The 56,304-nt window shown below is 62.2% G+C and carries 54 protein-coding genes (2 of these 54 only partly in view); 21 read left to right on the forward strand and 33 right to left on the reverse strand.

Annotated elements, in window-relative coordinates; genetic code table 11:
• From VKR55_RS12060 to VKR55_RS12080, 5 genes are all read right to left on the reverse strand, one after another.
• On the reverse strand, nucleotides 1–1,266 hold the 5' portion of the coding sequence (locus VKR55_RS12060; RefSeq protein WP_324403198.1) for a hypothetical protein. 453 nt of this gene lie to the left of the window's left edge; only the first 1,266 of its 1,719 coding nucleotides appear in the window; it begins with the start codon at nucleotides 1,264–1,266; its stop codon lies off the left edge, out of view.
• A gap of 15 nt (nucleotides 1,267–1,281) precedes the next feature.
• Nucleotides 1,282–1,680, reverse strand: coding sequence for a DUF2059 domain-containing protein (locus tag VKR55_RS12065; RefSeq protein WP_324403200.1), 399 nt, complete (start codon nucleotides 1,678–1,680; stop codon nucleotides 1,282–1,284).
• A gap of 154 nt (nucleotides 1,681–1,834) precedes the next feature.
• A complete protein-coding gene (locus tag VKR55_RS12070) occupies nucleotides 1,835–3,022 on the reverse strand; it encodes an OpgC domain-containing protein (RefSeq protein WP_324403202.1) in 1,188 nt (395 codons plus the stop codon).
• 220 nt (nucleotides 3,023–3,242) lie between these two features.
• The gene (locus VKR55_RS12075; RefSeq protein WP_324403204.1) at nucleotides 3,243–3,755 is read right to left on the reverse strand and encodes a copper chaperone PCu(A)C; all 513 of its coding nucleotides are present in this window, start codon (nucleotides 3,753–3,755) and stop codon (nucleotides 3,243–3,245) included.
• 14 nt (nucleotides 3,756–3,769) lie between these two features.
• Nucleotides 3,770–5,014: an OpgC domain-containing protein gene (locus VKR55_RS12080; protein WP_324403599.1), complete on the reverse strand. Its 1,245-nt coding sequence runs from the start codon at nucleotides 5,012–5,014 to the stop codon at nucleotides 3,770–3,772.
• A gap of 196 nt (nucleotides 5,015–5,210) precedes the next feature.
• Between VKR55_RS12080 and VKR55_RS12085 the strand changes: the two genes are divergently transcribed.
• Together VKR55_RS12085 and VKR55_RS12090 are read left to right on the forward strand one after the other, a co-directional pair.
• Complete coding sequence (locus VKR55_RS12085; RefSeq protein WP_324403206.1) at nucleotides 5,211–5,546, forward strand: hypothetical protein; 336 nt, start codon at nucleotides 5,211–5,213, stop codon at nucleotides 5,544–5,546.
• A 215-nt stretch (nucleotides 5,547–5,761) separates the two neighbouring features.
• Nucleotides 5,762–6,559: an HAD family hydrolase gene (locus VKR55_RS12090; RefSeq protein WP_324403208.1), complete on the forward strand. Its 798-nt coding sequence runs from the start codon at nucleotides 5,762–5,764 to the stop codon at nucleotides 6,557–6,559.
• A gap of 30 nt (nucleotides 6,560–6,589) precedes the next feature.
• Here VKR55_RS12090 and VKR55_RS12095 read toward each other — a convergent pair whose 3' ends face one another.
• On the reverse strand, nucleotides 6,590–7,102 hold the full coding sequence (locus tag VKR55_RS12095) for an Lrp/AsnC family transcriptional regulator (RefSeq protein ID WP_324403210.1): 513 nt from the start codon (nucleotides 7,100–7,102) through the stop codon (nucleotides 6,590–6,592).
• Nucleotides 7,035–7,502 carry a hypothetical protein gene (locus VKR55_RS12100; RefSeq protein WP_324403211.1) on the reverse strand — a complete coding sequence of 156 codons (468 nt, stop codon included), beginning with the start codon at nucleotides 7,500–7,502 and terminating at the stop codon, nucleotides 7,035–7,037. Before VKR55_RS12100 ends, VKR55_RS12095 begins: the two co-directional genes overlap by 68 nt.
• Before the next feature lie 46 nt (nucleotides 7,503–7,548).
• On the opposite strand from VKR55_RS12100, the gene VKR55_RS12105 reads away from it, so the two are divergent.
• The 4 genes from VKR55_RS12105 to lpdA are packed head-to-tail and all read left to right on the forward strand — an operon-like array spanning nucleotide 7,549 to nucleotide 12,467.
• Complete coding sequence (locus VKR55_RS12105; RefSeq protein WP_324403213.1) at nucleotides 7,549–8,781, forward strand: 3-methyl-2-oxobutanoate dehydrogenase (2-methylpropanoyl-transferring) subunit alpha; 1,233 nt, start codon at nucleotides 7,549–7,551, stop codon at nucleotides 8,779–8,781.
• 2 nt (nucleotides 8,782–8,783) lie between these two features.
• Complete coding sequence (locus tag VKR55_RS12110) at nucleotides 8,784–9,797, forward strand: alpha-ketoacid dehydrogenase subunit beta (RefSeq protein WP_324403215.1); 1,014 nt, start codon at nucleotides 8,784–8,786, stop codon at nucleotides 9,795–9,797.
• A 1-nt stretch (nucleotide 9,798) separates the two neighbouring features.
• The gene (locus tag VKR55_RS12115; protein ID WP_324403218.1) at nucleotides 9,799–11,061 is read left to right on the forward strand and encodes a dihydrolipoamide acetyltransferase family protein; all 1,263 of its coding nucleotides are present in this window, start codon (nucleotides 9,799–9,801) and stop codon (nucleotides 11,059–11,061) included.
• Nucleotides 11,062–11,069: 8 nt separating this feature from the next.
• Nucleotides 11,070–12,467, forward strand: coding sequence for a dihydrolipoyl dehydrogenase (gene lpdA / locus VKR55_RS12120; RefSeq protein WP_324403220.1), 1,398 nt, complete (start codon nucleotides 11,070–11,072; stop codon nucleotides 12,465–12,467).
• Between the two features lie 68 nt (nucleotides 12,468–12,535).
• Here lpdA and VKR55_RS12125 read toward each other — a convergent pair whose 3' ends face one another.
• From VKR55_RS12125 to VKR55_RS12135, 3 genes are read right to left on the reverse strand one after another with little or no spacing between them, the layout of a single operon-like run.
• Nucleotides 12,536–13,261 carry an MIP/aquaporin family protein gene (locus tag VKR55_RS12125; RefSeq protein WP_324403222.1) on the reverse strand — a complete coding sequence of 242 codons (726 nt, stop codon included), beginning with the start codon at nucleotides 13,259–13,261 and terminating at the stop codon, nucleotides 12,536–12,538.
• A gap of 12 nt (nucleotides 13,262–13,273) precedes the next feature.
• Entirely contained in the window at nucleotides 13,274–13,768 is a 495-nt protein-coding gene (locus VKR55_RS12130; RefSeq protein ID WP_324403224.1) for a DUF3237 domain-containing protein, read from the reverse strand.
• 28 nt (nucleotides 13,769–13,796) lie between these two features.
• Nucleotides 13,797–14,267, reverse strand: coding sequence for an ester cyclase (locus VKR55_RS12135; RefSeq protein ID WP_324403226.1), 471 nt, complete (start codon nucleotides 14,265–14,267; stop codon nucleotides 13,797–13,799).
• Between the two features lie 112 nt (nucleotides 14,268–14,379).
• Here VKR55_RS12135 and VKR55_RS12140 point away from each other — a divergent pair, with 112 nt between their 5' ends.
• The gene (locus tag VKR55_RS12140) at nucleotides 14,380–15,036 is read left to right on the forward strand and encodes a TetR/AcrR family transcriptional regulator (protein ID WP_324403229.1); all 657 of its coding nucleotides are present in this window, start codon (nucleotides 14,380–14,382) and stop codon (nucleotides 15,034–15,036) included.
• Between the two features lie 44 nt (nucleotides 15,037–15,080).
• Here the strand turns inward: VKR55_RS12140 and VKR55_RS12145 are convergent, their stop codons facing one another.
• Entirely contained in the window at nucleotides 15,081–16,526 is a 1,446-nt protein-coding gene (locus VKR55_RS12145) for an MmgE/PrpD family protein (RefSeq protein WP_324403231.1), read from the reverse strand.
• A gap of 175 nt (nucleotides 16,527–16,701) precedes the next feature.
• On the opposite strand from VKR55_RS12145, the gene prpB reads away from it, so the two are divergent.
• Nucleotides 16,702–17,628: a methylisocitrate lyase gene (gene prpB, locus VKR55_RS12150; protein WP_324403233.1), complete on the forward strand. Its 927-nt coding sequence runs from the start codon at nucleotides 16,702–16,704 to the stop codon at nucleotides 17,626–17,628.
• 11 nt (nucleotides 17,629–17,639) lie between these two features.
• On the opposite strand, the gene VKR55_RS12155 is transcribed toward prpB, so the two are convergent.
• The 3 genes from VKR55_RS12155 to VKR55_RS12165 all read right to left on the reverse strand — a co-directional run bounded on the left by VKR55_RS12155 (nucleotide 17,640) and on the right by VKR55_RS12165 (nucleotide 20,671).
• Nucleotides 17,640–18,416 (reverse strand): GntR family transcriptional regulator, encoded by a 777-nt coding sequence (locus VKR55_RS12155; protein WP_324403235.1) that lies wholly within the window; start codon nucleotides 18,414–18,416, stop codon nucleotides 17,640–17,642.
• An 85-nt stretch (nucleotides 18,417–18,501) separates the two neighbouring features.
• Nucleotides 18,502–19,647 (reverse strand): 2-methylaconitate cis-trans isomerase PrpF family protein, encoded by a 1,146-nt coding sequence (locus tag VKR55_RS12160; RefSeq protein WP_324403237.1) that lies wholly within the window; start codon nucleotides 19,645–19,647, stop codon nucleotides 18,502–18,504.
• Nucleotides 19,648–19,663: 16 nt separating this feature from the next.
• Complete coding sequence (locus VKR55_RS12165; RefSeq protein ID WP_324403239.1) at nucleotides 19,664–20,671, reverse strand: NAD-dependent epimerase/dehydratase family protein; 1,008 nt, start codon at nucleotides 20,669–20,671, stop codon at nucleotides 19,664–19,666.
• A gap of 220 nt (nucleotides 20,672–20,891) precedes the next feature.
• Between VKR55_RS12165 and tcuA the strand changes: the two genes are divergently transcribed.
• The 3 genes from tcuA (at nucleotide 20,892) to VKR55_RS12180 (ending at nucleotide 25,773) form a co-directional block, all read left to right on the forward strand.
• Nucleotides 20,892–22,394 carry an FAD-dependent tricarballylate dehydrogenase TcuA gene (gene tcuA, locus VKR55_RS12170; protein ID WP_324403241.1) on the forward strand — a complete coding sequence of 501 codons (1,503 nt, stop codon included), beginning with the start codon at nucleotides 20,892–20,894 and terminating at the stop codon, nucleotides 22,392–22,394.
• Between the two features lie 740 nt (nucleotides 22,395–23,134).
• Nucleotides 23,135–24,163: a GTPase gene (locus tag VKR55_RS12175; RefSeq protein ID WP_324403243.1), complete on the forward strand. Its 1,029-nt coding sequence runs from the start codon at nucleotides 23,135–23,137 to the stop codon at nucleotides 24,161–24,163.
• A 134-nt stretch (nucleotides 24,164–24,297) separates the two neighbouring features.
• Complete coding sequence (locus tag VKR55_RS12180) at nucleotides 24,298–25,773, forward strand: hypothetical protein (protein WP_324403245.1); 1,476 nt, start codon at nucleotides 24,298–24,300, stop codon at nucleotides 25,771–25,773.
• Nucleotides 25,774–25,974: 201 nt separating this feature from the next.
• Here the strand turns inward: VKR55_RS12180 and VKR55_RS12185 are convergent, their stop codons facing one another.
• From VKR55_RS12185 to VKR55_RS12220, 8 genes are all read right to left on the reverse strand, one after another.
• Nucleotides 25,975–26,949 carry an ABC transporter ATP-binding protein gene (locus tag VKR55_RS12185; protein ID WP_324403247.1) on the reverse strand — a complete coding sequence of 325 codons (975 nt, stop codon included), beginning with the start codon at nucleotides 26,947–26,949 and terminating at the stop codon, nucleotides 25,975–25,977.
• Nucleotides 26,942–27,940 carry an ABC transporter ATP-binding protein gene (locus VKR55_RS12190; protein ID WP_324403249.1) on the reverse strand — a complete coding sequence of 333 codons (999 nt, stop codon included), beginning with the start codon at nucleotides 27,938–27,940 and terminating at the stop codon, nucleotides 26,942–26,944. The genes VKR55_RS12185 and VKR55_RS12190 overlap by 8 nt, the downstream gene beginning before the upstream one ends.
• A gap of 11 nt (nucleotides 27,941–27,951) precedes the next feature.
• Nucleotides 27,952–28,761: an SDR family NAD(P)-dependent oxidoreductase gene (locus VKR55_RS12195; protein ID WP_324403251.1), complete on the reverse strand. Its 810-nt coding sequence runs from the start codon at nucleotides 28,759–28,761 to the stop codon at nucleotides 27,952–27,954.
• Nucleotides 28,762–28,785: 24 nt separating this feature from the next.
• Nucleotides 28,786–30,219: an amidase gene (locus VKR55_RS12200; RefSeq protein WP_324403253.1), complete on the reverse strand. Its 1,434-nt coding sequence runs from the start codon at nucleotides 30,217–30,219 to the stop codon at nucleotides 28,786–28,788.
• A gap of 2 nt (nucleotides 30,220–30,221) precedes the next feature.
• Entirely contained in the window at nucleotides 30,222–31,130 is a 909-nt protein-coding gene (locus VKR55_RS12205) for an ABC transporter permease (RefSeq protein ID WP_324403255.1), read from the reverse strand.
• A complete protein-coding gene (locus tag VKR55_RS12210) occupies nucleotides 31,123–32,076 on the reverse strand; it encodes an ABC transporter permease (protein WP_324403257.1) in 954 nt (317 codons plus the stop codon). Before VKR55_RS12210 ends, VKR55_RS12205 begins: the two co-directional genes overlap by 8 nt.
• A 35-nt stretch (nucleotides 32,077–32,111) precedes the next feature.
• On the reverse strand, nucleotides 32,112–33,689 hold the full coding sequence (locus VKR55_RS12215; protein WP_324403259.1) for an ABC transporter substrate-binding protein: 1,578 nt from the start codon (nucleotides 33,687–33,689) through the stop codon (nucleotides 32,112–32,114).
• Nucleotides 33,690–33,757: 68 nt separating this feature from the next.
• Nucleotides 33,758–35,176, reverse strand: coding sequence for a sulfatase family protein (locus VKR55_RS12220; protein WP_324403261.1), 1,419 nt, complete (start codon nucleotides 35,174–35,176; stop codon nucleotides 33,758–33,760).
• A 123-nt stretch (nucleotides 35,177–35,299) separates the two neighbouring features.
• On the opposite strand from VKR55_RS12220, the gene VKR55_RS12225 reads away from it, so the two are divergent.
• The gene (locus VKR55_RS12225; RefSeq protein ID WP_324403263.1) at nucleotides 35,300–35,986 is read left to right on the forward strand and encodes a GntR family transcriptional regulator; all 687 of its coding nucleotides are present in this window, start codon (nucleotides 35,300–35,302) and stop codon (nucleotides 35,984–35,986) included.
• Nucleotides 35,987–36,034: 48 nt separating this feature from the next.
• On the opposite strand, the gene VKR55_RS12230 is transcribed toward VKR55_RS12225, so the two are convergent.
• Nucleotides 36,035–36,355 (reverse strand): hypothetical protein, encoded by a 321-nt coding sequence (locus tag VKR55_RS12230; protein WP_324403265.1) that lies wholly within the window; start codon nucleotides 36,353–36,355, stop codon nucleotides 36,035–36,037.
• Between the two features lie 1,079 nt (nucleotides 36,356–37,434).
• Here VKR55_RS12230 and VKR55_RS12235 point away from each other — a divergent pair.
• From VKR55_RS12235 to VKR55_RS12245, 3 genes are all read left to right on the forward strand, one after another.
• A complete protein-coding gene (locus VKR55_RS12235; protein WP_324403268.1) occupies nucleotides 37,435–40,110 on the forward strand; it encodes a PAS domain S-box protein in 2,676 nt (891 codons plus the stop codon).
• On the forward strand, nucleotides 40,107–40,799 hold the full coding sequence (locus VKR55_RS12240; protein WP_324403269.1) for a response regulator transcription factor: 693 nt from the start codon (nucleotides 40,107–40,109) through the stop codon (nucleotides 40,797–40,799). Before VKR55_RS12235 ends, VKR55_RS12240 begins: the two co-directional genes overlap by 4 nt.
• Nucleotides 40,800–40,993: 194 nt before the next feature.
• The gene (locus VKR55_RS12245) at nucleotides 40,994–41,383 is read left to right on the forward strand and encodes a response regulator transcription factor (RefSeq protein WP_324403271.1); all 390 of its coding nucleotides are present in this window, start codon (nucleotides 40,994–40,996) and stop codon (nucleotides 41,381–41,383) included.
• Nucleotides 41,384–41,461: 78 nt separating this feature from the next.
• On the opposite strand, the gene VKR55_RS12250 is transcribed toward VKR55_RS12245, so the two are convergent.
• Nucleotides 41,462–42,067 (reverse strand): LabA-like NYN domain-containing protein, encoded by a 606-nt coding sequence (locus tag VKR55_RS12250; protein ID WP_324403274.1) that lies wholly within the window; start codon nucleotides 42,065–42,067, stop codon nucleotides 41,462–41,464.
• A gap of 453 nt (nucleotides 42,068–42,520) precedes the next feature.
• On the opposite strand from VKR55_RS12250, the gene VKR55_RS12255 reads away from it, so the two are divergent.
• Both VKR55_RS12255 and VKR55_RS12260 read left to right on the forward strand, forming a co-directional pair.
• A complete protein-coding gene (locus tag VKR55_RS12255) occupies nucleotides 42,521–43,693 on the forward strand; it encodes an acyl-CoA dehydrogenase family protein (protein WP_324403276.1) in 1,173 nt (390 codons plus the stop codon).
• Nucleotides 43,694–43,752: 59 nt separating this feature from the next.
• On the forward strand, nucleotides 43,753–44,367 hold the full coding sequence (locus VKR55_RS12260; RefSeq protein ID WP_324403279.1) for a TetR/AcrR family transcriptional regulator: 615 nt from the start codon (nucleotides 43,753–43,755) through the stop codon (nucleotides 44,365–44,367).
• 77 nt (nucleotides 44,368–44,444) lie between these two features.
• Here VKR55_RS12260 and VKR55_RS12265 read toward each other — a convergent pair whose 3' ends face one another.
• From VKR55_RS12265 to VKR55_RS12275, 3 genes are read right to left on the reverse strand one after another with little or no spacing between them, the layout of a single operon-like run.
• The gene (locus tag VKR55_RS12265) at nucleotides 44,445–44,750 is read right to left on the reverse strand and encodes a YciI family protein (protein WP_324403281.1); all 306 of its coding nucleotides are present in this window, start codon (nucleotides 44,748–44,750) and stop codon (nucleotides 44,445–44,447) included.
• A complete protein-coding gene (locus VKR55_RS12270; protein ID WP_324403283.1) occupies nucleotides 44,750–45,124 on the reverse strand; it encodes an antibiotic biosynthesis monooxygenase family protein in 375 nt (124 codons plus the stop codon). Before VKR55_RS12270 ends, VKR55_RS12265 begins: the two co-directional genes overlap by 1 nt.
• 2 nt (nucleotides 45,125–45,126) lie before the next feature.
• Complete coding sequence (locus VKR55_RS12275; RefSeq protein ID WP_324403285.1) at nucleotides 45,127–46,281, reverse strand: acyl-CoA dehydrogenase family protein; 1,155 nt, start codon at nucleotides 46,279–46,281, stop codon at nucleotides 45,127–45,129.
• 175 nt (nucleotides 46,282–46,456) lie between these two features.
• On the opposite strand from VKR55_RS12275, the gene VKR55_RS12280 reads away from it, so the two are divergent.
• Nucleotides 46,457–47,284: an AraC family transcriptional regulator gene (locus VKR55_RS12280; RefSeq protein WP_324403287.1), complete on the forward strand. Its 828-nt coding sequence runs from the start codon at nucleotides 46,457–46,459 to the stop codon at nucleotides 47,282–47,284.
• A 92-nt stretch (nucleotides 47,285–47,376) separates the two neighbouring features.
• Nucleotides 47,377–48,108 (forward strand): alanyl-tRNA editing protein, encoded by a 732-nt coding sequence (locus VKR55_RS12285; RefSeq protein WP_324403290.1) that lies wholly within the window; start codon nucleotides 47,377–47,379, stop codon nucleotides 48,106–48,108.
• A 131-nt stretch (nucleotides 48,109–48,239) separates the two neighbouring features.
• Here the strand turns inward: VKR55_RS12285 and argE are convergent, their stop codons facing one another.
• Both argE and VKR55_RS12295 read right to left on the reverse strand, forming a co-directional pair.
• Nucleotides 48,240–49,391: an acetylornithine deacetylase gene (argE, locus tag VKR55_RS12290; RefSeq protein ID WP_324403292.1), complete on the reverse strand. Its 1,152-nt coding sequence runs from the start codon at nucleotides 49,389–49,391 to the stop codon at nucleotides 48,240–48,242.
• Nucleotides 49,392–49,401: 10 nt separating this feature from the next.
• Nucleotides 49,402–50,457 (reverse strand): Glu/Leu/Phe/Val family dehydrogenase, encoded by a 1,056-nt coding sequence (locus tag VKR55_RS12295; protein WP_324403294.1) that lies wholly within the window; start codon nucleotides 50,455–50,457, stop codon nucleotides 49,402–49,404.
• A gap of 199 nt (nucleotides 50,458–50,656) precedes the next feature.
• Between VKR55_RS12295 and VKR55_RS12300 the strand changes: the two genes are divergently transcribed.
• The gene (locus VKR55_RS12300; RefSeq protein ID WP_324403296.1) at nucleotides 50,657–51,400 is read left to right on the forward strand and encodes an SDR family oxidoreductase; all 744 of its coding nucleotides are present in this window, start codon (nucleotides 50,657–50,659) and stop codon (nucleotides 51,398–51,400) included.
• Between the two features lie 22 nt (nucleotides 51,401–51,422).
• On the opposite strand, the gene VKR55_RS12305 is transcribed toward VKR55_RS12300, so the two are convergent.
• Together VKR55_RS12305 and VKR55_RS12310 are read right to left on the reverse strand one after the other, a co-directional pair.
• A complete protein-coding gene (locus VKR55_RS12305) occupies nucleotides 51,423–52,571 on the reverse strand; it encodes an MFS transporter (protein ID WP_324403298.1) in 1,149 nt (382 codons plus the stop codon).
• 316 nt (nucleotides 52,572–52,887) lie between these two features.
• Entirely contained in the window at nucleotides 52,888–53,937 is a 1,050-nt protein-coding gene (locus tag VKR55_RS12310; protein ID WP_324403300.1) for a uroporphyrinogen decarboxylase/cobalamine-independent methonine synthase family protein, read from the reverse strand.
• A gap of 119 nt (nucleotides 53,938–54,056) precedes the next feature.
• On the opposite strand from VKR55_RS12310, the gene VKR55_RS12315 reads away from it, so the two are divergent.
• A complete protein-coding gene (locus VKR55_RS12315) occupies nucleotides 54,057–54,956 on the forward strand; it encodes a LysR family transcriptional regulator (RefSeq protein ID WP_324403302.1) in 900 nt (299 codons plus the stop codon).
• A gap of 79 nt (nucleotides 54,957–55,035) precedes the next feature.
• Here the strand turns inward: VKR55_RS12315 and VKR55_RS12320 are convergent, their stop codons facing one another.
• A complete protein-coding gene (locus VKR55_RS12320) occupies nucleotides 55,036–55,761 on the reverse strand; it encodes a haloacid dehalogenase type II (protein WP_324403304.1) in 726 nt (241 codons plus the stop codon).
• Between the two features lie 311 nt (nucleotides 55,762–56,072).
• On the reverse strand, nucleotides 56,073–56,304 hold the end of the coding sequence (locus VKR55_RS12325) for an alpha/beta fold hydrolase (RefSeq protein ID WP_324403306.1). The gene runs 830 nt beyond the window's last position; the window shows 232 of its 1,062 coding nt (coding positions 831–1,062); its start codon lies off the right edge, out of view; the stop codon is at nucleotides 56,073–56,075.

Here is a 56,304-nt window from a genome sequence, read left to right on the forward strand (position 1 = left end):
GAGGGTCGCGCCGTCCCAGACAAAGCACGCGCACATGATGGCGACGGCGCCGGCAGCCAGGCGCCGGCCTTGCAGCTCGAGCGCATCAACCAAGGCGCTGAATCCGACACCCGCCAGCGTCGCGAGCGGCGGAAGCAGGAACAGAAAATGCCGCATGCCGGTAAAGCCGGGTCCGCGAAACAGCACCTGGCACGCCAACGGAAAAAAGATGGTCAGTGACACCAAGGCGAGATCGCGGTGCTGCGCCGCCCCGCCTTCGCGCCGTTGCCAAAACGGCGAGATCATCGCCAACGTCGCGCCGGCGAGTGTGACCAGCGGCACGCGGATCAGGAGATAGACCGGAATGTAGATTCGCGGCACGTCGGCCATCTTGTAGACGCGCCCGGCGAACAAGGTGCGAATCTCGTAGTGAAATTCCGAGAAGGCAAACAGACCGCGGATCGGATTGAGCGGCGACAGCGCGGCCCAGGGCCAGGCCAGGATCATGATGAGATAGGCCAACACCACGGCTGGAAACACTCGCCAAAGGGCGCTGGCCGCATAGCGCAGGCGCGCGCCGTGCTCGCGCCAGGGCAGATACAAAGCGATCGCGAGAGCCAGGTAGACAAGCAGCAGCAAACCAAGGCTTCGCACGCCGAGCGCGGCGCCGGCCAAAAGCCCGAACCCCGCGAGGTCGATGGCACGGGGTGCCGGCAATCGGCGGGCGAGGCGGACAAGAAACAGCGTCGCCCCCATCATCACCGCCGCAAACGAAATGTCCTTGGTGTGGTTGAACATGGCGCCGTACCAGGCTCCGCACAGCGCCAGCGCGACCGCCGCGATCAGGCCCGCGCGCGGTCCTGCCATCAACCGCGCCGTCGCAGCAGCCGCGCCGATCCCGCCGATTCCGATCATGGCGCAGAGGATGTGGCGTAGCTCATAAGCATCCATGGGAATGACATGGGCCAGCGCCACGGCAATGATGTCGAACAAACCGCCGTAGAGATAAAGGTTCTCGAAGCTGAAGAGATCGCGGACTTTGAATCCGCTGCGGTAATAGGCGATGATTAGTTCGCCATAGTGATGCTGCACGCCTTCATCGTTGGAGATGGCGTATTCCCTGAAGGTGAACCACGCCATGACGACGAGCGCAGCGATCAGTGCGACGGTGGCGATATCACGGATGTCGAAGCGCGCGACCGATTGTATCGCCCTGCTCCGGGGCAAGACTTCCTCCGCAACGCCGGAAGAGGGCTCTCCGGTCAGCCGTGCCTTGGTCTTGATCATTCCTCGCCATCACACCTAGTGCGCCGTCTGCCGCAGCAGCTCGGCCAAACGCGCGCGCAGAGCCTCGCTCGCCTTGTGCCCGGTTTCCTGGCCCACCTGCGCGTTTTGCTGTGCAATGGCTTGCGACTTTTCCAGAAGCTTTTTCCCGGCTGGCCGACTATAGAACGCCTCTATTTCGCGCAGTTCGTCCGCCGTAAAATTGTTGGCATAAACGGTGGCGGCGGCGTCGACCATCGCGTCGTAATAGGGAGCATAGGCTTCCGCCATCTTCGGCAGCGCCGCATCGAATGCGCGTTCCATCTCCGGTCTATCCTGCGTCAGCACGGGCTTGAGGCCCAGCAGAATGACCGGCAGGAGCGCCTTGTACTGATCGGACAGCCCTAGCGTAGCAACCAGGCTTCGCGCGGCGGTCATAGCCTCGGGGGACGGCGTTTGCGCCGGTGCCGCGCAAGTCGAAAACAGAAGTATGCTGCAGATGATCAATAGCCGTCTGGACATAGACCGACTCCTCCGACGAAGTCCGAATGGACAATGAAGCTCAAACTGAGTCTTGTTGGCGCCGGCGGTGTCACGCCGTGCCCGGCCCGGTCACCGCCTTGGGTGCTTCGAGATCGGTTACCTCGACGAACAAGTCGGGGACCTTCTCGCTCTGATCCAAAGCCCATCCGATCGCGATCATGATCAGGAAACCGGCGACGCTGACGCCGATCTGCGTCAAGACGCCCGAGTCATACTGCACCAGGATCCAATGCGCCCCAAAGGACAGGAAAACGCCAATGCAGAAAATCGGCAGGGAATGCCGGCCACACAGCCTGAACGGGGCAGTCCATTTGGCGGTGAGCTGCCCCCAGTTGTGCGGGACATATCGCGACACCACGACCGCCACGGCGAGGAAGTGCGTAAAACGCAGCATGTCGAGATCGGTCTTGTCGATCGGATAGATCGCCTTCATCATCCATTTCGGAATCAGCGATGCCAGGAAGTCGCTGTGCCACGTCATCACAATCATGAAGGAAAAGGCAATCCACGCAAGGCATATGGCAAACACGACGCGGGATTGAATCAGATGCCAGTATTTCGCCGCACGCCCGATACTGCACCATGCGGCTAGAAAGAACAGCAACTGCCAGGCAAACGGGTTGAAGTACCACGTTGTGCCCGGTGGATATGAAGGGAGATTCCAGTCGAACCAGCGTGCCAAAACGTACAGGACCACCGAGCCGAGCAAGGTCAGGTTCGGGCGGCGTACCATGCACCACAGGACCAGCGGCGAAGCGGCTATCAGCGAAATATAGAGCGGCAGCACGTCGAGATCGACCGGCTTGTACCGCAGCGTGAGCGCCTGCCCGATCAGGACGTCCGGATGCTGGAGAAAATTGAAGACGTTGAATTCATTCTCATACATCGGATTGTCAAATTTCCTGGCGGCGCGCGCGATTTGCGCCGTAAAGATCAGGAACAGCATGATGTGGGCAACGTACATTTGCATGGCCCGCTTCCATAGCCGCTTGGTGGCAGCGAGAAACTTGCCGCCGGCAACGAAAGGACCGTAGATGAAGCCGGCAAGGTAGCCGGAAATGAACACGAAGAACTCGGCAGCGTCGCTGAATCCGTAGTTGCGAAGCGTCAGCCAGGAGACGACGTCGTTCGGAATGTGATCGAGGAAGACCATCCACAGGCCCAAGCCGCGCAATAAATCGAGCCGGAGGTCGCGCTCGACGGGACGCATGAGAAATACGTCATCCTTGTGTGCCATCTGCTCCATCCATTTTGACTTGTAGTGCGTTGCAATGTGACACGGGTGAAAACCGAGGCTTAGCCACGATGTTTGACGACTGAAAGTTAGTCGAGAGAACGCCAGTCTGTGCGCGTTCGCTCGATTCCGCGGCAATCAACAACACGCCGCTGCTTGTCTTCCGACAGGGCACCGTTGTCGATGTCCAAGCGGATCGCTCGAAGCCCGACCTGCCGAATCCTCATTTCTTCATCCTGCCGTGATCTGGCGCCGAAGCTTTTGGCGCGACTGGTCCCGTTGAGGCGGCACTGAGCACGTCGAACGAGACAGTGACCTTGCCCGCTTTTTCAAACTCAAGCGTCATTGGCACTGTGGTTCCTTTCTTCATCCGGGTCTTGAGGTTCGACAGGGTGAGGTGAATACCGTGAGGCGCCAACACGACTTTGTCGCCGGGAGAGATCGTCAATCCTCCCTCGACGGGGTTCAAGCTCAGCCCGCCCCCGACCATGCTGCTTTGCTGGATTTGAAGCTTTTCGGCGATATCGGTCGATCCTCCGATCAAGCGGTCTGGCGTCGTTCCCTTGTTTTCGATCGTCAGATAACTGCTGGCCAATTCTGCACCGCGCGGCGCCGCGCGGCTCCAAGGTTGTGAAATAACGAGATCGCCCGCCTTCACCTCCTGTGCTTGCACAGGCAAGCTTTGGAGCGCACCGGCAAAAAGCAGAAAGGCGAAGAGATATCTGCTGACTTTCACTTCTCTCTCTCTCTCTACGGAGTTTGCGCCGTCAAGTCGGCCGGGACCGCCGCGGCGCGCTCGCGCCCCGACATGGCCCACTTGTACCAGGTGAACGTCCTTGCAACGCCGTACATGATCAGGAGGCCCGTGGCCCCCACAATGACATGCAGCGCGACGCCGGCATCAAGCTCCGTCAGAAGCGCGTAGCCTGCAAACGACAGCGCAACCCCGAGCGCAAAGATCTGAAGCGAATATTGCCCGCAAACGATAAGGGGCCGGGCCCATGGCGACCTCAACCCTCCCCAGTCGCCCGGCACGAACCGCAACACGACCACAGCCAGTGCCAGGAAATGCGCAAACCTCAAGACGTCGAAATCGGTCTTGTCGATCGGATAGATCAGCCGCGCCAGCCAGGCCGGGATGAAGACCTCCAGTTGCGGGAAATACCAGGTCAGGGTGACGAAGAACGCGGCACTGAGATAGGCGATGGCAAGGCAGAACACGATCGGGGAATCGATGATCGTTGACAACCGTCGTCCGCCTCCCAGTGCGCACCAGGCGCCGAACACGAACAGCAACTGCCACCCGTAGGGATTGAATGACCAGAAGCCGTCTCGATAGGTCGACAGGTGCAAATCGAACCGGATCGTGAGGACATAGAACACGATCGAAACGATGAGTGGAAGATCCCGGTGCAATCGCGTGAGCACGAAAACAAGCGGCAGGAAGGTCATCAGCACGATATAGAGCGGCAACACATCCATATTCAGCGGTCGGAATCGCAAGAGCAGCGCCTGGATCATCACGGGACCAGGCTCGCTGAAGAAGTCCGCGACCTCCATCTCGCGAATATAGAACGACGGCTTCTCTGAGACAGCTACGACGAAGGCAATCTCCGCCATTAACACCAGGAACAGCAAAATATGCGCCGAGTAGATCTGCCAGACCCGCCGCAGCAGACGTGCCGTGCCGATCACGAAGCCCGCCTCGAAGGTGGCCCTCCCGTAGACAAGCGCTGCCGTGAAGCCGGAAATGAAAATGAAGATTTCGGCCGCGTCGCTGAATCCGTAATTGCGGATTGTGAACCAGGTCAGCAGGTCGGGCGAAACGTGGTCTATGTAAATGAGCCACAGCGCGAGGCCCCGGAACAGGTCGAGCCGCAACTCCCGCTGACCACTCGCGACGGCAAAAGCCGGCTTGGAGACGGACGGCGACAACGAGGCGCGTTGCGCACCCGCGGCCGGCTTGCTCCCGTCAACCCGATCGGCGATCGACATCCAGCCGGATCGTTGAACACGCGCAATCATGCCGCCCTCACTTCGGCATAGAGTACAAACCTCCGTGATTCGAAAGCAAACGCGAGGGCGACCGCGCCCACCTCGCCGCTTAGGCAGGTGCCCGGCAAATGCAGTGCAAGCGACGCCGCCGACGGAGGCGCCCGAACCCTGAAATACGCCGTAGCCGGCCCGGCAAATGCCGGCATCTTCCTGCAATGACTGTCATCGGACATCGGCCAGATATCCCCAACAGCTAAAAACGACGCAACAGCGCGCAATCTATGACGGCAACAACGACGGCAAGTATGACGTGGACAACAAGGAGCACCATAACCGAGAATCCGTCCGGGCGGGAGGGATTGATGCTCAGTATGGCCAAATCAAATCCGCTCTTTTCGCCTGGCCAGCCGGTCAACTTGGAAACGGCGAACCACCCGTTCGGACCGGCTTTCCCCGCCATGGTGGCCGCGTCGAGCTTGCCGTCACTGTCGAGAAAGGCATTCAGGCATCGCGCTGGACCGCTCCACAATGACTGCGCTGCGCTGATATGCCGTCATATCATCAAATCGCCGGGAGGCCGGCAGATGGCGGAACCCGCGCCCTAAAACCCTGAACCGAACTGAGCTTCCTCAGGCAGCGGAGCGTGAACGACGAGCTTCTCACGCAGGAAATGCTCGTAGCCCGCGGTGCCACTTGCGCTCGCCGCCGACGGGCCTACACCTGCACCAAACATCCGGGCCGGACCGAATGAGACATCTTGCAGAGGCGCCGCCGTCGACATTTGCGGGCATTCGTTTCGTGCTGACCGACATGGACGAAACGCTGACCTACAAGGGACGGCTTTCGGGGCGCACCTATGACGCTCTCGAACGGCTGCAGGCTGCAGGGATCAGGGTCATTCCAGTGACCGCTGCACCGGCAGGATGGTGCGATCAGATGGCGCGGATGTGGCCCATCGACGGTGTGATCGGCGAAAATGGCGGGCTGTTCTTCCGGCGCGACGGCGAACACGGCGTGATGCGGCGATACTGGCACGGCGAAGCCGATGGTCCAGATATCCGCGATCGGCTCGACGAGATCGGCCGCCAGATTCGGGCGCGCGTGCCGTCGGCGCGGTTGGCGGACGATCAGCTCTTCCGTCTCACGAGTATTGCTTTCGCCCGAACCGCTGACGCGGACGCAGTCGAGGCAATCGTCGCTGCGCTTCGTGCGGCCGGCGCCAGAGTCGCGATCAACAATCTCTGGATCCTCGGCTGGCTTGGCAACTACGACAAGCTTGCCATGACCCGCCGCGTGATGGCCGAAAATTATGGCATCGATATCGATGCCGACCGCGACGCCATCCTGTACTGCGGCGACTCGACCAACGATGCACCGATGTTCGCGTTTTTCCACCACAGCATCGGCATGAGCACGGTCCGAAACTGCCTCGCCGAAATTCCAACGTCACCCGCCTGGATCACCGAGGGCCCAGGCGGGGACGGCTTTGTCGAGGCCGCAAATGCGGTCCTGGCGGTCAGAGGGTTCGAGCGACGATCAAGCTGATGGCTTCGCGAAAGGAAGCTCGCGCTCTCCTTAAACCTGAACCGAGCTGAGCTTCTTCAGGCAGCGCAGCGTGAACGACGATCGGCTGTGGCGGATGCCGGGAATGCGGTAGAGCTTCTCGCGCAGGAAGTGCTCATAGCCCGCGGTGCTCGCGACCGCGACCTTCACCAGATAGTCGTAGTCGCCGGTGGTGAGATAGGCTTCGATCACCTCGGGCAGATCCGCAAGCAATTGCCCGAAGCGCCCGAGTGTCTCCTCGTCGTGGTGATCGAGCGTCACCTCGATGATGACCGTCTCCGGCAGACCGAGCTTTTCCTGGTTGATCAGCGCAATGTAGCCGTCGATGTAGCCTTGCGTCTCAAGCCGTTTCAGCCTGTTCCAGCATGGCGTGGTGGAGAGCCCGATCTTCTCGGCAAGCTGGACGGTGGTCAGGCGCGCATCCTGCTGCAGCGCGCGCAGCAAGCGGCGATCGATCTCATCCAGCCGCTGCGCGTCCTTTCGGCGAGTCGGTCGAGGCGGGGCGGCGCGCCGGGCAGCTTTCATAGTGAGAATTCCATTCCCGAAATGGGCGACATTCCGAGAATAAACCTACTACAATATGACGATACATCCAGACAAAAAGAACAACGTACCGGGAAAATCGCAGTAAAAATCCCTGTGAAAGAGGAAAGGCTGGGCTGTGTTTCATCTGGAGCTTCTCGCCAGCGACGTCCATGCGGCGCTCGGCCGTCTGCTCGATCAGACGCGCGTTGCCGGGCTCCAGTTGGCAGCCCTCCAAGCCAGTGCGGAAGCGGGCGAATACCGGATCCGGGCCTCGATCGATGTCTGTGACCGCGAGGTCGTCGAGAAGCTGGCACGCCGCATCGGCTCCATGGTCTGCATCGCCGCCATCGATGTCACCGGCGAAGTTTTCGCGCGACGCCCGTTCTCGCTGCCGCGCCATGACGCTCGCGCAAGGACATCCTCGGGACCGGCACGAGGAAAACGAAATGACCGAATACGCTCCGTTGAGTCTTCATGTGCCGGAGCCCGCCGTACGTCCTGGAGGCGTGCCGGATTTCTCGACCATAAAAATCCCGCAAGCAGGCTCGGTCGCGCGCCCGGAGGTCGACGCCGATCCTCAGTCGATCCGCGACCTCGCCTACTCTGTTATTCGTGTGCTCAACCGCAAAGGCGAAGCCGTCGGCCCATGGGCCGGCCTCCTCAGCGACACCGAACTACTCGAAGGCCTGCGGCACATGATGACGCTGCGCGCATTCGACGCCCGCATGCTGATGGCCCAGCGCCAGGGTAAAACGTCCTTCTATATGCAGCACATGGGCGAGGAGGCGGTGAGCTGCGCTTTTCGCATGGCGGTTAGGCCAGGCGACATGAATTTTCCGACCTACCGACAGGCGGGACTTCTCATCGCCGGCGGATATCCGCTTTTCGAGATGGCCTGCCAGATCTACTCCAACGAGCACGATCCGATGAAAGGCCGGCAGTTGCCGGTGATGTATTCCTCGAAGGAGCACGGCTTCTTTTCGATCTCCGGCAATCTCGCCACCCAGTATATCCAGGCCGTGGGCTGGGCGATGGCCTCCGCCATCAAGCACGACAACAAGATCGCGATTGCCTGGATCGGCGACGGGGCCACGGCGGAATCCGATTTCCACGCCGCACTCGTCTTCGCCTCGACCTATCACGCGCCGGTCGTGCTCAATATCGTCAACAATCAATGGGCCATTTCGACGTTCCAGGGCATTGCGCGCGGCGGCTCCGGCACCTTCGCGGCGCGCGGTCTCGGCTTTGGCATTCCGGCGCTGCGCGTCGACGGCAATGACTATCTCGCTGTTCACGCGGTGGCTGCCTGGGCGTGCGAACGGGCGCGGCGAAACCTCGGCCCGACCCTGATCGAACACGTGACCTATCGTGTCGGCGCGCACTCGACCTCCGACGATCCCTCCGGCTATCGGCCGAAGGAAGAGTCCGATGCCTGGCCGCTCGGCGATCCCGTGATCCGGCTGAAGAATCACCTGATCACGCGCGGCGCCTGGTCGGAGCAGCGTCACAAGCAGGCCGAAGCCGAAATCCTCGACACCGTGGTCGCCGCGCAGAAGCAGGCCGAAAGCTACGGCACGCTCAGCTCCGGGCCGAAACCTTCGGCGCGCGACATGTTCGAGGACGTGTTCGCCGAGATGCCCGAGCACCTGCGCCGCCAGCGCCAGCAGGCAGGAGTCTGACCGTGCCGCGCCGGACCATGATCGAAGCGATCCGCGACGCCATGGACGTGATGATGGCGCGCGACGACAACGTGGTCGTATTCGGCGAGGACGTCGGCTATTTCGGCGGCGTGTTTCGCGCAAGCCAGGGGCTGCAGGCCAAATACGGCACAAACCGCTGCTTCGACACGCCGATCAGCGAGCTCGGCATCGTCGGTGTCGCGATCGGAATGGCCGCGTATGGGCTAAAACCTTGCGTCGAGATCCAGTTCGCCGACTACATGTACCCGGCCTATGACCAGATCGTGTCCGAAGCCGCGCGGCTGCGCTATCGCTCCGGCGGCCAGTTCACCTGCCCGCTGGTGGTGCGGATGCCGACCGGCGGTGGAATCTTTGGCGGGCAGACCCATAGCCAGAGCCCGGAGGCGCTGTTCACCCATGTCTGCGGGCTGAAGACGGTGGTGCCGTCGAACCCGAGCGACGCGAAGGGTCTTCTGATCGCGGCGATCGAGGATCCCGATCCCGTGATCTTCCTCGAGCCGAAGCGGCTCTACAACGGCCCGTTCGACGGGCATCACGATCGGCCGGTCACGCCCTGGTCGAAGCATGAGCTCGGCGAAGTGGCGGACGGACACTATCGCGTGCCGCTCGGCCGCGCCGCGGTTCGCCGGCAAGGCTCCGCCGTAACGGTTCTTGCTTATGGCACCATGGTCCACGTCGCTGAACGTGCTGCGATCGAGGCGAGCGTCGATGCCGAGATCATCGATCTCAGAACACTGCTGCCGCTGGATCTCGAGACGATTGAAACCTCGGTCAGGAAAACCGGACGATGCGTCATCGTGCATGAGGCGACGCTGACGTCGGGCTTCGGCGCCGAGCTTTGCGCGCTGGTGCAGGCGGCGTGCTTCTATCATCTGGAAGCGCCAATCGTGCGCGTGACAGGCTGGGATACGCCCTACCCGCACGCGCAGGAATGGGACTACTTCCCGGGACCCGACCGGATCGGCCGCGCGCTCGTCGAGACGATGGAGCAGTGACATGGCCGAACGCATCATCAAGCTGCCCGATGTCGGCGAAGGCATTGCCGAGGCCGAGCTGGTCGAATGGCACGTGAAGGTCGGCGACATCGTGCGCGAGGATGCGCCGCTCGGCGCCGTCATGACCGACAAGGCGACGGTCGAAATTCCCTCGCCGGTCGACGGCGAGGTGCTTTGGCTCGCCGGCGAAATCGGCGAGGTGCTCGCGATCGGCTCCGATTTTGTCCGTCTGAAGGTGGATGAAAAGGCCAGGCCGTCCGACGAAACGAAGCCGGAAGGTTCGCGACCGGCGAAAACACTGCCCGACCATGATGCAAGCTCGGCCACGCTCTCTCCCGCGGACGAGCCAGCGGACGTCGCGCCGCACCGGCCGCATGAGGCCGCCGTGGAAGGAGAGCGACCACTGGCTGCGCCTGCGGTGCGGCTCCGCGCGCGCGAAGCCGGTATCGATCTGCGCCAGCTCCGCGGCTCGGGGCCGGCAGGACGGATCACCCACGCCGATCTCGATGCCTATCTTGCCCGCGGCCCGTCCGCAGCGCCCACGAGCCAACGCGAGAGGAAAACCGCGGTCGAGGACGTCAAGATCGTCGGCCTGCGCCGCCGTATAGCGGAGAAAATGTCGCTTGCGAACGCGCGCATTCCGCACATTACCTATGTCGAAGAGGTCGACGTCACTGCGCTCGAAGAGTTGCGCAAGAAACTCAACGACGAGCGCAAGGCCGAGCGGCCCCGGCTCACGCTGTTGCCCTTCCTGATGCGTGCCATGGTGCGCGCCGTGGCGAAGCAGCCGCATCTGAATGCCCATTTTGACGATGAGGCCGGCATCCTGCACCAGCATGCCGGCGTCCATATCGGCGTCGCAACGCAGACTCCGGCCGGCCTGATGGTACCGGTCGTGCGGCACGCGGAGGAGCGCGATCTCTGGAATTGCGCGGCGGAGATGGCGAGGCTTGCGGACGCGGCGCGAACCGCTGCGGCGAGCCGCGACGAGCTTTCCGGCTCGACCATCACCATCACCTCGCTCGGCGCCATGGGCGGCCTTGCCACCACCCCGATCATCAACCATCCGGAGGTCGCCATCGTCGGCGTCAACCGGATCGCCATTCGTCCGCACTGGGATGGAACGGCCTTCGTGCCGCGCAAGATGATGAACCTGTCATCGAGCTTCGATCACCGCGTGGTCGACGGCTGGGATGCAGCGCTTTTCGTGCAACGAATCAAAGCGCTGCTCGAAACGCCGGCGCTGATCTTCATCGACGATTAGCCGTGCTCATGGACGACATCTCCTGCAAGCTTCTCGTCATCGGCGCGGGCCCCGGCGGCTACACCTGCGCGATCAGGGCCGGCCAGCTCGGCATCGACACCATCATCGTTGAAGCCGAGAAGCCCGGCGGCACCTGTCTCAATGTCGGCTGCATTCCGTCAAAGGCCCTGATCCATGCGGCAGACGAATACGAAACGGTGGTCCAGGCCGCGGCGGGCTGGAACCTGCTCGGGATCTCGGCGAGCAAGCCCGCGCTCGACTTTGCCAGGACCATCGCGTGGAAGGACGGGATCGTCGCGCGTCTGAACGGCGGCGTCACCGGTCTCTTGAAGAAGGCCCGTGTCAGGCTCGTCGGCGGCCGGGCGCAGTTTCGCGACGGCAAGACGATCGCGGTGGAAACTCGAGCAGGATCGCAAGTGATCCATGCCGAGGCGGTCGTGATAGCAACCGGCTCCGAAGCGATCGCGCTGTCGTCACTGCCCTTCAAAGGCCACGTGATCTCGTCGACGGAAGCGCTTGCGCTGACAAGTGTTCCCCGAAAGCTTGTGGTTGTCGGCGGCGGCTATATCGGCCTCGAGCTCGGTACGGCCTTTGCCAAGATGGGCGCAGCCGTCAGCGTCGTCGAGGCCGAGGCGCGGCTGCTTCCGCACTATGACGCGGAGCTGAGCGAGCCCGTCACGCGGCGCCTCGCCGAGCTCGGCGTCACCATCCTGACCGGCGCCAAGGCGAAAGGGCTCGCCTCCGATGGAACCTCACTCATGGTCGAGACCGCGGATGCACAATCGGCGACACTGGCTGCCGACAGCATCCTTGTGACGGTCGGGCGAAAGCCTGCAACTTCCGGCTTCGGGCTCGAACTCCTCGACCTCGACATGAATGGCCGCTCGATCGCGATCGACGATCGCTGCCGCACCTCGATGCACGGCGTCTACGCCATCGGCGACGTTACCGGCGAGCCGATGCTCGCGCATCGCGCGATGGCGCAGGGCGAGATGGTGGCCGAGATCGTCGCGGGCCAAAAGCGGGCCTGGGACAAGGTCTGCATTTCCGCGATCTGCTTTACCGACCCCGAGATCGTCACCGCCGGGTTGTCGCCGGAGGAAGCAAGGAAGAAGGGTTTTGCGATCAAGACGGACACCTTTCCGTTCCGCGCCAACGGCCGCGCGCTGGCGCTCGGCCGTGAGGACGGCTTCGTGCGCGTCGTCGCCCGCACCGACAATCATGCGCTGCTCGGCATTCAGGCGGTCGGCGCCGGGATCGCCGAGCTGTCGGCCGCATTCAGCCTCGCCATCGAGATGGGCGCACGGCTTGAGGACATCGCCGCCACCATTCACGCGCATCCGACCCAGAGCGAAGGTTTTCACGAGGCCGCGCTGAAAGTGCTTGGCCACGCGATTCACATTTAGCGTCTGAGGCTTATCGACATCGGCGCGTTCTCATGCTGAACGTGAGCAGCCTTCCCTCATGTGAGGGATCAGGCCGGCGCAAGCCGACGGAACACAAAGACAGCCGCGACCGCGCCGACGATCTCGGAGATGATGAAGCCGGGGACATCGAGGGGACGGATGCCCGAGAACGTATCCGTCAACGCGCGCGCGATCGTAACCGCGGGATTGGCGAAGTCTGTCGCCGTGAACCAGAACGCGCCCCCGATATAGGCCGCCACCACGCCGGCCATCGCGGACGGACGGAGGCGCGAGCACACCCAGACCGCCCCGATCAATCCAAAGGTGGAGACGGCCTCGCTAAGCCATTGTGACGGACCGCTTCTAACATGGGCAGACAATGCGTAGATGCGCTCATCGAACATGGCTTCCGCAATTCCGACGCCGATGATGGCGCCCAGGATTTGCGCCGGCACATAGGCAGCCGCAATGGCCGGCTTCACATCACCGCGAAAAGCAAGCACCAGTGTCACAAGCGGGTTGAAGTGGGCGCCCGACAATGGCGCAAACCACTCGATCAGCGCGAACAGAGCAGCGCCCGTCGCCAGGGCGTTGACCAGAAGCGCGATGGCGATGTTTCCGCCGCACAGCCGCTCTCCCAGGATTCCCGAACCGACGATGGCGATCAGCAGGAAGCCGATTCCGAGCGCTTCGGCCGCCATGCGGGCTCCGATCAGCGGACCCGATCCCTCGCTCCCCGCATCGCAATGCAGGTCGAGGCGCCGCGGAAGCGGTTGCGGGGTTTTCGCTTCCACGAAAGCTTCCCCTCAGATCACTTGGCAGACTTTGTAGGCGACCGCGCCTTCGACCAGATAGCCGGTTCCGACAGAGACGACGTCGTTCAGCCAGGCGTATTGCGGCGAACCGGTCTCGAACAACGGATTGGTCCGGAAATAGTAGCGCGCGGGATCGACCTGATAGCGCTTGATCGGGTCGCTCATATCGGCCCGCAGCTCGGCCGGCACGATCCAGCGGCCGCCATAGGTCATGTGAATCAAAGCGCCGTCGTGCGTCTGCAGGGTCAACCGCACGTCCAGCGTCATGGCGCCGTCCGGGCGAAACAACGCCCAATCGCCGCCGCCCGGCAGCACCTCGCCGCGCAATCTCGGCCCTGCAAAGGATCCACCGGCCGCGCCGAAGAAAATCCGGCGGCCGAACGGACCATCGCCAATCCCAAGGCGCGGGTTTAGGTCGACGACGACGTCGAACAGAAGCTCGGTCTTGATATCGGCAACGGCTTTGACGCGCGAGTCCAATGTCATCTGCAGTTCCTCGTCCTGATGGGTGGATCTAACCGGCAGCGGCTCCGGAGGGCGTTGTCTCGCCGAAAAGCTTCCGGCGGACTGCATCGGTTGAGACTCCGGATTGCGCGCACAACGCCGACAAATCGAACATGAAGCGCTCGTGGGCGATCCGGTCATTCCTGAATGCGAATTGAATGAAGACCGGCAGCTCCGCGCGCCGTCCGTTGGGAACGACGCCGAAACGATCGCCCGTCATCGTCATCCGCGCAGTGCCCCAGCAAACCAGCGATTCGCCGTTGCTCGCATGCCCCTCCAGGACAACGTGATAGTCGGGAAAGCTCCTGAAGAACCTGGCTAGCACCGCTTCGTTCTCGGCCAGTCCTCGCGCTTTGGTCCCGAAGGCCGGCGTTTCCAGCAGCATGTCCTTGTCGAAAAGATTCATCGCCGCCGGCAGGTCCTGCCGGCTCTTGGCGACCGCCAACTGCTGCGCGAGCTCGAACATCCGATCGCTGTCCATGAGAGCCACCTGACGCGGGTCGAGGACCCATTTTCATGCACTATGTCTTTCACATACTAACGGTATGTTATAAACATAATGGTATTATCTCGTCAAGCGGTATGTTGCGGATATGAACGAGGCCGTTCCCGAAAAAACGAGGCGCGAGGAGTATACGGAGGCCACCCGGCAAGGGCTGCTTGCCGCGGGGCGCGACATTTTCGCGCGCGAAGGCTATCAGGCCGCCGGAATAGAGGCGATTTCGCGCGCCGCGCGAGTGACGCGCGGCGCCTTCTATCACCACTTCGATGACAAGAAGGCGCTGTTCGACGCGGTCGTGGTGGCGATGCAGGCCGAGGCGGTGACCAGGGTCAACGAAAAGTCGCGCGGCCAACGCAAGGTATGGGACCGCCTGTTCATCGGCATCGACGCGTATCTCGACGTGTGCTTCGAGCCCGCCTATCGGCGCATCGTCATTCAGGAGGCGCCCGCGGTGCTCGGCAGCAAGCGCTTTGACGAGATTGAAGAGGCGTATCCGATGGCGCTGCTGATGGCGAGCATGAAGGCGCTGCAGCGGGACGGCGAACTCGTCTTCGAGGATATCAATCTTCTCGGGCGCATGGTCGATGCGATGATCTGCAAGGTCGCATTGATGCTGCCGCAAGCGAAGGAGCCGCAAGCCATGAAGGCGCGCGGCCGGGAGATCATCGCGGCGCTGCTAGCGGGTTTCCGCCCTGGCGCCAGAGCCAAGCGTGGCGCGGACAAATCCGGCCACGCTTCCGGTCGATAGCTGCGTCCGGCCGTTGTTATCGTTCCGGCTATTCGCACCCCTCGCTAGCGGACGGCCTGGGCTCTAATCGAGCGCTCCGATGCAACGGAGCGCAGAGCTTCGGCGACCGCTCTCGCCGAAGACTCTTCGATCGCGAGGATAATGCCGCAAGCGCGCTTTGCCGCGGCTTCCGGGATCGTCATGGTCGCGTTCGCCACGAACTTCCGGATCACGGTCTCGCGCGACAGCGCACGGTGCCCGCTGCCTTCGTTGACCGCGATGTGCTTACGAAACTCGCGGCCATCCGCGAGCCTGACACGAACGCCGCCGGAGAAGGCTTCCGGGAATTTTGTCTCGGGATCGGCATGGCACGCGACCTTGCCGGCGAGCGCGAGCACGTCTTGCGCGGCCAGCGCGCCGGCTTCCAGTTCGCTCAGACCAAAACGTCCCTTCAAGAGTCCGGTCGCGACGCAATAATGCGTGCTGAACTTCGCTTCGTAATCGGTGGTCGGCCGCTTCTTCGAGGCGGCAGGCTCCGCAATGATCGGCAACGTCTTCTCCGGCACGTAAGCGTCGACCGAGGCGATGCGGGCATTGCCGATCTCATCCCGCAAGAGAATGGCGGCCTCGAGCGCGCCGTGGATGAAATGGCAGACCGGATAGGGTTTTACTGCGGTGTCGGCGAAGTGCCAGCGCTGCCCGAGCTCGATGCCGATGGAATCGAGCGCAGTGTCGCTTGCGTGTTGCTGCAGGTAGGCATGCAGCAGGCCGAAGCGGCCTTCATAGGGTCGGCTCGGACCGTGGAAACCCGACGACGCAAGCTGTGCGGCGGTGATCCCGGCGACCGCGCCCCAGCCGGGATGAAAGCGCTTGGTCCAGGCGCCTTCCTCCAGGAAGACCTGGACGCCGGAGGCGGTGGAGGCGGCAATGCCCTGGGCCGCGACCGTTTGCGACTCGGTGAGACCCAAAAGCTTCGCGGCCACAATCGCGGAACTGAAATGCGAGATCACACCGGTGGCGTGAAAGCCGACGTGATGAAATCCACCCTTGATCGCCATCCCGAGCCGAACCGCCGTCTCCATGCCGGCGATATAGGCCGTCAGCAAATCGCTCCCCGAGAGATCGCGTTGCTCGGACAGCGCCAACGCACATGGCAATGTGGCAGCGGTCGGGTGAACGATCGCTTCGATATGCGTGTCATCGAAATCGAGGCCGTGAATGAGAATACCGTTGGCGAGCGCGCTGTCGCGGACCGGCAGCTTCAGCGAGCTTCCGATCACCGAGCCATCGCCGCTACCAGCAAGCTTGGCAACGCCGCCGAGCGCGACCGGAGCAAAGTCATAGGCGTGCGCCGCGAATGCCAGGCCAATGCCGTCGAGAATGAGCAGCCTGGCGCGCTCGCGGACCGCAGCGGGAACATCGGCCAGCCGCAGCTCCGTTGCAAAGCCGGCAAGCACCTCGGCCGGCCTTGTCGTGCAGGGCGGAAGGGGAATCGCAGGCGTGCTTGTCATGTCGGCTCTCGCAGGGCGCTTCGGCCATGGGCGAGCGCAAGCTAACCAACCGCGGCGCCAAGCGTCAACTGTTGACAGTTTTTGCCGCGCGACGGTATCACACGTCGAAACGCGGGACCCCGCGGCCGGGCCACGAGGCTTATTGGCACGCGCCCGCAAGCAAGGTGACAGCCGCATGACCTATCTGGTCGCCGCCGATCTGCCGAGCATTCCCGCCGGCACGCGTTTTCGCGATCTCCTGAAGCGTCCGGGCATTCTTCCGATTCCCGGCGCCTATTGCGGGCTCGCCGCGATCCAGGCCAGGCGCGCGAAATTCGAGGCGATCTATCTCTCGGGCGCCGCGATGTCGGCGTCGATGGGGCTGCCCGATCTCGGCATCCTCACCATCGACGACGTCTGCTTCTTCATCCGGCAGGTGGTGCGCGCCGCACAACTCCCGGTGCTGGTCGATGGCGATACCGGATTTGGCGAAGCGCTGAATGTCATGAACATGGTACGCGCGTTCGAGGACGCCGGCGCCGCCGCGGTGCAGATCGAGGACCAGGTTCTGCCGAAGAAATGCGGGCATCTGAACGACAAGAAGCTGATCGCGCCAAAGGACATGGCCGCGAAGATCGCGGCCGCGGCGAAGGCGCGCCGGCACCTTTATATCGTCGCGCGGACGGACGCCGCCGCGGATGAGGGCATCGATGCCGCCATACACCGCGCCCGGCTCTATATCGAGGCCGGCGCGGATGCGATCTTTCCGGAGGCGTTGACCGATCGCGATGCGTTCGAGCAATTTGCGAAGGCCATTCCCGTGCCGCTGCTTGCCAACATGACCGAGTTCGGGCGAACACCGTTCATGACGGCGCAGGATTTCGAGACGTTCGGCTACAAGATGGTGATCTGGCCCGTGAGCGCGCTGCGCATGGCCGCCAAGGCCCATGCCGATCTTTACGAGAGCATCCGCAACGACGGTGGCACCCATCGGCTGGTGGAGCGCATGCAGACGCGGGCCGAGCTCTACGCCACCATCGGTTATCACGACTACGAAGCGCTGGATTCCTCGATCATCACCTCGGTCACGCCCGAGGGAATGCCGCAAGGGAAGACGCGATAGTCGGCGCATCGCTATTTTCTCGCCAGCGCTGTCGCTCTTTCGGTACGCCCCTGACGGCTCACAGCGAGCTTCGGCTTCAGGATAGCGGCAGGTTCGGCCTGCTCGCGTGCGGCACCTTCCCTGATCTGCTCCTCCACATAGCGACGCGCGTTGGCGATGTGCAGCCGCATCCTCCGCTCGGCCTCCTGCGGATCGCGGCGCATCAGGGCCGCAACCACGTCCCTGTGCTCCTTCAACGCCTGCTTGGCCCGCCCGGGCTTGGTCGAGGATTTGTAGCGATAGACCCTGAGCAGATAATAGAGGTCTTCGCAAAGGAACTGGATCAGCCGCTTGTTGCGGCTTCCCTTCACAATGCGAAAATGGAAGTCGAAATCCTTGGACTCCTGGTAGTAGCCGATGCCTTCCTGGACGCTTCTTTGCTGTTGATGCTGGTCGAGCAACTCGGCGAGCGCCTTCAGCTCCTGATCGGTCATGTTCTTTGCGGCGAGCGCGCAGGCGAGCCCTTCCAACACCTCGCGCAACTGCAGCACCTCGTAAAGATCGGTCGGCGAAAGTGCGGCGACGCTGACGCCGATGTTCGGCGTCCGCTGCAGCAATTTGCGTCCCTCGAGCCTGCGGATGGCCTCGCGCAGCGGACCGCGGCTGACGCCAAGCGAAGCCGCCAGCGTCTGCTCCCTGATCTTGCTGCCCGGCTGAAGATCGCCTGAGATAATCGCGGCCTCGATGCGCTCGGCGAGCACATCGACCAGCGAGCGCGCGGAAACCTTGTGGCTCAGAATGTCGCTCATGACCGGCTCAAATCAGCTCCTGCAGCCGCCTCACCGGGGAAAATCGATCGAGGCGCTGCTGAGCTTACCTGATTCCTCGCGCTGATCATGCCAACGCCCGATAGATGACGTTGCCCTCGAACAGGCGGCGCGCGGTACGGTAGACCGCGCCGAACTCGGCCTTGGCCGCACCGCCCTCGCCTGCGACGACGCGTGCATCAACCAGCGTGACACCGGATGGATGCGCGATCCGGATCGGACCTGTCGCATCGCAGAGACCAGCCGGCAGGCTGCCTGGCACACGCGCGGCGACCGCAAGACAGATTGCGCCGGTGATCGGCACGGCCCGATGCGGCTGGCCGACCGAGATCATGCGGACCCAGATGTCGGCGTCCGCGGCCTTGAGCTCGCGTCCCGAAAGCGCGCGCCCGGCGCGGGGGCCCGACACCATCGCTATCTTGGGAATGCCGGTCATACGCCGCGCCTCTCCGATATCGGCGGCAATTCCCATCGCGACCGACGCCGCGCAACGGATGTCTTCCATCCGCTTGAGAAACGCGGCATCGCTCTCCAGGGCCTCCGGCAGCTCGTCGCCCGCTTTGCCGACCGCGCGCACGTCGAGGAAAACGCAGGGATTGGCGGCATCGATGCAGGATGCTTTCACGGAGCCGAGGCCATCGATCTGGAAGACGTCGAAAGCCCTGCCGGTCGGCAGCAGCTTTCCGGTGCGCGCACCGCCCGGCTCGAGAAACTCGAGCCGGATCGGCGCAGCCTTGCCCGCCACACCGTCGATCTCGATGTCGCCTTGAGCGGCGAGCTTGCCGTCTTCGACGGGAAAGCGGGCGACGATGATCTTCGACGTATTGGTGTTGTGGATGCGCACGATGGCCTCGCCGCCAGCCGGGGCCGTCACCAGGCCCTCCTCCAGCGCGAACGGCCCGACCGCCGACGACATGTTGCCGCAGTTCGCGCCGTAGTCGACGAAGGTGTCGCGCACACCGATCTGCGCGAATGTGTAGTCGACATCGGCGTCCGGCCGGCTCGGTTTGCCGATCACGCATATCTTCGACAGCGACGAAATCCCCCCGCCCATGCCGTCGAGCTGCCGGCCGTTGGGGTCGGGCGAGCCCATCACCTCGAGGAAGATCGGATCCCATGCCTTCTCATCCCGGGGCAAGTCGTCGCGCCGAAACATGACGGCCTTCGACGTGCCACCCCGCATGAAAACCGCACGCAGCCGGTTGGTCTCCATAAGCTCCTCTTCTCCTTCAGGCGGCTGGCTTGCGGCCGATAGCGGCATCTTCGCGCTGGCGCCAGGCGATCAACCGGCGGATACCTTCCTCGATGGAAACCTCCGGCTTCCAGCCCAGCATTGTCTCGATCTTGGCGCGGCTGAAATCAAGCTGCGCCGTGGCGCTGGCCCGCACCGCCGCAGTATTGGCCTTGTGAACCGGCTTCAGCCTGGTGCCGGTGATCTGCACCAGAAGCTCCACGATCCGGTTGAGCGAAGTGGCGACGCCGGTGGCGACATTGAAGCTTTCGCCGGTGACGTCGGAAGCCATCGCCATGACATTGGCGCGGGCGACATCGGCGACGTGGATGTAATCGTGCACCTCGCTGCCGTCATCGGGGATGACCGGCGGCTCGCCGCGCAGGATGCGGTCATAATTCTCCATGATGTAGAGTGCGTTGACGCCGCGGTAATGCTGCCGTTCGCCATAGACGGTGGCATAGCGGAGCGCGATCGCGCCGATGCCGTAGCGGGCGCTGTAAAGCTTGCACAGGTTCTCGCCGATGATTTTCGTGCAGGCATAGAGCGCTGCCGCGGGCTGGAAGGTCGCAAGGTTAGTCGGCCGCGTCTCGTCGATCAGGCCGGGCGCCGGATCGCCATAGGTCGCAACCGACGAGGAGAACACCACCCGCTTCACGCCGCGATAGCGGCAGGCCTCGAAAATGTTGACCTGCCCCTCGACGTTGACGGCAAGACCCAGACTAGGATTCTGGCTGAGCGGCAAGGTGAGAAAGCCGGCGATCGCGAACACACCGTCGGTGCCTTCGAACGCGTCGTACAGTTCGTTGATGCACAGGATATCGCCGCGCACGAGCTTGATGCGCGGATTGCCGATCAGGTCCTTGACGACATCCGGACTGCCGAGCGCGTAATTGTCGAGCAGGACCACTTCGCGCGCGCCGCGCGCCAGGAGCTCCTCCGCCACGTGGGAGCCGATCAGGCTGGCCCCGCCGGTGACGACGAATTTTCCATCAGCGATTGTCATGGAGACCCTTGCAATGACGTGTCGCGGCGCGCGACAGCGCGTGCCAGCGCAGGCGAATGAGGACAGCGGACTGAAGGCCGCGGCCGCCCGCGCCCTCGTCAGCGCCAGGCATCATAGGAGGCATGCTCAAACTGTCAACAGTTGTCACTTTGGCCTCAAGGCGCTAAGAACGCGCGGGACCGCCCGAACAAGCCAAGCAAAACAAAGGGAGGATTTCGCCGTGGAAGAGTATGACGTCATTGTAGCAGGCTGCGGCAATGCCGCGTTGTGTGCCGCGATATCGGCGCATGAGAACGGCGCGCGCGTCCTGGTGCTGGAACGGGCCCCCGAGCACGAAAAGGGCGGCAACTCCTATTTCACGGCGGGCGGCTTCCGCTTCGTCCACGAAGGCGCCGGCGATATCGCGCGCGACATCATCCCGGACATGACGGCAGAGGAGCGGGCGAAGATCGTCATCCCGCCGCATACGCGCGAGTTCTATTTCGATCAGTTGATGGAGGTGACCCATCATCAGGCCGACGAGGAGCTGGCACGCGTCCTGATCGACCGCTCGCGCATGACCATGGGATGGCTGCGCAGCCACGGCATCCGCTTCGTGCCGATGTACGGCCGCCAATCCTTCCTGGTCGACGGCAAGCATCACTTCTATGGCGGCGTGAACATCGAAGCGGTCGGCGGCGGCGTCGGCCTCGTCGAAGCCGAGCTTGCGCGCGCGCAAAAGCTCGGGATCGAGATCCGCTACGGCACCGCGCTGATCGGGCTCGTGCAGCGCAACGACCGCGTCGTCACCGGCGTCAAGGTACGCACCCGGGAGGGCTATGCCGAGATCGCGACCAGGTCGGTGATCCTCGCGTGCGGCGGCTTTGAGTCCAATCCGGAGATGCGCGTGCGCTATCTCGGTCCGGGCTGGGATCTCTGCCGGGTGCGAGGCACCCGCCACAACATGGGCGAAGGCATCTTTGCCGCGCTCGCGATCGGCGCCCGCCCCTACGGCAACTGGTCGAGCTGCCATGCCTGCGAATGGGACATCTCGGCGCCGCCCTACGGCGATCGCTGGGTCTTGGACAACTTCCAGAAGCACTCCTACCCGCTCGGCATCATGGTCAACATCAATGGCAAACGGTTTGTCGACGAAGGCGAGGACTACCGCAACCTGACCTACGCCAGGTTCGGCCGCGAGATCATGAACCAGCCGCGACGCACCGCAATCCAGATCTTCGACCAGCAGACGGTGGCGATGCTGCGCGACGAATATCGCATCAAGCAGGTCACCAAGGCCGAGTCGGATACGATTGCCGGGCTCGCGAAAGAGCTCGATCTCGATCCGGTCGAGCTCGAAAAGACCGTCAATGAATACAATGCGGCCTGCGGCCCCGAGCCGTACAATCCCGCCGTGCTCGACGGCAAGGCGGCGCGCGGCATCACGCCGCCGAAATCGAACTGGGCGCTGCCGATCAACAAGCCGCCTTACGTCGCCTATGTCACCACGACCGGTATCACCTTCACCTTCGGCGGCTTGCAGATCAACGACCGCGGCGAGGTGCAGGACATGACTGACCAGTCGATTCCCGGCCTCTACGCCGCAGGCGAACTGGTCGGCGGCCTGTTCTTCGAGAATTATCCCGGCGGCACCGGGCTGATGTCGGGCTCGGTGTTCGGCAAGCTTGCCGGCGAGAGTGCGGCGGCTTACGTCGGGGCAGAGCCGCGGAAGTCCGCGGCGTGAGCGGGAATGGCGTTTTCGCAACGCGGCGACTTTCCTATTCGAATGTCAAACAGCGGAAGGACACACGTCCGCATTCTCGCGGCATGAAATCGCCCGAGTGATGCATCAATCGTGGCCCTCGAAATCAGGAGGGCGCAGGGAATGCCGGGTGCCGTTGCACCCGCGAGCCTCGCGTGCAGCAAATGCGCAAAGAACGCACACGAGTCATCAACAGGTACAACCGAACACACTCCGGCATTCCCTGCGCGATGGTTTTCGGCTTATACGTGCTCTCCTTGGTGTGCCGGGCTTTTTAGCCACCATCGCCTGAAGATCATCAGCTTCAAGCTTGATCCCAGCGTCGGGGGATCAGGACCACACGATTTCGCCGCCCGTGAGCGATGTTTTCGTCGGCGCACCAAGCGCGCTGAACACCCTCACGTCCACCGCATCCTGTCTCCTACGTCCGTGACGATCGCGAGCCGCCCCTCCTGTGGAATCAGGATGGGTGGGAGTGAAACATGATTTTCTGGAAAACGGAAGATAAATATTTTTGCGCGGAGGGCTGGACAAGGCAAATCAGATTGACATTGCTCAAGAAAATTGTGGTTTTGGCGCGGCCTTCTTCATTCGGGGTTTGGCTCGTGCTTCCGCCTCCGCTCTTTCCAAGACGCATTTCCTTTGCACTGCTACTTTTACGCGATGACCATGTTTGATAAAAGGTTCTCTTGACCCGAACACGAAGGCCGAGGGGCAAGCAAGTGGAACAGAAAAGGGACGAACGCGGCGTAGACATACAAGCAACCAAAATACTCGCGGGGCTTAGAGAGTTGGAAGATTTACTCGAAGAGCCCGAGACTGGCGAGGCGCTGGACCTAGCGAAGAATGCGCGAACGACCGAGCAGTACAACATATTGAGACGTCTCAAGCGAAGCTTGACCCAATATTTGGAACGCGACGGCGACCTTTTCTACGTTGGCTTGGTTGGGCATTTCTCTTCTGGCAAGTCTAGCACAATAAATTCAATTCTCGACATTTGGCGTACTGATCAAGCGAGACAAACCGACCTTAACCCCACGGATACAACGATCACACTAATCACGAGCGAAGGGAACTCAAAATCCCTTTTGGGGGTCATACGGGAGGGACACGTTACCATTCGCCATGAGTCAGTCGAAAACGAATTGCTTCAGAAGGTAGTCATAGCCGACACGCCAGGCAGTGGAGATACACAGTTTGTGGAAGAGGTGGCACGAGATTTTCTGCCGATTTGCGACGTAATCCTGTTCTTCTTTGCCGCCACAAGCCCGTTGGACAAAACGGATTTGCCGCTCCTGACCGAAATCCACAAACGACTGCGCTTTATTCCTTTACGATTTATCATAACAAGAGCGGATGAGTTCCGAGTTGACCTATCAAAGCGTGTGTCGGAGACAAACATAGATGCGGCCAAGCGCGACCGATTTTTGGGAGATGTCCTCACAAGGCTAAATAAGGTATTGCATCCGACCGTTTGCACGGAGGAGAGCTTTATTCTGATCGACAATAAGGCCGCATACAATATTGATAGGCTCGTAGAACTGATCCAGACAAAGTGCGATCCAGACAATCCGAGCGCAAGGATTGTAATGCATGGGCACAAGCTGCATTACTTTCAATCGACCGCAAGGGAACTGAAGACTTTCTTCGGAAATTTTATCGACGATAAGCTGCGTGAGCTGAACACGATTGTAAGCACAGCGGAACAAAACATCCAGCTTTACGACAAGAACGTGCTGATATCAGCCTGACCAAGAACTGGTTAGATCAACTGACATCAATTCGTGCAAGTCGCGAACGCACCCAAAAAAGCCTACGTGGTCTCGACGCGATACCAGCAACCATCAATAGTTTTGACTCGGTGCTGAAGCGACGTGCGGAAATCATGAAATCGATTTCTGATCATGCGCAATTCACCTCGCGCCAAGTTCGGCTCAAAGTTAAGCTAGAAGTATCGAAGAATTTGCGAACCCGAATAGAGCAACTCGAACTCTGGCGACAGGATTCGATCACGGTCCACGCGGAAAAGATGGCAGCCAACTTAGTCGGGGTAGATCCTGATACAATTCTCCCTTTGATACCGACAAGCTTAACCGTGGATTGGAGTAATTTGCGGGACGCCAAGGCTGCCACACTACGAGAAGCGGCGGCCGGTCTCCGAAGAGCTTCCGAAGAGTTGGCGACCTTGATAGGCGAGCGTGTTCCAGTGCGGGAATGCGAGACTGAGGTGAACGATGCCAAAACCTCTTTAACTCTCGATTTAGATAAGTTCTTTAGAAACGCTGAATTGTATCGAGATGGTGTTTTTTCGCATACGACGAAAGAGTCTATTGCCACGCTTGGTATAGGCGCTCGACTTGATGCGCTCGAGTCTGAGTTCACCGAAAGCGATAGAACAGCCTACATCCGCGACACCATGCAATCCCTCTTCCCGGATTTCACTGAAATTTCCGCGAAGGCACTTACGAACTTTGCTGCGATTGAAAAGGATCTTCGCCCGCTTGTCAGCAACCTAGACGATCTGAAAATTCCATCGCCAACGACCGCGTCCCGCGACGTACGTCCTCTTATCGACCGTGAGGAATCTCAGCTCCAAGCTTCCATCACGAGTCAACTCGAAGAGGATGTTCAGCACCTAGGCAGACGGCTAGACATTCAGTTATCGAGTGCTATTGCGGAAGCAAGTCGCCAGCTTGACGCCGATCTTCGCAGCGCTCGGCGAAGGCGTAGATGGAAGTACGCCTTGGCGGTAGCTGGACCAGCAGCCCTTGTCTTTGTCGGCTATCTTTTTTATGCATACCTGAATCGCGATGTGCCGCAGGATTCGTTCAACGCGGTCCTGTGGAACTTGGTGGCAGGCGTGATTTTTTCGGGGATAGCAACCGGCGTTGCAGGTTGGCGCGATGAGTTTCCCAAAAATCGCAAGCGCCTTTTGGATGACGCGCGATCAATGCTAAAAGGTAAGATTTTGGCTATCGTTGACGATGCATTGAAGTCCCATGAGTTTTCAGTGCTGGACGACACGAAACTTCCTCAAAGGCTATCAGAGGCGTGTGCAAATATAGTAAGTGTCGATCCAGACGGTTGGGACCAAATAGCCGCCGAGCGGCTTGACGCGCTTAGACGCCACGAAACGGAGTATCGTCGCCTTCGTAACGAATACGAACAAATGATGGAGGTGGTGTTTGAGCGCACATCATCCTATTTCAGTGATGCGAGTAAGAACCTTGAACGATTGAATGAAGTCGCTGCGCGCGTGAAGAAAGCGGCAATAGAGCCATCCTTTGAATTGCTTGCTCAAACGAAGGCTTCTCTTGAGGATGTGAAACATCAAATTCATTCCGTTGAATTCAATGCATGAAATGCCATTATGTATTTTTCAATCCGTGCGTCGCTTCCGCAATGCTCGCAACGGAGTGGGTCAACGTGAGGACTGTCGCTCGGAATTGCACAGTCGGCGCCGAGATAAGCCGCGGTTGCCGCGTCGACCTCGCGCGGATAGGGCGGATCGAGTTCGCCGGTCATGATCAGGATGCGATGGCCGGTGGGAGCAGAACGGCACTCACGCAAAATGACAGGCGACCCGATGCTGCTGCGGCTTGCCGGGCTTGGCCTCGAGCCCAGGCTCGCGCTCGGCGCAGATGTCCCTGGCGATCGGGCAGCGGGTTCGGAAGCGGCAGCCCGACGGCGGATTGATCGGTGACGGCACGTCGCCGCGCAGCACGATCCGCTCCCGCTTCTTGCCGGGGACCGGCTCCGGCATCGCCGACAGCAGCGCCTTGGTATAGGGATGCAGCGGAGTGCGATAGAGCTGCTCGGTCAGGCCAAGCTCGACGATCTTGCCGAGGTACATCACCGCAATGCGGTCGCTGATGTAGCTGACCACCGCAAGGTTGTGCGCCACGAACACGTAAGTGAGCTGCAATTCGCGCTTGAGTGCGACCAGCAGATTGAGGACCTGCGACTGGATCGACACGTCGAGCGCGGAGACCGGCTCGTCGGCGACGACCAGCTTCGGCCGCAGCACCAGCGCCCGCGCAATGCCGATGCGCTGGCGCTGCCCGCCCGAGAATTCGTGCGGGTAACGTGGCGCCGCATCCTGCCGCAATCCCACCTTGTCGAGAATGTCGTGCACCAGTCTGTCCCTGGCGCGGCCGCTGGCGATGCCTTGCGCATCGAGTCCCTCGGCGATGATGTCGCCGACCGTCATGCGCGGATCGAGCGATCCGCTCGGATCCTGGAAGATGAACTGCATGTGGCGGCGTAGCGATTTCAGTTCGGAGGGACGCGACGACGCCGTGCTGCGTCCCTCGAAGGAGAGCTCGCCGGAGGTCGCTTCCAGGAGACGAACCAGAACGCGGCCGAGCGTCGACTTGCCGCAGCCGGATTCACCGACCACGCCCAGCGTTTCTCCCGGAAAGATCTCGAGATCGACCCCATCGACCGCGCGTACCTGTCCGGTGACACGCTGCAACAGGCCGCTGCGCACCGGAAAGTGCTTGACGACGCCGCGGGCGCTCAAGAGCGGCTCAGGCATGGAGCACCCCCTCACCGCATGATCGCAGTCGCGGCGTCCGCAGCCAGCAAGCCGCCCGCCCCTCTTTTCCTTCCACCAGCGGCGGCTCCTCGCGCCGGCAGCGCTCGGTGGCATGGTCGCAGCGCGCCGCGAAGCGACAACCTGGCGGCCAGTTGAGCGCGCTGGGCACCTTGCCGGGAATGACCTTGAGCGGCTCGGCCTGCGTCATCCCGAGCAGCGGAATCGAGCGCAAGAGCGCCTCAGTATACGGGTGTTGCGGATTGCGGAAGATCGCTTCGACCGCTCCCCGCTCCACCACGCGCCCGGCATACATCACGGCAACATCGTCGCACATCTCCGCCACGACGCCGAGGTCGTGGGTGATGAGGATGATCGACATGCCAAGCCGCGCCCGCAGCTCACGCAACGACTCCAGGATTTGCGCCTGGACGGTGACATCGAGCGCGGTCGTCGGCTCGTCGGCGATCAGGAGCCGCGGCTCGCAGGCGAGCGCCATCGCGATCATCACCCGCTGCCGCATGCCGCCGGAGAGCTGATGCGGATAGGCAAAGAAGCGCTGCTCGGGCGAAGGGATTCCGACCAGGCCCAAGAGTTCGACCGCACGATCGCGGGCCTGACGCGCGCTGATCTTCCTGTGCAGCCGGATCGCCTCGGTGATCTGGCTGCCCGCCGTATAGACGGGGTTGAGCGAGGTCATCGGCTCCTGGAAGATCATCGAGATGGCGTTGCCCCGCACCTCTTGCATCTCTGCTTCCGGAAGGGCGGCAAGGTCGCGTCCGTCGAACATGATGCGGCTATCGCCAAGCACGCGACCGGGCGCTTCGATCAGGCGCATGATCGAGAGCGCGGTCACGCTCTTGCCGCTGCCGGATTCACCGACGATTCCGAGCGTGCGTCCCTCCGCGATCTCCAGGTCGACTCCGTCGACCGCCCTGATCACGCCCGTTCGCGTGTGGAAGGTGGTCCGCAGGTTTTCGACCCGGAGCAGCATGGTGGCCGCCTTCAGCTCGCAGCGAGATCGGTGCTGGTCGGAAGCGGCGGCGAGAATCGGCCGTCGGCCGCGGTCCAGCCGCCATCGACCAGAAGATAGGAGCCGGTGACGTAGGAGCTCGCGTTGGAGGCAAGGAAGATGAGCGCGCCGGCGAGCTCCGACGGTTGCGCCCAGCGGCGCAGCATCGACTTGTCGGCATAGGCGCGATACCAGGCCTCGTTCTGCTTGATCTGGAGGGTCAATGGCGTCTCGACGACACCGGGCGCGATCACGTTGGCCCGAACGCCACGCTCGCCGAACTCCGCCGCCAGCGCCCGCACCATTTGCAGCGTTCCGGCCTTCGTCGCCGCATAGACGCCTTGCCCCGGCTCGACCACCATCGCGCGCACGCTGGAGAAGGCGATGATGCTGCCGCCGCCGCGGGCGGCCATCCGCGGCGCGAAAGCGCGGAAAGCCCTGAACGCGCCCTTGAGATTGAGGCCGATCACGCGATCGAATTCGTCATCGCTGATGTCGACCAGCCGCTTGCGCACATTGATCGCGGGCGTCACGACCAGCACGTCGGGCGCTCCGACCGCGGCGGCCGCGTCTGCAATGCTCTTCGCATCCGAGAGGTCGACATGAAGCGCTTCGGCGGAATGTCCGGCGGCCTTGATCGTCGCGGCCGTCTCGCGCGCATTCGCCATGTCGATGTCGCCGCACACGACATGCGCGCCGTGGCTTGCAAGACCGAAGCATCCGGCCTGACCGATGCCTTTTGCGGCACCGATGACAAGCGCGCGTTTGCCGGTCAGGTCGAAGAGTTTTGAATAGTTTTCCATGGGTCACGTCCTCCTGATAATGGTTCACATCACGGGTTTGCGCTCAGTCCACGGCCGGGCCTGCTCAAAGGCACGGGCGGCGCGGAGCACCAGCGCTTCCTGATTGGGTGGGGCGATCACCTGCAAGCCGACCGGCAGGCCATCGACGAAGCCGCATGGAATCGAAGCCGCGGTGAAGCCCGCGAGATTGACCGCGAGCGTATAGGCGACCAGCGCCGGAATGCGTTCGGCGGGCCCGACCGATTCGATCACCGGCGCGGTGAATCCGAGCGTCGGCGACAGCACGAGATCGCAGTTAACGAAGGCGGCTTCGAACGAACGAATGAATTCGGCGCGCCGGCGCACGGCCTGCGAATAGCGGGCGCCGCTCACGCGCTTGGCATCCGCGAATCTCTCCCGCGCATATTGCGTCAATTTGCGGCGGGAGACTGCATCCGAATAGAGCGCCTCGCCTAGCGCCGCATAGCGGTCGACGAAGTCGAGTATCTTCCAGGCTTCGTCGATGCCTTGCGTGTCGATGGTCACGGGATCATCGACAAACATCGCGCCGAGCTCACCGAGGCCGAGCGCGGTCTTCTTGACAGCGGCAATGACGGCAGCGTTGACGCGGCCAGTGAGGCTTCGATCCTCCCACCATCCGAGCCGCAATCCTTTGATGCCGTCATCGAGCCCCGCGAGATAGTCGGGCGGCTCATCCAGCCGGCAGAAGGGATCGGCGACGGACGGCTGCGCCAAAAGCTGCAGCATTGTCGCCGCATCGCGCACGTCGCGGCAGATCGGGCCTATGCAGGAAAGGAACAGCGTGGAGCCGAACGAGCCGTGGCGCGGTACCCGGCCGTTGCTCGGCAACACGCCGAGCACCCCGCACATCGCCGAGGGCAGCCGGATCGATCCACCGGAATCGCTGCCAAGCGCCAGCGGGCCGAAGCCGGCCGCGACGCTCGCCGCCGCCCCTCCGCTCGATCCCCCGGACGTGCATCTGATATCCCAGGGATTGACGCATTCGGGCGCGACGCGGCCGACGGTGCGCCAGAACGTCCCAAATTCAGGCGTAGCGGTCTTGCCGATGATCACGCCGTCGGCCGCCTTCAGACGCGCGACGTGCAGCGAATCCTGATCCGGCACGTGATCGGCATAGACCCGCGAGCCGCCGGTGGTGCGGATTTCCTTGGTCCAGAACTGATCCTTGATCGAGACCGGCACGCCTGCCAGCGGCCCGACGGGCTCGCCGCGATCGATCCGCCGATCGATCGCCCTGGCCTGGTCGAGCGCGACGTCCGCCGACAGCGTGAAGAACGTGTGGAGGCGCCGATCGAGCGCCTCGATCCTTTCGATGAAATGCGTCGCGACCTCGGTCGCCGACAAGCGCCGTGCCACGATGGCCTCGCGGATCTGCCAGGCGGACATCCAATGCAGATCGGATGGCAAATTGGTCATGGCGTCGGTCTTGTTCAGCATGATCAGCCTCGTGGATCCAGCGCGTCGCGAAGGCCGTCACCCATGAGGTTGAAGCCGACGACGACGAACACGATTGCAATTCCCGGACTGAGCGCAAGCCACGGCGCGAGCGCCATCACCGAGGTCGATTCCGCGATCATTCCGCCCCAGGTGGGATCGGGCGGCTGCACGCCGAGCCCGAGGAATGAGAGCGACGCTTCGGTCAAAATCGCAAGGGTGACGGTCAACGACGCCTCGACGATCAGGGGTGCCGCAATATTCGGCAGCACATGCCGGTACAACGTCCGCGCGCGCGACACGCCGAGCCCGATCGCTGCGGCGATGAAATCGCGCTCCCGAACCGACAGGGTCGAAGCCCGCGCCACGCGTGCGAAACGCGGCATGAACAATAATCCCATGGTGAGAACAAGATTCGGCAGGTTCGGCCCGAGCGCTGCGACCAGCGCAATCGCGAGCAGCAGCGCCGGAAAGGCCTGCAGCACATCGAGGATACGCATCATGACGGCGTCGATCAGGCCGGTGAAGTATCCGGCGACGAGGCCGATCACCGTCCCGGACACGAAGGCGAGCGCGGCGCTCAGGCAGGCGACGCTGAGCGAGCTGCGAGCCGCAAAGAGAATGCGCGTCAGGACGTCGCGCCCGAGCAGATCCGTTCCGAGCAGATACTGGCTCGACGGCGGCGACAGCGACGCGTCGGCGATCTCCATCGGATCGTGCGAAGTCAGATAAGGCGCTGCAAGCGCAAGTCCGACCGACAGCAGCACCATGGCCGCGCCGACGGCCAACGGCGGGTTCAGGCGCAGGCGCAGCCGGCGCGAGGGGATTGCGCTCTCCTCGCCATCCGCTAGTCCGCTCAATGGCGCGCTCGTCCGGTCCGGCGCGCCGATCACAGTCGACTGTGCCTCAGCCATGTTGCTGGATTCTCGGATCGAGGAGGTAGTAGCTGAGGTCGACCGCGATATTGATCAGGACCACCAGCGTCGTGACCACCAGCACCGTCGCCTGCACCTGGGTGTAGTCGCGATGATAGATGGCATTGAGCATCAACTGGCCGATGCCGGGCAGGCCGAAGACCTGCTCGACAACCACCGCACCTGCGACCAGTTGCGCGGCCGTGACGCCGATCGCGGTCACCACCGGCAACAGCGCGTTGCGAAGGCCGTGCCGCAGCAGCACGCGAGCGCGGCCGGCTCCCTTGGCGCGCGCGGTCGCCATGTAAGGCTCCGCCAGCACCTCCAGCATGGCCGCGCGCGTATAGCGCATGATCGTCGTGGCCGAGGCGAGCGAAAGGACGACGGCCGGCAGCAGCAGGGTCTGAAGTCCGCCAAGCGGATCGCCCGCAAGGTCGACGGCGCCAAGCGTCTTGAATGAAGGCAGATAGATCGAAAGCAACAGCACGGCCGTCACCCCGACAAAAAACGGTGGCGTCGAGAGGCCGAGCAAGCCTGCGCCACGGATGATGAAGTCAGGCCAGCGCCCGCGCGTCGTCGCCGCCACCACGCCTCCGGGCAGCCCGATCATGATCGCGAAGATCAGTGAGAGCGCTGTCAGCACGAGAGTCACCGGGAGATGCGCGGCGATCTGCGGGCCGACCGGAAATCCAAAAACCAGCGAGTTGCCGAAGTCGCCATGGAGCGCGGCGAGGAGCCAGAGGCCATATTGGACCGGAAGCGGCTGGTCGAGATTGAGTGCATGGCGGATGTTCTGGGCTGCCGCGGAGTTTGCCGCGACCGTCGGTCCCGCCAGCACGCTGACGATGTCGCCGGGGATGAGATGGATGATCGCAAAGCTGATCAGGGAAACTCCGAACAGCACCGGCACGGCGAGCACGATGCGTCGGGCGGCATATCTGAGCATCGCTTACTCCATCGAAAATTCCGGCGCTTACCGCGCTATTGCAGCCAGGCCTGGCGCAGATAGACGCGCTGCGCCGACGGCAGGGCGCGGTAGCCTTTAAGCTTCGTCGACCACATCTCCCAACGCAATGCCGCAGCACAGGGGGTGATGACATAAGCCATGTCGGCGATGCGCTGCTGGACCGCGCGATAAATGCGCTTTCGCTCGTCCGCATCATAGCTCTGACGTCCCTTGGCCAGGAGATCATCCAGCACGGGATCTTTGGTCTTGCCCGGATTGACGGTTGAGTGGGAGTCGAGCCGGATCGAGATGTTGGTGTCAGGATCGGGGCCCCAGACCAGGCCCGCCATCGAGATCGGCGATTCCGTCGACTGGAAATCGGCGACCAGATTGCCCCACTCCTTCTGCAGGATCTTGATCCTGATGCCGATGCGCCCGACGAGCTGCTGGACGATCTGCGCGATCTGAACGTCGCCAAAGCCCGCCGGCGAGACCGCAAACGTCGTGTCGAAGCCGCCAGCGTAGCCGGCTTCCGCGAGCAGCGCCTTGGCCGCCGCGACGTCTTCCTTGGCGTATGGCAGGCCCAGCACTTCGCCGCTCGGCACCGCGAACGGCGCCTGGATTGGCGGCAGCGCCGCGCTCAAGCCGGCGCGGCCGCGCCAGACCACCTTGACGATCAGCTCGCGATTGAGCGCAAGACTGAATGCGCGTCGCACCCGGACATCGTTGAACGGCGGACGGCGCTGGTCGAATTCGAGCAGCATCAACCTCGAATAGGATTCCGGCTCGGGCGCCACGATGTTGCTGACGCCGTGCATTTGTGCGGCCGAGTCCGGCGAGCTGAGCCAGGTCAACTGCACGCTTCCGGCCCGCAACGCCGCCATGCGGCTGCCTTCATCGGGAATGATGCGGAAGTCGAGGCCGTCGAGATAAGGCAACCCCGGCTCGTAGTAGTCAGGGTTGCGCTTCAGCCGCACCAGCGAATCCGGCTGAAAGTCCTCGAGCATGAACGGCCCGGTGCCAACGCCGCCCTTGACCAGATCGCCGCGTTTCTTGACGTCTTCGCGACTGACGATCGCGGCATATTTGATCGTGGCGAGATAGTTGAGGAACGGCGAAAAGGGATTGGCGAGGCGGAAGACGACGGTTCGCGCATCCGGCGTCTCGATCGCGCGGATCACCGAGAAGATCGACACCCAGGGCGAGCGCGTCGCGGGATCGACCAGACGCTCGAACGTGAACTTGACGTCATCGCTGGTGAGCGCAGCGCCGTTGTGGAATTTCACGCCCTCGCGCAAATGAAAGATGAAGGTTTGCTGATCGGGATTTTCCCAGGCGGTCGCGAGATCCGGCTCGACATGGCTTGCGGTCGCGTCCCAGCGGAGCAGGCAGGTGTAGACGTGCTCGGCGATGTTGTCGGTCGAAAACGCCGCCGTCTTGTGCGGGTCGAGCCCGATCGGGTTGTCGTCCTGACCGATGGTCAAGACGCCGCCGCGCTTGGGCGCATTCGCCTCGTCGTCCGCCGCGGCCGGCGAGATCGCGCCGGAGCCGAGAGCAGCAAGCCCGATCCCGGCCGAGCCGAGGAATTGCCTTCGCGTGACGTCGGTCCTCATGTCGCTCTCCACTGGATCGATCGATATCTACGCATGGCTTCCGCCACGCAACTCCCGCAGCGTTGAAATCAGGACGCGGGTTCGAGCGATCCCGCGAGGCGCGGATCGCTATATTTCTTGGTGACTCCGGCGCGGCGCAAGTCCTGCGCGTAGAGCTCGAGCAGCGAGCGGATGACATCCGGGTACTTTGCCGCGACATTCGTCGTCTGCTTCGGATCGGCGCGCAAATCGTAAAGCTCGACCGGCTCGCTCGACGTCGCATAAAGCAACGACCATTGCTGCGTGGTGATGGTGACCGGTTGCCACTCGACGACGGTGCGCATCAGATCATCGACGACTTCGACGGTGTCGCCGGGATTGGCGAGCGGCAGCGCCGTCAGCACGTGATCGCGCCCCTCGAAGGCCTGGCCAAGCACGCCGGGAAGCAGCGAAAGCCCCTGCATCTCCGGCTGGCGCGGCAGGCCGGCCATGTCGCAGATGGTCGGCGCGATGTCGAGCGCGCAGGCGAGCTTGCTGGTTCGCCCAGGTTTCGCACCCGGTACATGGATCAACAGCGGCACCCTGGCGATTTCCTCATAGAGCGGCGAGCGCATCCACGTCGCTTCGCCGGGCGCCCTGCGGACCATCTTGCCCATCAGCCCGTGCTCGCCCAGCAGGAAGCCATGGTCGGAGACAAAGATGATCGCGGTCGAGTCCTCGATGCCGAGATAGGCAAGTTGATCGAGGAGATGCCCGATCCAGCGATCGACCAGCTCGAGCTCGCCGCTATAGAGCGCGCGCGCAACCGCAATGTCGCGATCCGTCATGCCATGCTTCTTGCACTCGCCATAGGGCGGATGCACGCGTTCGCCGGCATAGTCGGGAAGATAGTGGCGCGTATAATAGGCCGGCGGATCCCAGGGCTCGTGCGGATCCCAGGTGTCGACGAGCGCGAAGAACTTGTCGTCGTAGATCTGCTCCAGGCATTTGGCCGCCTGCACCATGGTCAGCGGCGCCGGACAGTCCATCTCGCCGGTGCGCGGATCAGGCTGCACCTTGCCGGTGATCGGCCATTGCGGAAGCTTGCCGCCGCCCTGGCGCTTGGTCTTGTTCGGCGCGCTGTACGAGCTGTAATGCGGCGTTCCCAGAAGCTGGGACTTCATGTCGTAGAAGTAGTTGAAGCCGCGGTCATATTGATAGCCGTTGACCTGATAGAACGGCGTATCGGCCACGCCGAGCGTGGTGTAACCCGCTTCCGTCAACGTGGTCGCAATCGAGCGGTCCGTGCGCGGCAGTGCACCCCAGCCGACACCGGCAAAGGCGGGCTTGCCGGTGAGATAGTCGTAGCGGGCCGGCACCGTCGGAAAGCTCGACGCATAATAGCGATCGAACACCATCGAGCGCGCCGCGAGCCGATCGAGATTGGGCGTCCGGACATGGCCGCCGTTGTAGCCCAGCATGTCCCAGCGGACGGTGTCGGATACGATCATCAAAATGCGGTCCACCACGGCACACTCCCTTTTTCTGTTCTTGAACGTCCAGTAAAATATCACACATCACGCGTCAACGGTCAACAGTAAAATATCATATAGTACATTTACTGATGCGCGAATCTCGGCTAGGTGACAGCCATGGATGTGCGACACAGCGGTGCATCGAGCCTGGTTTCGGGCCCTAGCCTGCGCGAGCAAGCGCGGCAGGTGATCCGTGCGATGATCATCACCGGGCAGATGCAACCGGATCAGCTTTATTCCGTGCCGCGGTTGGCCACCGATCTCGGCGTCTCGGCAACGCCTGTGCGCGAGGCGCTGCTCGATCTTGCGCGCGAAGGCCTGCTCGAGCCGGTCAGAAATCGCGGCTTCCGCGTCGTCTCGCTCTCGTCAAACGAGCTCAACGATATCTTCGCAATTCGCGTGCTGCTCGAGGTGCCGAGCGTCGCCGACATCGCGCGGGCCGGCCTGTCGCCGGCGCAACTGGAGTCATTGCGTGGGCTTGCGGCGGCCACGAAGCGCGCGGCCGATGCCGGCAACGTCATCGAGTTCCTGGAGACTGACCGCAAATTTCATGTCGGGCTGATTGCAACGCTCGGCAACAAGCCGCTGGCGGATCTCGTCGAAACGCTGCGCGACCGCGTTCGGCTTCACGGCTTTAAGAATGACTCGATCGGCGGCTACATCAAGCAGTCGGCAGCCGAACATTTTCAGCTACTCGATCTGATTTCGAAGCGAGACGAGGCCGGCGCCGTTGCGCTGATGCGGCACCATCTCGAAAGATCTCGTCACGTCTGGGGTGAAGGCCACAACGTCGCGCGGCCCTGAAATTCGCGTAAGCAGTCTTTGTCTTTGACGTCGAGCCATGACCGCGTTTCAGATCTTGGGCCGCCGGTCGCCGCCCGAAATTTCCGCCGTCACCAGCTCGCCGATCCGCTGCGCCGCCTTGGCAAGCGCGATCGAATAGGCGCACGACGCTGCAGCAAACGAGGTCATCATTTCGAGGGGGGCTTCGTACGGCTCGGTGAGCCACGGGATCAGCAGATGCCTCGCCTCGTAGCGTAGATAGCAGTCATGGTCACAGTACTGCCGCTGCGTCGATACGGCCTTCAGATAGCCTGATACGAGCGGTCGCGAGCACTCGGCACAGGTCGGACTGTCGAGGGGTGTCCTATGATTGACCAATATGAATTTCATGACGGTGGCCGATCACTTTCAATATGCCAGCCTTTCACGACGCCTCTTCACGAGGCCTTGGCCTGACTTTCTGCAGGCTTCCCGGGGTCGTCGGACTTGAGCGCGTAACACGCCTCTCCGCAGTAACAGAGCCGCGTCCGGATGTCCCGCAAATAACCGCCCTCGCCGATTGGTCCACCGCAAAGCCCACAGAAACTTTGCCGGAACGGCGTCCTGCCATTGACCAACACGAATTTCATGTGACGCCTCCCAAGGCGAAGCAATAGACCGTATCGGATGATTTCGAGGTCCGGAGCGGAGGCGCGCCGCACGTTCAACATGCCGGCTCCCTGTCCGAAGATCTCGAGCGCCAGGAACTCCCTGCTTGATCTGCTCTTCCGTCCTCAGGCAACGCGAAATCGCCATAACCAACGGCTGTCATTCTCCCGGCGGAGCCTGAAATGCTCGACGCACTTTCTCGAACAGAGGGCAGTGCGGCAGCGATAGTGGCGAATGAGGCCGAACTCTCCGTCGCAAACGGCGCAACGTGCAATTCGGTTAGGCCGGTGTTGCCGGTAGGGTTGATCGTCCTTGTTTGACATATCGGTCTCCTCAAGGTCTTGCACGGGCCGTAGTCGCACATCGCACAAAGGTGCAGTGCGGCTTGGGAATCGTAGTGGTCTGCCAGATCGCGCGGTGTGCAGGGACACCGGGCGCACAGTTTCACTTGCATGAGCCGCCTCCCGGGGCAGCGTGCTCGGTCACAGCTGCATGCAGGCCGGGCTTGCTAATCCGGTTCCGGCCTTTGCCGCCGCGATTGCGAGCCAAGCCCGTTGGGCCGGTCTTGATGGCCATTTGGACCGCTGCAATCGGCTGTTCCCGATTGGCCCGAACACTAGGGCGGTCGGAGGCGATTGTTCAATTGTACGGAGGTAATCGCGCGATATCGAAAGGGTTGGGAGAGTTATACGGAGGTATAGGCCCAGGGCCGACTCGGCGTGCGCCCACTTCCGTCTAACGACTGAGGCGATGTCCGAACGAACTGCCGCATTTTTGCGCAAAATGCTCTAATCTATCCGCCGCACAGGGACGGTTTGCGAATGACGCCAAACCAGACCAGGAACGTTGCAGGTTCAGCCGCGCAGTTCTTCCTCGGCGGTCTTGCGCTGGCACTGGTAACCTTGGCTTGCTTTGTGCTGCGCGCCGACCTCGCCACAACCGCCTTCGCCGATCTGGTCGTGATCATGCTGTTCTCGCTGATCGGCAGCTTCGCGGCCGCGGTGCTACTTTGCTTCCTGTCGGCGGCGAGCCTGGTCTATCTCTTTGCTCCGCCGATCCTGAGCCTCGCAACCCACGATCCGCAAGATCTCGTCGTGGTGACCGCCTTCTGCGTGGCCGGGATGATCGTGGCCTGGCTGACCGGAAATGCCCGCCAGGAAAAGGAGGCTGCGCTCGAGGCCGAGGCGCGCCTCAGGCGCAGCCAGGTTGAATTGCGCGAAAGCGAGAAGGAATGGCGGGAGGTTTTCGAGCACAACCCGGTCATGTATTTCATGGTCGACGCGGACGGCACCGTCCTGAATGTCAATACGTTTGGTGCCGCGCAGCTCGGCTATACGGTTGCGGAGCTGGTAGGCCAGCCGGTGCTCAACGTCTTTCGCGAGGAAGACCGCGCGTTCATGCGCAAATGCGTTGCGGTCTGCCTGGAAACGATCGGCCAGTCACACACCTGGGAAATCCAGAAGATCAGGAAAGACGGCTCGTTCCTGTGGGTGCGCGAGAATGCCAAGGCGATGCGGCGCGCCGGCGGCAAGCTCATTATTCTGGTTGCCTGCGAAGATGTCACCGAACGGAGGCAAACCGAAGACGCCTTGCAGCAGAGCGAGGCCTATCTCGCTCATGCGCAAGCGTTGAGCCACACCGGCAGCTTCGGCTGGCGGGTCGACACCGGCGAGATCATCTGGACAGCGGAGACATTTCGGATCTTTGGATGCGATCCCGCGACCAGACCAACGCTTCAGCTGGTTGTCGAGCGCACGCATCCGGACGATCGTGCCGCCGTGCAAAGCACCGTCGATCAGGCGGCACGCGACCAGAAGGATTTCGAGCACGAGTACCGGCTTCTCATGCCTGACGGCTCGGTGAAGCATGTGCATGCCCTGGCGCGCGCGACGATCAACGCGTCCGACAGCCTTGAGTTCGTCGGGGCAGTGACCGATGTCACGGCCGCCAGGCTGTCGGAAGAGCGGCTGCGCCGCAGCGAAGCCTACCTGGAGGAAGCCCAGCATTTGAGCCACACCGGCAGCTGGTCCTGGGATGTCCACCGCGACGACTTCGTCTATCGCTCGGCCGAAGTCTATCGGCTGTTCGGCTTCGACCCGGAACACGGCGCATCGGCGAAAGAGATCCAGTCGCGTATTCCCGCGGAAGACCTGCAAATGCTTGGCGAGGTGGTGCGACAGGCGGTGCGGGCGAGGCAAGGAAAGTTCGAATTCGATTTTCGAATCGTGCTGCCCGGCGGCGCGACAAGGCGCATTCATTCCGTGGCGCACCCCCTCCTCGACAGTGATGGCAAGGTCAGTGAAATCCTGGGCACGCATATGGATGTGACCGAACAACACGCGGCGAGGGAAAGGCTGGAAAAGGCCTTTCTGGCGCTGCGCGAGAGCGAGCAGCGCTTCCGCGATTATGCCGAGACGGCGTCTGACTGGCTGTGGGAGACCGGGCCGAACCACCGGATCACGCATTTCTCCGAGCATACCAGCGCGGCCGGCATTCCGGAGTCCGCCGCGGCCGGCGCGCAGCGCTGGGAAATTGCCGCCGACCTCGAATCCGAACCTGAGAAATGGACGCAGCATCGGGCGACACTCGAAGCGCATCTGCCCTTCCGCGATCTGGTGTACCGCACCGAAAACCGCAAGGGATCCCCGATCTACGTCCGTACCAGCGGCAAACCCGTCTTTGACGCCAACGGAGATTTTCTCGGCTATCGCGGCGTCAGCACCGACATCACCGCAAGCATTCGTGCCGACCAGGCCGAACAGGCGCTGCGCAAAGCACAGGCCGAGCTTGCCCATGTGACGCGCGTGACGACGCTCGGCGAACTGACCGCCTCCATCGCACACGAGATCAACCAGCCCCTCGCGGCCGTGATCGCCAACGCCGAGGCGTGCATGAGCTGGCTCGACCGCAATCCTGCCGATCTCGATGCGGCGCGGCGCTCGGTGGAGTGGATTGTCGAAGATGGCAACCGGGCGAGCGAGGTGATCAGGCACGTTCGCGCGCTTGCGAAAAAGACCGACATCGAAAAGGCATCGCTCGACATCAACAATGTCGCAAGCGACGCCATGGCGCTGGTGCAGCGCGAACTTTCGAGCCACGAAGTCGTGCTGAAGCTGCAACTCGCGCCCGATCTGCCCCGGATTTTCGGTGATCGGATCCAGCTCCAGCAAGTGATCATCAATCTGGCGATGAACGCGGTGGAAGCCATGGAATCGGTAGCAGATCGACCGCGCGAACTGACGATCCAGTCGGGCCGGCACGGCGTCGACAGGGTTTTTCTGACCGTCGCCGACAACGGCGTCGGAATCGCCGATGCGGACGCGGAACGCATGTTCACGCCGTTCTACACCACCAAATCCAGCGGCATGGGCATGGGACTTTCCATCTGCCGCTCAATCGTGGAAGCTCACGAGGGACGCCTGTCGGCTTCCCGCAACGAGGGTAGCGGCGCGAACTTCCAATTCGTCCTGCCGGCGCACGGAGGGGACACGGTGTGACCGAGCGACCCGGATCTCCGCGCGAGCTTGCGAGCGGCAAGGAAGTCAAGGAGCCGATCGTCTTCGTTATCGACGACGACCCCTCCATGCGCCGGGCCCTCACCAATCTCATTCAATCGGTAGGACTTGAGGTCGAGGCGTTCGGTTCGGCCGCCGAATTGTTGAAAGGCAAGCTGCCCGATGTGGCGAGCTGCCTGGTGCTCGATATCCGCCTTCCGGGATTGAGCGGACTCGATCTGCAGGCTGAATTCGCCAGGGCGAACATTCTCATCCCCATTATTTTCATCACCGGACACGGCGATATTCCGATGACCGTGCGGGCGATGAAAGGCGGTGCGGTCGATTTCCTCACCAAGCCGTTTCGCGATCAGGACCTGCTCGATGCCGTGGTTAGTGCGATCGACAAGGATCGCAGGCGGCGGGAATCCGACAATGCGATCGCGGGCCTGCAGGCGCTATTCGACACCTTGAGCAGTCGCGAACGCGAGGTGCTGGGCTTCGTTGCCGCCGGCCTGATGAACAAGCAGATCGCGGCAGAGCTGGACCTTGCCGAGATTACCGTCAAGATCTATCGCGGGCATATCATGAAGAAGATGAAGGCGAAGTCGCTGGCGGATTTGATCAGAATGACCGAAGCGCTCGGAATCCGTCCCACCAAGCCTTCGAGCGAGCCCGCCGGGCCGCGCTAATGCAAAGGCGGATACGGGCGCTCCAAGAAAGATCATGCGCAACAACGGCCTGCAGCGCCACTGCGCTTCGATCGAAGCGTTTCGCGCACCAGCCCTACAAACCTAAGTATGATTTTACAATTTCGGCGCGTAAGCCCACCCTTCCGACGGGCCGGCAAAGCTTTGGCAAGCCTTCCCGCCTCAGGAGGGTCGTCTTGCCCGCGCCTTCGGTCATTTCGGTCATTGACGATGACGCCTCGATCCGGGTTGCGACCAACAATCTCCTGAGATCGCGCGGCTATATCGTCCATACCTTTGCTTCTGCTGAGGAGTTTCTGCGCTCGCCGCATCTCAATGAAACATCATGCGTCATTGCGGACGTGCAGATGTCGGCGATGAGCGGTCTGGACCTGCTGGGGGCGATGCGCGCCAACGGCCATGATGCACCCTTCATCTTCATCACGGCCTTCCCCGATGAAAACCTGCGCGCGAGGGCGGCTAAGGCCGGAGCCATCTGCTTTCTGGCAAAGCCCTTCGCCGTTCCGAACCTGATCAGGTGCCTCGAGACCGCCCTGGAAGCAGGCCGCGACGAAGCAGGGAAATGAGATCGCCCCCTCGCCTCAACGCGAAGACAACGAACGCGCTCGCGTTCGCGTTGCCGGATTTGCGACCGGTGGTCGCGGTCAGGAGCCGCCAAGGTCTCGTTGCTGAGCCGGACTCAGCCCAGCACCGAAAGAGCGCGGTTCGCGCGGGACCAGCCGCCCCACGGGTTCGCGGGCGATCCTGGTGCGCAATTCCGCGAGATCGATGAAGACGTCAGCCTGACGACGCAGCTCGTCGGCGATCATCGGCGGCTGGCTCGAGATGGTCGAAACGACCGTCACGCGAACGCCGCGGCGCTGCACTGCTTCGACCAGCGGGCGAAAGTCGCCGTCACCGGAAAACAGCACTATCTGGTCGACATGCGCGGCGACGTCCATGGCATCGACGGCGAGTTCGATATCCATGCTGCCCTTCAATTTGCGGCGGCCGCTGGCGTCGATGTACTCCTTGGTCGCCTTGGTGACGACGGTATAGCCGTTGTAGTCGAGCCAATCGATCAGCGGACGGACGGAGGAATACTCCTGATCCTCGATGATCGCCGTGTAATAGAATGCGCGCAGCAGCATGCCGCGGTCCTGAAATTCCTTGAGCAGTCGTCTGTAATCGATATCGAAGCCGAGCGTCTTGGCCGTCGCATAGAGATTGGCGCCATCGATGAACAGCGCGATGTTGGAGGAAACCGTCATTGTGCCAACAACCTCTCGCGGAGACATTCGGAGATCAAGGCAGGCAGCCGGATCCTCCAAACTGGACGCACGCCTGCCGGCGCCGCGACTATTCCATCGCCTGCAATCAGTTTTGCAATTGGGCAGCGAGGGTAGAATGCGCGGGTTTGCAGCTCAATTGTACCGAGGTTAGCGCCCGATATGGAAAAGTATGCGAGAGCTATACGAACGTTTAGGGCAGGACAGGTTCTGGTCGGATGAACTCATGCGCCGTCGCCTCCGGGCGTTCAGCCGAGCATCCTGGGCGCGCTGGGCGGGTGACAGCGCACGGTCCGCGTTTCGCTCACCGAAATTGGCGGGGCCGGCGCTCCCCGGTGACGGAGACCACAGGAGCAGAGCCTGCCCGGAAACTTGACATTCCAGCCGGAGCGGCGCAGATCTTTTTTTCGAAGATTATTCGACTTTCGGTGACCCATGAATTTCGCGCTGCCCGATGAGCTCGTCATTTGGCAAAATCGCGTGCGGGAATTCGTCCGGACGCAACTGCAGCCGCATGATGCGTCCATCGAGCAAACCGGCCTGGTGCCCGAAAGTGCGATGGCTGGCCTCCGCAGCATGGGTCTGTTCGGCACGAACACGCCGAGAGAGCATGGCGGCCTCGGGCTCTCCATGTTGGGCAGTTGTCTCGCCATCGAAGAGCTCGCAAAGGCGCACGCCGCCTTCTATTATCTCTGCGGCGTCAACGTCCACATCGGCTCGAAGGCCATCGAATTCCATGCGCGCCCGGAAATTCGCGACAGATGGCTGCCGGATCTCGCCAGGGGGCGGGTGATCGCCGCATTTGCGCTAACGGAGCCCGAGGCCGGGTCCGATGCGGCGCGGATCACAACGCGCGTCCGGCGCGATGGTGCGAATTACATCTTGAACGGAAGGAAGACCTACATCACCAACGCGCCGGTCGCCGGCGTGCTCACGGTCTTTGCCACCCATGATGCCTCTGCCGGCGCCAAAGGCATCTCCGCCTTTGCAATCGATGCGAGGACGGCGGGCCTGCGCATCGGACGCGCGATCGAGATGGCCGCCGGCCGGGGCAGCGCCCACGCCGAGGTGATCTTCGAGGATTGCCGCGTGCCGCGGAGTTGCCTGCTCGGCGAGGAAGGCGCGGGCTTCGGCATCGCGATGCGATGTCTCGATGCGGGAAGGACACATTGGGGCGCCTATTGCGTCGGCGCCGCGTCGCAGCTTCTGAGCCATGCGCTCGAGCACGTTTCGCGACGCGAAACGTTCGGCCGCAGGCTGCGCGATCACCAAGGCATCGAATGGACGATTGCCGACATGGCGGCCTCGCTTCATGCCGCGCGCCTCGTCGCCTATGAAGCGGCCTGGCGCTACGATCGGGGCGATGCCGCGGAGCGCACTGCGGCGGCGGCCCTGTCGAAATATACCGGCGCCGAAATGGTCCAGCGCGTGGCTGATACCACGCTTCAATTGTTCGGCGGCTCGGGCTACTCGAAAGACCTTCCGATCGAACGCATCTGGCGCGAGACGCGCGTGGTGCGCATTCTCGACGGTACGTCGGAGATGATGCGGCAGATCATCGCCCGCAATGCGTTCAGGACTTTTGATCGCAAGAACGCGCCGAACTGATCGCCAGGGTAACTTGATCTTTCCGGACGCGCGAAGCGGCATCGAGGGAGACTGGACGGGTGGCAGGAACGACCGTGAAATTGAAACAGCAGCGGAGCCGCGATCGCCGGCAGCAGATCCTCTCCGCTGCGACAAAGCTGTTCGGCGCGAAAGGCATCGACCGGACATCGCTGACCGAGATCGCAAGTCACGCAAAGGTGCCCTTGTCCAGCCTTTACGACTATTTCGAAGACAAGCAGGCGCTCGTGATCGAGGTGCCCGAGGACAACTTCGCAGCTCTCTATGAGAAGGCCGAGCCGCTGTTGCTCAAGGCCGGCCCCGATCCCGTCGTACAGCTCAAGATCACCTATCTATCGAACTTCGAATACATCAGAGAGAACCCGGGCTGGGGACGCGTCTTCTTTCTGGAAATCTGGCCGAGTGTCATCGCGGCCGAGCCGAGGATCAGGAGATCCGTTGACAAGTACGCCCTGCGCTACGTGCAGCTGATCAAGCAGGCCATTCGATCCGGCGCATACCAGAAGAACCTCGATCCGTACCTTGCGATGTCGCTATTGATGGGCGGCATGTGCCACGTGACAGCCGTCTGGCTGCTCTATGGCCGGAAATACGACCTCATGAAGAAGGGAAAAGCGATGTTCGCGACGTTGCACGAGGGGTTTCTCAGGACGTAACGGCGCTCCACAGACGTGAGGCAGAGAAGAACGCCTCGGCCTGAGCGAGCGCGCTCGGCGAGGTGAGCATCACGGCGTCACGGCGTAATCTTGCCGTCGAGGATGGCAATCCGAAATGGCTTCACCTCGATGCTCTGCCACACCTTCTCCGCAACGTAGGGCTCACGGGCGAGCCACGCATCGAGATGGTCACGAGTTGGAAAGTCTGCAAAGATCACGGATCCGATCATGTCGCCGGCGTCGTCGAGTATGGCGCCGGCCGCGCGCAACTCGCCGCACTCAACCATCGGCCCGATGCCCGCAAAGTGCGCCGGGCGCACCGCCTGGCGACGGGCCTTGGCGTCTTTGTCCGTACCATCATAGGCCAGCACGAGAAATTGCATCACGAAGCTCCTTTCACCCCGCCCGCTCCGGCCTTGCCTGGCAGGATCATTCGCCCGTCACGTGGATCGCTCGCACGATGGACAAGCTCATAGTGCCGGGCAAAGGAGTCGTAGTCCGACAAAAGCTCTTCCGCACGGGGTTCGATTTTGGCGAGCTCTATGTTGCTTCCGGCAAACTGCCTGATATCGTCAAGCGAATCCCAATAGGTCACGGCAAGAAACTCGACCTTGTTGTCGACGGTTCGGCGCAACAGCTCGGCGCCGCGATGTCCGCGCATCCCCTGAAGCGACGGGAACACCGTCTCGGCGATATGCTTGACATAGTCGGGCGCCGCTTGCGCGCCGGCCCGACCGCACCACAATCGTGCGATCATTGCTACTGCACTCCCTCAAACTGCTCCTCACGGGCGAGCTGACGCGAAATCACCAGCCGCTGGATTTCGGAAGATCCCTCATAGATCGAGCAAACGCGAACATCGCGATAGATACGCTCGACCGGAAAGTCGTTGAGATAGCCATAGCCGCCGTGGACCTGGATCGCGGCGGAGCAGATTCTTTCCGCGGCTTGCGAGGCGAACAGCTTCGCCATCGAGGCCGCCTTCAGGCAGGGCTCACCGGCGTCCTTCAGGGCGGCCGCCCGCAGCACCATAAGCTCCGCGGCCTGGAGCGAGGTCGCCATATCGGCCAGACGGAACGCAATCGCCTGGTGCTCGATGATCGCCTTGCCGAAGGTCTTGCGCTGCTTCGCGTAGGCCAGTGCGCAGTCGTAGGCTGCGCGCGCCATGCCGACCGATTGCGCGGCAACGCCGATGCGCCCGGCCTCCAGGCTCGCGAGTGCGATCTTCAGTCCCCGCCCCTCCTCACCGAGCATCTGCTCGGGATGCACCTCGCAATCCTCGAAGACGACGTGGCAATGATCGGAGCCGCGCTGGCCCATGGTGTGTTCGACGCGCGCGACCTTGTAGCCGGGCGAGCTCGTCGGCACGACAAAGGCCGAGAGCCCCTTTTTTCCAGCTTCCGGATCGGTCACAGCGAACACAATGGCGAGGTCGGCACTCTTGCCCGACGTGATGAATTGCTTGGACCCATTAAGGACGAAAACGTTGCCCCGACGACGGGCGCGCGTCTTGATCGCGGCCGCGTCGGATCCCGCGTCCGGCTCGGTCAGACAAAACGCGCCCAATCGTTCGCCTTTGGCCAACGGACGCAAATAGCGTTTGTTCTGGTCTTCGTTGCCGTAGTTGAGGAGCGCCAGAGAGACCAGCGAATTGTGTACCTGGAACGCGGTTGATACTGCGCCGTCGGCCGCGGCGATTTCCATCACGGCCAGCGCATAGGAGACGTAGTCGAGCCCGGAACCGCCGTGCTCCTCCGGCACGACCATGCCCATCATGCCGAGCTCGGCCATCTTGCCAAACGCCTCGCGCGGGAACCGCGGCGCGCGATCGCGCTCGGCGGCGCCCGGGGCAAGCTCCTTTTGCGCAAACTGGCGCGCCATTTGCCGCACCCGGCGTTGTCCTTCGGTGAGCATCGTGATCTCCGGCTCCGTTTGAACCGGACTTATGGCGTCGTCGCGCCGGGCGTATTGGCAAAAATTGCGATTGGAACAGGACAACAAGATAGTTGACTTCGGCAAGTATTTGCTGGACCCTCGGACGAGAGCACCGGTTTAGGCCCGATGTGAGCATTGTCTTTAAGGGTTCGCCATGGCCCGCCACGATCCCCGCAATACCGCGCGCTACTGGAATGACCTGGCGACGCCCGGCCTGTCCTTGATGTGCGCCGCGTTCACCACGCAGGAATTCGCGCCTCATGTTCATGAGGGCTTCGTGGTCGCCGCAACCGAATCCGGCGGCGCCGAGATCAAGAGCCGCGGCGTGGTCGGCCGCGCCCAAACCTCCAAATTGTTCGTCTTCAATCCCGGCGAGCCTCATTCGGGCTGGATGGGCCGCAGCCACGAATGGCGCTATCGCGCATTCTATGTCCCAAGGAGCACGATCGATGATCTCACCCGCGGGCTCGGCACCAGCCGACCCGGCTATTTCTGCCGCAACGAGTTCGGCGACGAGGACCTGATCCGCTGGTTCCTGCGCTTGCATGGCGAACTCGAACGAGGCACCGACCGCCTTCGGACGCGCGAGCTCTTTCTGGACGCGTTCGCGACCCTGTTCCAGCGCCACGCCGATGGCAGTCCGCCGCCACTGGCGGCCCCGAAGGATCGGACGTTGCTGGCGGCCGTCGATGCGATCATGCAGGACCGCTATCACGACCATCTTTCACTTGATGACCTGGCGGGGCAGGTCGGGCTGACGCCGTTTCAACTGATCGGGTTGTTCAAGCGGACGGTCTCATTGACGCCGCACGCTTATTTGACCCAGATTCGCCTCGCTCGTGCCTGCGGTCATCTCGCGAGAGGCGAGACGATCGCACATACGGCGATCGTATGCGGCTTCTATGATCAGGCGGCGTTCACTCATCATTTCAAGCGCTGCTACGGCATCACGCCGCGGCAATACGCCCGGGCCGCAGGCTGACATGGCAAGGACGCAATTTTTTCCAATATCTTGGGCGAACGGCACCCGAGATAAGCGCAATCGAAGATGAACAGGCTCAAGGTGAACATCGCATGTCGCGGCTCTTCTACCATGAAAATCCGGAAACGCTCTCTCTCGAGACCGACATCATCAAGGCGGAGCCGGGTCGGTTGATGCTGGCGGAATCGCCGTTCTTTCCGGGCGGCGGAGGCCAATTGCCGGACAAGGGTCTCATTCGCTGGAACGGCGGCGAAGCGACCGTCACCGGCTTCGAACCCTATGGCGGGCGGATCTGGATATTGCTGGCCGATGCGGTGGAGCTATCGGGCCGCGTGCAAGCCGTGGCCGATCCGGATTTTCGCCAGATGATGCGCGAGCTTCACACCGACACGCACCTCCTGAACGCCTTCGTCTATCAGCAGTTCAACGGCGCGCTCGTCACCGGCGTGCAGATGAATCCCGACGGCACGGCCCGCATGGACTTTGATCTGCCGGATGCCGACAACGAGCGCCTTCGTGCGCTCGATGGCCCGATCAACGATGCGATCCGCCAGGATCTCGCAGTCGGCGACAGTTACATGCCGATGGACGACGCCATCGATGAACCCGGCCTGATCAGGACGCGAAGCGTTGCGCCGCCTCCGACATCGGACGGCAAGATCCGCATTGTCGAAATTGCAGGGCTCGACCGGCAAGCCTGCGGCGGCACCCACCTCGCCTCAACCGGACACTCGCGCCTGGTGCGCGTGTTGAAGATCGACAACAAGGGCCGCCACAATCGCCGTGTGAAGATCGGGCTCGTTGGGCTGGCGCCCGGCACCTGATTGCGACGGCAACTGGCCGCGGCCAGCGATCAGCCAGGCGGCGATGAATGGTGCAAACTTGCCGAACTTCGTGCCGGCGCCGTTATGGGCGAAAAGACATTCCGGTCGATCGCACCGACGTGGGTGAGGACTCATGACGGCACCGCGGCACTCGCGACAACCCGCGAAAGGAAATCGCTTGCCGCCTTTAGCTCGCTGATGGCGATCCATTCGTCCGGCTGGTGGGCCTGGGCGATCGAGCCAGGTCCCATGATCACTGTTGGAATGTCGGCCGCCTGGAAATATCCGGCATCCGTCCCAAACGGCACGGATGCCAACGCGACGGCGGACCCGGTCAAGCCTTCGATGAAACGCTCCGCTGCGTTCTTCGGCTGCCAGCACAGCGGAAGAACGGTCCCAACGCGCTCCATCACGATATCGGCGTCGGCGATGCTCGCTTTCATCTCGCTCCGGAGATGATCCACAAATTGCTCCACACGCGCGCAGATCGCGCGCCCGTCAATCTCGGGGATCGGCCGGAACTCCCAGGTCAATGTACAATTCGGCGCGAGTGTATTGAGCGACGTGCCGCCCTCGATCGTTCCGACATTCAGCGTCGTATAAGGCGGCTCGACGCCCGAGCTGCTGCACTTCCCCTTAAGCTCGGCGGCAAGCTCGAAAAGAAACGACATGAAACGATGCGCGTGGTCGATGGCATTCATTCCCGCCAGGGGATTGCTCGAATGTGCCGCCCGGCCGCGGAAGGATGTGCGCAGCACAAAAGCTCCCTTATGGACGCTGACGACCTTCATCTCGGTTGGCTCGCCCACGATCGCGAGCAAAGGACGCGGAAAATGCTGCAAGAGCTCCGCAACCAGCTCCGGCACCCCAACGCAGCCAAGCTCCTCGTCATAGGACAGCGCGAGAAGGATCGGACGCCGCAAGCGATCCGGCGCAACGGCGATCATCTGTTCAAGACAGCAAGCGATGAAGCCTTTCATGTCGGCTGTCCCGCGGCCGTACAAGCGGCCGCTCTCCTCGCGCAGGCTGAAGGGATCGCTGCTCCAGCTCTGTCCCGCAACGCCAACGACGTCGGAGTGACCGGAAAGAACAATCCCGCCCTCCTCGTCAGGCCCCATCGCGCAAATCAGGTTCGCTTTCGCTCCACTGCCGCCGGGGGCAATGCGGATCCGGCGCCCCGGCCGGTCCAGCATGTCGGCGACGAACTGGACAAAAGATAGATTGGAGAATTGCGCCGAGGTGTCGAACGCAATCAACTCCTTCAAGATCGATCGCGAGTCCATGTGACGCCACTCACGCTGCTGCAGCCGCGGAGCGGGATTGCAGTTTGCGCTCGACCAACCGGTCGGCGGCGACGTTCGTCGCGACATTTTCCGCATCGGCAATTCGATAGATCGATGTGAGTGTGCCGCGGATGTTGCGGACGCGCCGTTCGGTTTCCTCGCGGTCCCGTCCCAGGCGCTCCATCGCAAGCTGAATCATGCCGCCGGCATTGATCACATAGTCGGGCGCGTAAAGGATTCCGCGGGACCGCAGTGCATCGCCATGATGCAGCTCTTCCAATTGATTGTTGGCGCCGCCGGCAACGACCCTGACGCGCAGTCGTTCGATGCTGCGGTCGTTGATCACGCCGCCGAGTGCGCAAGGCGCGTAGATATCGGCGGGGGTATCGATCACCGCATCGGGATGAACGGCTTCCGCGCCGAATGCATCCACGCATCTGTCGACAACCTCGCGCCTGATATCCGAAACCAGGAGCGTCGCGCCGGCGCCCGCGAGCAAGCGGCAAAGATTGAACCCGACATTGCCTAACCCCTGCACCAGGACGCGCGCGCCGGGCAGATTGCTATGGCCCCAGGCATGACTGGCGCTCGCTTCGATGCCGACGAAGCAGCCGAGCGCCGTGCGCGGCGACGGGTCGCCGCTGCCACCTTGCTCTTCCGGCATGCCCATCACATACGGCGTGGCCCGTCTGATTTCCACCATGTCGGCAGCGGTCGTGCCGACATCCTCGCCGGTAATGTACCGCCCGCCGAGCCCATCGATGAACCGGCCCAACGCGCGCAACAGTTCGGGAGACTTCTGCGTGGACGGATCGGCCATGACGACCGCCTTGCCGCCGCCAAACGGGACATCGGCCGCCGCCGCCTTGTAGGCCATTCCGCGCGACAGACGCAGACCATCGCGCAATGCGCTGGTATCATCGGCATATGGCAGGATGCGGCAGCCGCCGATGGCCGGACCAAGCACCGTGCTGTGAACGGCAATGATCCCGCGCAATCCGCAGGCAGGATCGGAAACGAAGACGACTTCCTCATGGGAGTCGAACGCATCACAGGAAAACACCATTTGATCTCCGCCGAGGCTTTATTTTGACGGGTGTACTCTGACCGTGGCCAAAACCTAGCGGCACCCGCGGCGACGATATTGTAGAAATTTGCAAACTTGCGCGTGGCGGATCGTCGACACACTCGCGCTCTCTCAACTTCTTACAATACGGCCGCAAGCCTATCGACGATCCTGCCGAGGACGACGCAGGAGCACGCGAATGGATCTGGGAATCGCCGGCCGGAAGGCGCTCGTTTGCGGCGCCTCACAGGGGCTCGGCTATGCCTGCGCCTTGGCGCTGGCCCAGGAAGGTGTGAACGTCACGCTGTTGTCGCGCCGGCCGGCGGCGCTTCACGAAGCTGCCGGCCGGATTGAAAAGGAGACCCGACGTCGACCCGACCTCATCGCATGTGACCTTGCAGCAGCCGACGGTTTGAAGTCGGCGCTGGCCGGGACCGCGGCAATGGACATTCTGGTGACGAACGCCGGCGGCCCGCCAAGCAGGGATTTTCGTGAGCTGTCTTTTGAGGATTGGGATCGCGCCATTCGTACCAATCTTCTCTCAAGCGTCGAGCTGATCCGGTCCAGCGTTGACGGCATGATCGCCCGCGGCTTCGGCCGGATCGTCAACATCACGTCGATGACGGTCCGAATGCCGGTGGAGAACCTTGATCTCTCGACCGCTACACGGCTGGCGCTCACGGGCTATGTCGCAGGCGTGTCCCGCCAGATCGCCAGACACAACGTGACCATCAACAACCTGCTCCCGGGCACGGTGCTGACTGAGCGCATCAAGGAGCTCGGTGAAACGGCCGCACGGCTGATCGCCAGGGTCCCGGCCGGCCGCGGTGGGCTTCCGGAAGAGTTCGGCGCCGCATGCGCTTTTCTTTGCAGCAAGAGCGCATCCTACCTCACCGGCCAGAATCTGCTCGTGGACGGCGGGCTATGCCAGTTCACCTTATAAAAACACGCCCTTGTTGGCCGGCTTACTCCAAGGCTTTGCGCGCATTCTCCGGAGCCAGAAGCACGCCGATCAGAGCCAGAGCAGCGATGACTTCAAAATACAGGATCACCGGAGTGAAGCTCGCTCCCGATCCCATCAGCGCGGTACCGATCAGCGGGGCCAATCCGCCCCCGAGGACAATACCCAACTGCTTGCCGAGCGAGCTGCCACTGGCACGAACTCTGGTCGGGAACAGTTCAGCAGTGAATGCCGCTTCCGGCGCAAACATCAGAGCATGAATCAAGCCGAGTGAGACGACGAAACCGCCCATGATTGCCATCGCATTCCTGGTCAGGACAATCTGGAAGAATATCGGATACCAAATGGCAGCCAGCACGATCCCAAGAATGATGAACGGTCGACGGCCAAGCTTGTCGCTGAACCCTGCGATCAAGGGAACGGCGCACATTTCGATGATGTTGGCGACGGTTGTACCGGATGTGATCGAGGACGGCGCCATGCGCAATGCCTTGATGGCATAGCCAAGGACGAAGATGGTGCTCATGTAGAAGAATGAGCTGTGCACCATGTTCACCAGGCATCCCTGCAGGACGGGCTTTTTCCAGGACCTCATAATGGCAATCAGAGGCGCTCGCTCATCTTCGGCTTTGGCTCGGGCGGAGAGAAACAGCGCGGATTCGTCCACTTGAGCGCGCATATATGTGCCAATCACGACGAGCAGCAGGCTCAAGAGGAATGGCACTCGCCAGACCCAGTTCGCAAACGCTTCGCGCGAGGAGGTGGCGCCCAGAAGAGCGATGAGCCCTGAGGCAGCAATCACGCCGACCGGGCCAGCGGCATTAATCCAGGACGCGAAGAAACCTCGCCGCATCGAAGGTGCATTCTCCAGCGTCAGGGACACCGCGTTCATGTATTCTCCGCCAAACGCAAAGCCCTGGATGAACCGAAGGACCACGAGACCAACAGGAGCCCAAAGCCCGATCGAGTCATAGCTGGGCAGGCACCCTATGAAGAAGCTGGCGATGCCCATCAGGAGGAACGTCGCGATCAGCGTCGACTTGCGTCCCAAGCGATCCCCGTAGTGACCGAACACAATTCCCCCGAGCGGGCGGGCCACGAAGCCAACGGCGAAGGTTGCGTAGACCGCGAGCGTACTCGCGACGGAATCCATCTTCGGAAAGAAAAAAGCGGTCGAACACTACCGGTGCCGTAAAGGCGTATACAAAGAAATCGTATTGTTCGATCGCCGAACCAAGCGACGAGGCGATGGCCAATCGTCTGAAAGACGGCGACGAGCTTGTCGCGCCGGATTGCTCGGGCATCGAGAACCGCTCGGCGGCAGTCATTTTTCGCCTCCCATCTTTGCTACACACGGTGCCTTGTTCTGGACCACGCGCCGCCAGCAACCTGCAACTCATCCGCTGCGGGATTGGTCTTGCCCAACGTCGAACGGTGCGACCCTCATGGCGAGGAACTCCGCAGACCAATCATGCTGCCGCCGGCGGTTCGGCGGCGACCTCGGCATGGATCCTGAGAATCTGCTCGACAAGTTCGGGTTTGCGGGCGCGCGCAAAGCCGCACTCGGTCGCTACTCCGAACTCCGGCACGTATTTGCGCGCAAGCTCAATTCGCCGCCGCGCGCCTTCCACGCCATCGGCGGCATGGATCAGTCCGAGGAAGAGCCGCGTTGTCGGGGCGAGCTTGAAGTCCCGCATCGGCGCAAAGAACTCGTCGCTCGCCCGCGGCAACGGCACCGGCAGGTGAATGTAGGCGATGTCGTGCGCAACGGTGGCGGCTATGCTGTTGGCGATCTCGACGAGGTAGCGTGCCGTGACGGGATCAAAGAAGTGCTTCCCGCCGAAATCGCCGTAGCAGAGGTGAAAGCCCAGTTCGACGTCCCGTGGAATCGTGGCGCAGATCCGTCCGAACCTAGCGGCGATCTCGGCTTTCGAGGCGTTGACGAGCGGAAACTGATCCTGGGGCTGTCCGTCCCACAGAATCATGTCGTGGCACACGTCCCATTGGATGCAAAGGTCCTGGTGGGGAATATGCCGGCAGATCGCGTCGACCTCGCGCAGCATCGCCGCTTCATAGGCCGGCTCGATCTCGGCTATATCGCGCGCCGTGCAGAACGCGTAAATCACGCTCATCGGCGTCGGCAGGCAGACCTGAAACCGGGCGCGGGGCTGGATATCGCCGCGCCCGCGGCAAGCCAGGAAGTCTTGATACGAAGCGCGCGCCTCTCGCGCGTAGCCAAGTTCTCCAAAGCGAACCTCACCCGGCTTCACGTCGTCGGCGAGACACAGCAGCGGCAGGCCCGAGGTCTTTCTCGTCGCACCGCTCGGATCGGGTCGAAGAAAGGGGCTTGCCCTGAGCAACGGATACTGAAAGCTGACCCATAGTCGGCGCGGTCCCGGTTCACCGTCGGGAATGCGATCAAGCCGCCGGCCGAGCATGCGCCCAAGCCGGCAAAACACCTCGTCCGCGCTATCCAGGCCCACGCTGCCGACAAGATGAACGTGATCGCACTGCGTCATCCTCTCCCCCCAGGACAGGCTTGATCGTTGCCGAATGCCCCAAATCCCGCGCGCAACTTGACGGGGGTTTTTCTATTGTTGTCAAATAAGCAAACTGACGTATTCCATAGGTTTTGCAAATGGACCTCGAACTCAGGCAGCTCCGCTATCTTGCGACCATCGCCCAGTGCGGATCTTTCAGCCGCGCCGCTCAGGTCCTGAAATTGTCTCAGCCGACGCTTTCCAACAGCATCGCGCAGCTGGAAAGGCAAATCGGCAGGCGTGTCCTCGAACGAGGCCGCGCCGGCGCCAGGCTAACCGAGGCAGGTGAAATACTTTCGTGCCGTGCCATTCAGGTCGAAGCCATCGTGGCGCGCGCCTGGGAAGAAATGCAGCACGCCAAATCGTCCGCCGTCGGGCCGGTTGCCGTCGGCGTCACCCCGGTCGCGGCAGCAGAGCTCGTCCCGCGCGCCCTGGCGCAGCTGAAAAAGGAGACCCCGGCGGCAGCAGCCCTTGTGCGGGAGACAACGCACCCCGAGGGCATCGCCGGCCTGCGGAGCGGCGAACTGGACTTGCTCGTCGGTCCGATCAGTGTCTATCCGCCGACCGACGACATAAGCGAAGAGCGGCTCGCCATGGATCCCTTCTGCGTCGTGGTCCGCGCCGGCCATATGTTGTCCGCGATGCAAAGAACCTCCCTCCGCCGCCTCCAGGAGGCCGAATGGGTCTTGCCCAGCGAAGACAGCGCTTACCACCGCCAGCTCGAGTCGTTGTTCACGGCAGCCGGCATGACGTGGCCCTTGCGCTCGATCCGAACCAATTCAATGACCGCCATGAAGTCGATCGTGATTCACGGCGACGGCATCGCGTTGATGCCAAGGCAGCTCGTCACGCTCGAACGACGCGCCGGCCTGCTGCATGCCATCAGGCTGGACGGAGCCGGTACTCGCCGGGCGCTCGGGTTAAGTCGCCTGGTAGACCGCGAGTTATCACCGTTGGCGAGGCGATTTGTTCAAATCATCCGACAAGTCGCAGGCTGACCGAACCTGCGGCAGTAGCTCAACCCCTGCTGCACGAGGCCAAGTACTCGGCATCGTCGAGATCACTGCCGCCGGGCCGTCACTTGACCCGCAGTTGCTCCTGATGTGCCTTCACCAGTTCGTGCATGCTGTTGAACCGGAAGTCCACATGGGGCATCTCGCCCGGGTGCATGGTCGCACCAAAACCCTGCTTGGCGTGCCGGCGATAGATCCAGCACGATTTCAGGCCGTGATCGTTTGCGGGCTTGTGGTCGTGAAACATGCTTTCGGCCGTGTGAAGGATCTTCTCCTTCCTCACGCCGATTGCTTCGAGCTTCTCGATCATGTAGTCGAAGTTGCGGGGTGACGGCTTGTATGATCCGATGTCTTCCGCAGTGTAGATCGCATCAAACTCCACCTGCAGCCTACGATTGCTCGCATGGAAGGTCTCGTTGTCCACGTTGGAAAGGATGACGAGCTTGAAATATTTCTTGAGATACTGGAGCGCGCCCGGAGAATCTTCGAACGCCGGCCAATTTCCGACGGACCGACCGTATTCGACGCAATCCTCGTGGGTCGCGTGGATGCCCCACTCCTCAGCGAGACGTTTGTAGACGATCGGTAGCAGGTCCCGATATCGCGTTGCCGGTGTGTAGCGCTGCTGGCTGGACTCATGACGCGCGTGCGCCTCGAGGATCTGGTCGCGGGTGAGCGGCCGCCGCGCCCGATCGGTGAGGCTCTTGAGCGCCTCGACCATCCCGCTCTCCCAGTCGATCAGGGTGCCGTAGCAATCAAAGGTTAGCGCGTCAAAGTCCGTGAGCAGCATGTCGATTTCTCCTCGCTTGCGGATCAGTCTATGCACGGTCGATGGCAGTGTTGCAGCGTTTTAGTCGACTAACCCGCAGAGTCGGCCTGTTTTGCGCCGTCCATCGGCACAATCTGCTGCCTGGGCCGCTCAAAGCAGGAAACTGTCTCAGCGAAGCGAACGGCCGAACATTGCAGCATCGATTTCTTCGAGAGCTCCGGCCTACTGTCGAGAGTGGCATGCAGCGGGCTCTCTGGACTGCTCCAAATATTGATTCCGGAGGACGTCACGTTCCGCCAATGCGGCCCGAAAGCAACGGCATCTCAAATTCCTCACGTCCTTATCCACTCGATGATCTTTGGCCAAACCTCGGCATGGGCCTGCCGCCCGACCAGCACGCCAAGATGTTGCAGACAGACGCCATTCTCGCCGGGATGCTCGATAATACGGAACTGGTCGGACCCCAGGGCCTCGGCGATCGGACTGAGCGAATCCAGCGGCGCCACTCTATCCGCCGTGTTGACCACTGCGAGAGTGGGAGATGCGAGGTTCGCCGCTCCGATG

The organism is Bradyrhizobium sp. (genome assembly GCF_035309285.1).
GTDB lineage: Bacteria > Pseudomonadota > Alphaproteobacteria > Rhizobiales > Xanthobacteraceae > Bradyrhizobium.

Excerpts from the sequence above, each read along its gene's own strand:
- VKR55_RS12310 (WP_324403300.1), bottom strand. The coding sequence starts at position 53,937 with ATGACGCAGTGCGATCACGTTCATCTTGTCGGCAGCGTGGGCCTGGAT.
- argE (WP_324403292.1), bottom strand. The coding sequence starts at position 49,391 with ATGGACTCGCGATCGATCTTGAAGGAGTTGATTGCGTTCGACACCTCG.
- VKR55_RS12280 (WP_324403287.1), top strand. The coding sequence starts at position 46,457 with ATGGCCCGCCACGATCCCCGCAATACCGCGCGCTACTGGAATGACCTG.
- VKR55_RS12085 (WP_324403206.1), top strand. The coding sequence starts at position 5,211 with ATGCCGGCATCTTCCTGCAATGACTGTCATCGGACATCGGCCAGATAT.
- VKR55_RS12080 (WP_324403599.1), bottom strand. The coding sequence starts at position 5,014 with ATGTCGATCGCCGATCGGGTTGACGGGAGCAAGCCGGCCGCGGGTGCG.
- VKR55_RS12105 (WP_324403213.1), top strand. The coding sequence starts at position 7,549 with ATGACCGAATACGCTCCGTTGAGTCTTCATGTGCCGGAGCCCGCCGTA.
- VKR55_RS12190 (WP_324403249.1), bottom strand. The coding sequence starts at position 27,940 with ATGCTGCTCCGGGTCGAAAACCTGCGGACCACCTTCCACACGCGAACG.
- VKR55_RS12185 (WP_324403247.1), bottom strand. The coding sequence starts at position 26,949 with ATGCCTGAGCCGCTCTTGAGCGCCCGCGGCGTCGTCAAGCACTTTCCG.
- VKR55_RS12305 (WP_324403298.1), bottom strand. The coding sequence starts at position 52,571 with ATGGATTCCGTCGCGAGTACGCTCGCGGTCTACGCAACCTTCGCCGTT.
- VKR55_RS12235 (WP_324403268.1), top strand. The coding sequence starts at position 37,435 with ATGACGCCAAACCAGACCAGGAACGTTGCAGGTTCAGCCGCGCAGTTC.
- VKR55_RS12140 (WP_324403229.1), top strand. The coding sequence starts at position 14,380 with ATGAACGAGGCCGTTCCCGAAAAAACGAGGCGCGAGGAGTATACGGAG.
- VKR55_RS12205 (WP_324403255.1), bottom strand. The coding sequence starts at position 31,130 with ATGGCTGAGGCACAGTCGACTGTGATCGGCGCGCCGGACCGGACGAGC.
- VKR55_RS12165 (WP_324403239.1), bottom strand. The coding sequence starts at position 20,671 with ATGACAATCGCTGATGGAAAATTCGTCGTCACCGGCGGGGCCAGCCTG.
- lpdA (WP_324403220.1), top strand. The coding sequence starts at position 11,070 with ATGGACGACATCTCCTGCAAGCTTCTCGTCATCGGCGCGGGCCCCGGC.
- VKR55_RS12130 (WP_324403224.1), bottom strand. The coding sequence starts at position 13,768 with ATGACATTGGACTCGCGCGTCAAAGCCGTTGCCGATATCAAGACCGAG.
- VKR55_RS12250 (WP_324403274.1), bottom strand. The coding sequence starts at position 42,067 with ATGACGGTTTCCTCCAACATCGCGCTGTTCATCGATGGCGCCAATCTC.
- VKR55_RS12115 (WP_324403218.1), top strand. The coding sequence starts at position 9,799 with ATGGCCGAACGCATCATCAAGCTGCCCGATGTCGGCGAAGGCATTGCC.
- VKR55_RS12200 (WP_324403253.1), bottom strand. The coding sequence starts at position 30,219 with ATGCTGAACAAGACCGACGCCATGACCAATTTGCCATCCGATCTGCAT.
- VKR55_RS12095 (WP_324403210.1), bottom strand. The coding sequence starts at position 7,102 with ATGAAAGCTGCCCGGCGCGCCGCCCCGCCTCGACCGACTCGCCGAAAG.
- VKR55_RS12255 (WP_324403276.1), top strand. The coding sequence starts at position 42,521 with ATGAATTTCGCGCTGCCCGATGAGCTCGTCATTTGGCAAAATCGCGTG.
- VKR55_RS12270 (WP_324403283.1), bottom strand. The coding sequence starts at position 45,124 with ATGATCGCACGATTGTGGTGCGGTCGGGCCGGCGCGCAAGCGGCGCCC.
- VKR55_RS12100 (WP_324403211.1), bottom strand. The coding sequence starts at position 7,502 with ATGGCGCGGCAGCGAGAACGGGCGTCGCGCGAAAACTTCGCCGGTGAC.
- VKR55_RS12275 (WP_324403285.1), bottom strand. The coding sequence starts at position 46,281 with ATGCTCACCGAAGGACAACGCCGGGTGCGGCAAATGGCGCGCCAGTTT.
- VKR55_RS12230 (WP_324403265.1), bottom strand. The coding sequence starts at position 36,355 with ATGAAATTCATATTGGTCAATCATAGGACACCCCTCGACAGTCCGACC.
- VKR55_RS12265 (WP_324403281.1), bottom strand. The coding sequence starts at position 44,750 with ATGCAATTTCTCGTGCTGGCCTATGATGGTACGGACAAAGACGCCAAG.
- VKR55_RS12210 (WP_324403257.1), bottom strand. The coding sequence starts at position 32,076 with ATGCTCAGATATGCCGCCCGACGCATCGTGCTCGCCGTGCCGGTGCTG.
- VKR55_RS12135 (WP_324403226.1), bottom strand. The coding sequence starts at position 14,267 with ATGGACAGCGATCGGATGTTCGAGCTCGCGCAGCAGTTGGCGGTCGCC.
- VKR55_RS12215 (WP_324403259.1), bottom strand. The coding sequence starts at position 33,689 with ATGAGGACCGACGTCACGCGAAGGCAATTCCTCGGCTCGGCCGGGATC.
- VKR55_RS12145 (WP_324403231.1), bottom strand. The coding sequence starts at position 16,526 with ATGACAAGCACGCCTGCGATTCCCCTTCCGCCCTGCACGACAAGGCCG.
- VKR55_RS12090 (WP_324403208.1), top strand. The coding sequence starts at position 5,762 with ATGAGACATCTTGCAGAGGCGCCGCCGTCGACATTTGCGGGCATTCGT.
- VKR55_RS12225 (WP_324403263.1), top strand. The coding sequence starts at position 35,300 with ATGGATGTGCGACACAGCGGTGCATCGAGCCTGGTTTCGGGCCCTAGC.
- VKR55_RS12295 (WP_324403294.1), bottom strand. The coding sequence starts at position 50,457 with ATGGTGTTTTCCTGTGATGCGTTCGACTCCCATGAGGAAGTCGTCTTC.
- VKR55_RS12070 (WP_324403202.1), bottom strand. The coding sequence starts at position 3,022 with ATGGCACACAAGGATGACGTATTTCTCATGCGTCCCGTCGAGCGCGAC.
- VKR55_RS12315 (WP_324403302.1), top strand. The coding sequence starts at position 54,057 with ATGGACCTCGAACTCAGGCAGCTCCGCTATCTTGCGACCATCGCCCAG.
- VKR55_RS12320 (WP_324403304.1), bottom strand. The coding sequence starts at position 55,761 with ATGCTGCTCACGGACTTTGACGCGCTAACCTTTGATTGCTACGGCACC.
- VKR55_RS12155 (WP_324403235.1), bottom strand. The coding sequence starts at position 18,416 with ATGAGCGACATTCTGAGCCACAAGGTTTCCGCGCGCTCGCTGGTCGAT.
- VKR55_RS12180 (WP_324403245.1), top strand. The coding sequence starts at position 24,298 with ATGAAATCGATTTCTGATCATGCGCAATTCACCTCGCGCCAAGTTCGG.
- VKR55_RS12065 (WP_324403200.1), bottom strand. The coding sequence starts at position 1,680 with ATGACCGCCGCGCGAAGCCTGGTTGCTACGCTAGGGCTGTCCGATCAG.
- VKR55_RS12300 (WP_324403296.1), top strand. The coding sequence starts at position 50,657 with ATGGATCTGGGAATCGCCGGCCGGAAGGCGCTCGTTTGCGGCGCCTCA.
- VKR55_RS12160 (WP_324403237.1), bottom strand. The coding sequence starts at position 19,647 with ATGGAGACCAACCGGCTGCGTGCGGTTTTCATGCGGGGTGGCACGTCG.
- VKR55_RS12195 (WP_324403251.1), bottom strand. The coding sequence starts at position 28,761 with ATGGAAAACTATTCAAAACTCTTCGACCTGACCGGCAAACGCGCGCTT.
- VKR55_RS12285 (WP_324403290.1), top strand. The coding sequence starts at position 47,377 with ATGTCGCGGCTCTTCTACCATGAAAATCCGGAAACGCTCTCTCTCGAG.
- prpB (WP_324403233.1), top strand. The coding sequence starts at position 16,702 with ATGACCTATCTGGTCGCCGCCGATCTGCCGAGCATTCCCGCCGGCACG.